The 56,603-nt window shown below is 62.7% G+C and carries 55 protein-coding genes and 3 pseudogenes; 23 read left to right on the top strand and 35 right to left on the bottom strand.

The window, feature by feature from the left end:
• Positions 1-47 precede the first annotated feature (47 nt).
• The 4 genes from ACFWO3_RS18640 to ACFWO3_RS18625 form a co-directional block, all read right to left on the bottom strand.
• Entirely contained in the window at positions 48-1,259 is a 1,212-nt protein-coding gene (locus tag ACFWO3_RS18640; protein WP_378580457.1) for an ABC transporter substrate-binding protein, read from the bottom strand.
• An 83-nt stretch (positions 1,260-1,342) separates the two neighbouring features.
• The gene (locus tag ACFWO3_RS18635; protein ID WP_378580455.1) at positions 1,343-2,539 is read right to left on the bottom strand and encodes a cytochrome P450; all 1,197 of its coding nucleotides are present in this window, start codon (positions 2,537-2,539) and stop codon (positions 1,343-1,345) included.
• Between the two features lie 128 nt (positions 2,540-2,667).
• Positions 2,668-4,137, bottom strand: a complete 1,470-nt coding sequence (locus tag ACFWO3_RS18630; protein ID WP_378580453.1) for an aldehyde dehydrogenase family protein — start codon at positions 4,135-4,137, stop codon at positions 2,668-2,670.
• Positions 4,138-4,190: 53 nt separating this feature from the next.
• Positions 4,191-5,048: a mycofactocin-coupled SDR family oxidoreductase gene (locus ACFWO3_RS18625; RefSeq protein WP_378580451.1), complete on the bottom strand. Its 858-nt coding sequence runs from the start codon at positions 5,046-5,048 to the stop codon at positions 4,191-4,193.
• Positions 5,049-5,345: 297 nt separating this feature from the next.
• On the opposite strand from ACFWO3_RS18625, the gene ACFWO3_RS18620 reads away from it, so the two are divergent.
• The 4 genes from ACFWO3_RS18620 to ACFWO3_RS18605 all read left to right on the top strand — a co-directional run bounded on the left by ACFWO3_RS18620 (position 5,346) and on the right by ACFWO3_RS18605 (position 10,114).
• Positions 5,346-6,389: a VOC family protein gene (locus tag ACFWO3_RS18620; protein ID WP_378580449.1), complete on the top strand. Its 1,044-nt coding sequence runs from the start codon at positions 5,346-5,348 to the stop codon at positions 6,387-6,389.
• A 198-nt stretch (positions 6,390-6,587) separates the two neighbouring features.
• On the top strand, positions 6,588-7,901 hold the full coding sequence (locus tag ACFWO3_RS18615) for an NtaA/DmoA family FMN-dependent monooxygenase (protein WP_378580447.1): 1,314 nt from the start codon (positions 6,588-6,590) through the stop codon (positions 7,899-7,901).
• Positions 7,902-8,006: 105 nt separating this feature from the next.
• Complete coding sequence (locus ACFWO3_RS18610) at positions 8,007-9,836, top strand: flavin-containing monooxygenase (RefSeq protein WP_378580443.1); 1,830 nt, start codon at positions 8,007-8,009, stop codon at positions 9,834-9,836.
• Complete coding sequence (locus ACFWO3_RS18605) at positions 9,833-10,114, top strand: hypothetical protein (RefSeq protein WP_378580441.1); 282 nt, start codon at positions 9,833-9,835, stop codon at positions 10,112-10,114. Before ACFWO3_RS18610 ends, ACFWO3_RS18605 begins: the two co-directional genes overlap by 4 nt.
• Here the strand turns inward: ACFWO3_RS18605 and ACFWO3_RS18600 are convergent.
• The 5 genes from ACFWO3_RS18600 to ACFWO3_RS18580 all read right to left on the bottom strand — a co-directional run bounded on the left by ACFWO3_RS18600 (position 10,111) and on the right by ACFWO3_RS18580 (position 16,372).
• Positions 10,111-10,905 (bottom strand): IclR family transcriptional regulator, encoded by a 795-nt coding sequence (locus ACFWO3_RS18600; RefSeq protein WP_378580439.1) that lies wholly within the window; start codon positions 10,903-10,905, stop codon positions 10,111-10,113. The genes ACFWO3_RS18605 and ACFWO3_RS18600 overlap by 4 nt on opposite strands.
• Entirely contained in the window at positions 10,902-11,636 is a 735-nt protein-coding gene (locus tag ACFWO3_RS18595; protein ID WP_378580437.1) for a 3,4-dihydroxy-2-butanone-4-phosphate synthase, read from the bottom strand. Before ACFWO3_RS18595 ends, ACFWO3_RS18600 begins: the two co-directional genes overlap by 4 nt.
• A 168-nt stretch (positions 11,637-11,804) precedes the next feature.
• Positions 11,805-14,240 (bottom strand): CaiB/BaiF CoA transferase family protein, encoded by a 2,436-nt coding sequence (locus tag ACFWO3_RS18590; protein ID WP_378580435.1) that lies wholly within the window; start codon positions 14,238-14,240, stop codon positions 11,805-11,807.
• Positions 14,241-14,289: 49 nt separating this feature from the next.
• Complete coding sequence (locus ACFWO3_RS18585; RefSeq protein WP_378580433.1) at positions 14,290-15,270, bottom strand: enoyl-CoA hydratase/isomerase family protein; 981 nt, start codon at positions 15,268-15,270, stop codon at positions 14,290-14,292.
• A 397-nt stretch (positions 15,271-15,667) separates the two neighbouring features.
• Positions 15,668-16,372, bottom strand: coding sequence for a TetR/AcrR family transcriptional regulator (locus ACFWO3_RS18580; RefSeq protein ID WP_378580431.1), 705 nt, complete (start codon positions 16,370-16,372; stop codon positions 15,668-15,670).
• 737 nt (positions 16,373-17,109) lie between these two features.
• Between ACFWO3_RS18580 and ACFWO3_RS18575 the strand changes: the two genes are divergently transcribed.
• The 8 genes from ACFWO3_RS18575 (at position 17,110) to ACFWO3_RS18540 (ending at position 24,881) form a co-directional block, all read left to right on the top strand.
• Positions 17,110-17,934, top strand: a complete 825-nt coding sequence (locus ACFWO3_RS18575; RefSeq protein WP_378580429.1) for a glucose 1-dehydrogenase — start codon at positions 17,110-17,112, stop codon at positions 17,932-17,934.
• 98 nt (positions 17,935-18,032) lie between these two features.
• Positions 18,033-18,227: a ferredoxin gene (locus ACFWO3_RS18570; RefSeq protein ID WP_378580427.1), complete on the top strand. Its 195-nt coding sequence runs from the start codon at positions 18,033-18,035 to the stop codon at positions 18,225-18,227.
• A gap of 51 nt (positions 18,228-18,278) precedes the next feature.
• Entirely contained in the window at positions 18,279-19,511 is a 1,233-nt protein-coding gene (locus ACFWO3_RS18565) for a cytochrome P450 (RefSeq protein WP_378580425.1), read from the top strand.
• Positions 19,512-19,560: 49 nt separating this feature from the next.
• Positions 19,561-21,285: an FAD-binding protein gene (locus ACFWO3_RS18560; protein WP_378580424.1), complete on the top strand. Its 1,725-nt coding sequence runs from the start codon at positions 19,561-19,563 to the stop codon at positions 21,283-21,285.
• A gap of 99 nt (positions 21,286-21,384) precedes the next feature.
• Complete coding sequence (locus ACFWO3_RS18555; RefSeq protein WP_378580574.1) at positions 21,385-22,512, top strand: cytochrome P450; 1,128 nt, start codon at positions 21,385-21,387, stop codon at positions 22,510-22,512.
• A gap of 41 nt (positions 22,513-22,553) precedes the next feature.
• Positions 22,554-23,390 carry a mycofactocin-coupled SDR family oxidoreductase gene (locus ACFWO3_RS18550; RefSeq protein WP_378580422.1) on the top strand — a complete coding sequence of 279 codons (837 nt, stop codon included), beginning with the start codon at positions 22,554-22,556 and terminating at the stop codon, positions 23,388-23,390.
• 39 nt (positions 23,391-23,429) lie between these two features.
• Entirely contained in the window at positions 23,430-23,621 is a 192-nt protein-coding gene (locus ACFWO3_RS18545; protein WP_378580420.1) for a ferredoxin, read from the top strand.
• 60 nt (positions 23,622-23,681) lie between these two features.
• Positions 23,682-24,881, top strand: a complete 1,200-nt coding sequence (locus tag ACFWO3_RS18540) for an NAD(P)/FAD-dependent oxidoreductase (RefSeq protein WP_378580418.1) — start codon at positions 23,682-23,684, stop codon at positions 24,879-24,881.
• Between the two features lie 24 nt (positions 24,882-24,905).
• Here the strand turns inward: ACFWO3_RS18540 and ACFWO3_RS18535 are convergent.
• The 6 genes and pseudogenes from ACFWO3_RS18535 to ACFWO3_RS18510 all read right to left on the bottom strand — a co-directional run bounded on the left by ACFWO3_RS18535 (position 24,906) and on the right by ACFWO3_RS18510 (position 30,532).
• Positions 24,906-25,572 (bottom strand): annotated as a pseudogene (locus ACFWO3_RS18535) (transposase).
• 125 nt (positions 25,573-25,697) lie between these two features.
• Positions 25,698-26,114, bottom strand: coding sequence for an IS5 family transposase (locus ACFWO3_RS18530; RefSeq protein WP_378580416.1), 417 nt, complete (start codon positions 26,112-26,114; stop codon positions 25,698-25,700).
• Positions 26,115-26,754: 640 nt separating this feature from the next.
• Positions 26,755-27,093 (bottom strand): MbcA/ParS/Xre antitoxin family protein, encoded by a 339-nt coding sequence (locus tag ACFWO3_RS18525; protein WP_378580414.1) that lies wholly within the window; start codon positions 27,091-27,093, stop codon positions 26,755-26,757.
• A 54-nt stretch (positions 27,094-27,147) separates the two neighbouring features.
• Positions 27,148-27,795, bottom strand: a complete 648-nt coding sequence (locus ACFWO3_RS18520; protein WP_378580412.1) for a HEPN domain-containing protein — start codon at positions 27,793-27,795, stop codon at positions 27,148-27,150.
• Between the two features lie 213 nt (positions 27,796-28,008).
• On the bottom strand, positions 28,009-28,851 hold the full coding sequence (locus ACFWO3_RS18515) for a hypothetical protein (protein ID WP_378580410.1): 843 nt from the start codon (positions 28,849-28,851) through the stop codon (positions 28,009-28,011).
• Positions 28,852-29,644: 793 nt separating this feature from the next.
• Positions 29,645-30,532 carry a LysR family transcriptional regulator gene (locus ACFWO3_RS18510; RefSeq protein ID WP_378580408.1) on the bottom strand — a complete coding sequence of 296 codons (888 nt, stop codon included), beginning with the start codon at positions 30,530-30,532 and terminating at the stop codon, positions 29,645-29,647.
• Between the two features lie 99 nt (positions 30,533-30,631).
• On the opposite strand from ACFWO3_RS18510, the gene ACFWO3_RS18505 reads away from it, so the two are divergent.
• Positions 30,632-31,336 carry a hemerythrin domain-containing protein gene (locus ACFWO3_RS18505; protein WP_378580406.1) on the top strand — a complete coding sequence of 235 codons (705 nt, stop codon included), beginning with the start codon at positions 30,632-30,634 and terminating at the stop codon, positions 31,334-31,336.
• A gap of 354 nt (positions 31,337-31,690) precedes the next feature.
• Here ACFWO3_RS18505 and ACFWO3_RS18500 read toward each other — a convergent pair whose 3' ends face one another.
• From ACFWO3_RS18500 to ACFWO3_RS18485, 4 genes and pseudogenes are all read right to left on the bottom strand, one after another.
• Positions 31,691-32,257: a zeta toxin family protein gene (locus ACFWO3_RS18500; RefSeq protein ID WP_378580404.1), complete on the bottom strand. Its 567-nt coding sequence runs from the start codon at positions 32,255-32,257 to the stop codon at positions 31,691-31,693.
• The gene (locus tag ACFWO3_RS18495) at positions 32,254-32,631 is read right to left on the bottom strand and encodes a hypothetical protein (RefSeq protein ID WP_378580402.1); all 378 of its coding nucleotides are present in this window, start codon (positions 32,629-32,631) and stop codon (positions 32,254-32,256) included. The genes ACFWO3_RS18500 and ACFWO3_RS18495 overlap by 4 nt, the downstream gene beginning before the upstream one ends.
• Before the next feature lie 82 nt (positions 32,632-32,713).
• Positions 32,714-32,998, bottom strand: coding sequence for a hypothetical protein (locus ACFWO3_RS18490; protein ID WP_378580400.1), 285 nt, complete (start codon positions 32,996-32,998; stop codon positions 32,714-32,716).
• Between the two features lie 336 nt (positions 32,999-33,334).
• Positions 33,335-33,646: pseudogene (locus tag ACFWO3_RS18485) on the bottom strand (type I restriction enzyme endonuclease domain-containing protein); the annotation flags it as partial.
• Between ACFWO3_RS18485 and ACFWO3_RS18480 the strand changes: the two are divergent.
• A complete protein-coding gene (locus ACFWO3_RS18480) occupies positions 33,627-33,830 on the top strand; it encodes an RNase H family protein (RefSeq protein ID WP_378580398.1) in 204 nt (67 codons plus the stop codon). The pseudogene ACFWO3_RS18485 and the gene ACFWO3_RS18480 sit on opposite strands and share 20 nt — an antisense overlap.
• A 415-nt stretch (positions 33,831-34,245) precedes the next feature.
• On the opposite strand, the gene ACFWO3_RS18475 is transcribed toward ACFWO3_RS18480, so the two are convergent.
• The gene (locus ACFWO3_RS18475) at positions 34,246-34,644 is read right to left on the bottom strand and encodes a type II toxin-antitoxin system VapC family toxin (protein ID WP_378580397.1); all 399 of its coding nucleotides are present in this window, start codon (positions 34,642-34,644) and stop codon (positions 34,246-34,248) included.
• The gene (locus tag ACFWO3_RS18470; RefSeq protein ID WP_378580395.1) at positions 34,641-34,913 is read right to left on the bottom strand and encodes a type II toxin-antitoxin system Phd/YefM family antitoxin; all 273 of its coding nucleotides are present in this window, start codon (positions 34,911-34,913) and stop codon (positions 34,641-34,643) included. Before ACFWO3_RS18470 ends, ACFWO3_RS18475 begins: the two co-directional genes overlap by 4 nt.
• A 62-nt stretch (positions 34,914-34,975) precedes the next feature.
• Between ACFWO3_RS18470 and ACFWO3_RS18465 the strand changes: the two genes are divergently transcribed.
• Positions 34,976-35,782 (top strand): NAD(P)H-binding protein, encoded by an 807-nt coding sequence (locus tag ACFWO3_RS18465; RefSeq protein WP_378580393.1) that lies wholly within the window; start codon positions 34,976-34,978, stop codon positions 35,780-35,782.
• 12 nt (positions 35,783-35,794) lie between these two features.
• Here the strand turns inward: ACFWO3_RS18465 and ACFWO3_RS18460 are convergent, their stop codons facing one another.
• Entirely contained in the window at positions 35,795-35,965 is a 171-nt protein-coding gene (locus ACFWO3_RS18460) for a hypothetical protein (protein ID WP_378580391.1), read from the bottom strand.
• A gap of 565 nt (positions 35,966-36,530) precedes the next feature.
• Here ACFWO3_RS18460 and ACFWO3_RS18455 point away from each other — a divergent pair.
• The 3 genes from ACFWO3_RS18455 to ACFWO3_RS18445 are packed head-to-tail and all read left to right on the top strand — an operon-like array spanning position 36,531 to position 37,981.
• Positions 36,531-36,824 (top strand): type VII secretion target, encoded by a 294-nt coding sequence (locus ACFWO3_RS18455; protein ID WP_378580389.1) that lies wholly within the window; start codon positions 36,531-36,533, stop codon positions 36,822-36,824.
• A gap of 22 nt (positions 36,825-36,846) precedes the next feature.
• A complete protein-coding gene (locus ACFWO3_RS18450; RefSeq protein WP_378580387.1) occupies positions 36,847-37,596 on the top strand; it encodes a hypothetical protein in 750 nt (249 codons plus the stop codon).
• 1 nt (position 37,597) lies between these two features.
• Complete coding sequence (locus ACFWO3_RS18445; protein WP_378580385.1) at positions 37,598-37,981, top strand: hypothetical protein; 384 nt, start codon at positions 37,598-37,600, stop codon at positions 37,979-37,981.
• Here the strand turns inward: ACFWO3_RS18445 and ACFWO3_RS18440 are convergent.
• From ACFWO3_RS18440 to ACFWO3_RS18395, 10 genes are all read right to left on the bottom strand, one after another.
• A complete protein-coding gene (locus ACFWO3_RS18440; RefSeq protein ID WP_378580383.1) occupies positions 37,939-39,429 on the bottom strand; it encodes an ABC transporter ATP-binding protein in 1,491 nt (496 codons plus the stop codon). The two genes, ACFWO3_RS18445 and ACFWO3_RS18440, sit on opposite strands and share 43 nt — an antisense overlap.
• The gene (locus tag ACFWO3_RS18435) at positions 39,426-40,226 is read right to left on the bottom strand and encodes an ABC transporter permease subunit (protein WP_378580381.1); all 801 of its coding nucleotides are present in this window, start codon (positions 40,224-40,226) and stop codon (positions 39,426-39,428) included. Before ACFWO3_RS18435 ends, ACFWO3_RS18440 begins: the two co-directional genes overlap by 4 nt.
• A complete protein-coding gene (locus ACFWO3_RS18430; protein ID WP_378580379.1) occupies positions 40,223-41,173 on the bottom strand; it encodes an ABC transporter permease in 951 nt (316 codons plus the stop codon). Before ACFWO3_RS18430 ends, ACFWO3_RS18435 begins: the two co-directional genes overlap by 4 nt.
• On the bottom strand, positions 41,170-42,741 hold the full coding sequence (locus ACFWO3_RS18425; protein ID WP_378580377.1) for an ABC transporter substrate-binding protein: 1,572 nt from the start codon (positions 42,739-42,741) through the stop codon (positions 41,170-41,172). The genes ACFWO3_RS18430 and ACFWO3_RS18425 overlap by 4 nt, the downstream gene beginning before the upstream one ends.
• A 43-nt stretch (positions 42,742-42,784) precedes the next feature.
• Positions 42,785-43,597, bottom strand: a complete 813-nt coding sequence (locus tag ACFWO3_RS18420; RefSeq protein WP_378580375.1) for a class I SAM-dependent DNA methyltransferase — start codon at positions 43,595-43,597, stop codon at positions 42,785-42,787.
• On the bottom strand, positions 43,594-44,850 hold the full coding sequence (locus tag ACFWO3_RS18415; RefSeq protein ID WP_378580373.1) for an MFS transporter: 1,257 nt from the start codon (positions 44,848-44,850) through the stop codon (positions 43,594-43,596). The genes ACFWO3_RS18420 and ACFWO3_RS18415 overlap by 4 nt, the downstream gene beginning before the upstream one ends.
• Positions 44,847-45,803 (bottom strand): enolase C-terminal domain-like protein, encoded by a 957-nt coding sequence (locus tag ACFWO3_RS18410; RefSeq protein WP_378580371.1) that lies wholly within the window; start codon positions 45,801-45,803, stop codon positions 44,847-44,849. Before ACFWO3_RS18410 ends, ACFWO3_RS18415 begins: the two co-directional genes overlap by 4 nt.
• 71 nt (positions 45,804-45,874) lie before the next feature.
• Positions 45,875-46,936: a PLP-dependent cysteine synthase family protein gene (locus ACFWO3_RS18405; protein WP_378580369.1), complete on the bottom strand. Its 1,062-nt coding sequence runs from the start codon at positions 46,934-46,936 to the stop codon at positions 45,875-45,877.
• A complete protein-coding gene (locus tag ACFWO3_RS18400) occupies positions 46,933-47,772 on the bottom strand; it encodes a hypothetical protein (RefSeq protein WP_378580367.1) in 840 nt (279 codons plus the stop codon). Before ACFWO3_RS18400 ends, ACFWO3_RS18405 begins: the two co-directional genes overlap by 4 nt.
• Complete coding sequence (locus ACFWO3_RS18395) at positions 47,769-49,052, bottom strand: ATP-grasp domain-containing protein (RefSeq protein ID WP_378580365.1); 1,284 nt, start codon at positions 49,050-49,052, stop codon at positions 47,769-47,771. Before ACFWO3_RS18395 ends, ACFWO3_RS18400 begins: the two co-directional genes overlap by 4 nt.
• A 71-nt stretch (positions 49,053-49,123) precedes the next feature.
• Between ACFWO3_RS18395 and ACFWO3_RS18390 the strand changes: the two genes are divergently transcribed.
• The 3 genes and pseudogenes from ACFWO3_RS18390 to ACFWO3_RS18380 all read left to right on the top strand — a co-directional run bounded on the left by ACFWO3_RS18390 (position 49,124) and on the right by ACFWO3_RS18380 (position 52,155).
• Positions 49,124-50,677 (top strand): alpha/beta fold hydrolase, encoded by a 1,554-nt coding sequence (locus ACFWO3_RS18390; protein ID WP_378580363.1) that lies wholly within the window; start codon positions 49,124-49,126, stop codon positions 50,675-50,677.
• A 419-nt stretch (positions 50,678-51,096) separates the two neighbouring features.
• Positions 51,097-51,657: pseudogene (locus ACFWO3_RS18385) on the top strand (transglycosylase family protein); the annotation flags it as partial.
• A gap of 33 nt (positions 51,658-51,690) precedes the next feature.
• Positions 51,691-52,155 (top strand): M23 family metallopeptidase, encoded by a 465-nt coding sequence (locus ACFWO3_RS18380; protein ID WP_378580572.1) that lies wholly within the window; start codon positions 51,691-51,693, stop codon positions 52,153-52,155.
• Positions 52,156-52,209: 54 nt separating this feature from the next.
• On the opposite strand, the gene ACFWO3_RS18375 is transcribed toward ACFWO3_RS18380, so the two are convergent.
• From ACFWO3_RS18375 to ACFWO3_RS18365, 3 genes are all read right to left on the bottom strand, one after another.
• Positions 52,210-52,473, bottom strand: coding sequence for a hypothetical protein (locus ACFWO3_RS18375; protein WP_378580361.1), 264 nt, complete (start codon positions 52,471-52,473; stop codon positions 52,210-52,212).
• Between the two features lie 65 nt (positions 52,474-52,538).
• Positions 52,539-52,937: a very short patch repair endonuclease gene (locus ACFWO3_RS18370; RefSeq protein ID WP_378580359.1), complete on the bottom strand. Its 399-nt coding sequence runs from the start codon at positions 52,935-52,937 to the stop codon at positions 52,539-52,541.
• A gap of 3 nt (positions 52,938-52,940) precedes the next feature.
• Positions 52,941-54,086 carry a DNA cytosine methyltransferase gene (locus ACFWO3_RS18365; protein WP_378580570.1) on the bottom strand — a complete coding sequence of 382 codons (1,146 nt, stop codon included), beginning with the start codon at positions 54,084-54,086 and terminating at the stop codon, positions 52,941-52,943.
• A gap of 166 nt (positions 54,087-54,252) precedes the next feature.
• Here ACFWO3_RS18365 and ACFWO3_RS18360 point away from each other — a divergent pair, with 166 nt between their 5' ends.
• Complete coding sequence (locus ACFWO3_RS18360; RefSeq protein ID WP_378580357.1) at positions 54,253-55,833, top strand: cation:proton antiporter; 1,581 nt, start codon at positions 54,253-54,255, stop codon at positions 55,831-55,833.
• Positions 55,834-55,890: 57 nt separating this feature from the next.
• Positions 55,891-56,478 carry a putative glycolipid-binding domain-containing protein gene (locus ACFWO3_RS18355; protein WP_378580355.1) on the top strand — a complete coding sequence of 196 codons (588 nt, stop codon included), beginning with the start codon at positions 55,891-55,893 and terminating at the stop codon, positions 56,476-56,478.
• Positions 56,479-56,603 lie beyond the last annotated feature (125 nt).

Below are 56,603 nucleotides of genomic sequence, written 5' to 3'. Positions count from 1 at the left end.
ATCTATTCGGAAAGCCGCGTACCGCTGTGTGATGTGGGGGAACCGAACTATTCGGGCAGAACGCTCACCTTGGACGGTTCTGCGAGTTCGCCGTCCTGCATCGTCAGGACGATCATCGTGCTGCCGCACAGAGAGCTCAGGTCGGGAACAGCAGTACCGTCGCAGGTGAACGTGATGCCGTCGCCCGCAGGGAGTTCGACCTCCTTGGCAGCCCTGATGGCGTCACCGATGGAGGTCGGGGTGACCTCACCGGACAGATCTGCTGTCGCACGAACCAGACCGAGTACTCCCTGGTAGCCGGCGACGGCGAAGCCCTGGGTGGGCGTATCCGGGGTGTACTTCTCCATGACTGCGCGATACAGAACGCTTTCGCTGTTGTCCGATACGGTGTCGGCGCTGCTGAAGACCTTGATTCCTTCGACGCCCGAGTTCCCCACTGCAGATACGACCTCGGGTGCGACGCATGTCTGCGGTGAGATGACCTGAGCGCTCGAGCCGAGTGTGTTCAGTGACTTCAGAACCGAAGTACAGACGGTGGATTCGCCGTACACGAGGACACCGTCGGGGTTCTTGTCGAGACCGGCACTGACTTGCGGAGTGGCGTCGGGAGCGCCGAACGGGATTCGGATGATGTCGAAATCGATACCGGCGTCCCTGAAGCGCGGCGCGCCCATGTTCTCCAGCGAGCCGGTGGCCGCCGGGCTGTCGATGGTGTAGGCGACGGCCGTCTTCCAGCCCTGTTCCTTGGCGAAGTTCGCCATCGCCTGAGAGGTGTTCGACCCGGCCGTCAGCACGAACGAGTTCTCGGACGTGATCTCTTCACGGCTTCCGCCCAGCGCAGTGACGTAGGGAATTCCCGCGGCCGTGACGATCGGCGCGATGATGCTACCGAGTCCTGTCGTCGTGACCACGACCGCCGACACGTTCTGCTCGACCATCTGATTACCGCAATCGCGCGCGGAGGTGGGTTCCTCTGCGTTCTTGCAGATCACCAGTTCGATGGGGCGACCGGCGATTCCTCCGAGATTCTCGTTTGCGTACTTGGCTGCAGCCTCGGCGGCCTCACGGTTCTCCGGCTGGGATATGGCCTGCCCACCTTCGTTGTTGATGAGCCCGATCCGAACCGCCTCGCCGGCTGCGGCTTCGCCCGGGAACTCGGCCGAAGGAGTGTCCTGGGAAGCCCCTGCCTCCGTGGCGCTGTCCGAGTCCTCTGCACTGCAGGCTGCGGCGGTGGCCAGGAGAAGGACGGTGGCGGCCACACACGCCGCCCGTCTCGACCTGTGTGAGGGTTCGGAGTCGGTACCTGATCTGTCCCGACCTGTTGTTGTTCGCATATCGACGCCTACACTTCCCATTCGAGGTGGATGTTGCTGTTGGGTCCGAGCTGCCCCCCGGACTCGGTCGGGGCCGACTCCGGGGCGAGTCGGTAGTTCGGAATGAGGCGGTGCCACTCCTCCAACGCGATACGGAGTTCGCGCCGCGCCAGGTGGGACCCCAAGCACCGATGGGGGCCTGCGCCGAACGCGATGTGGTTGGTGGAACCACGCTCGAAGTCGACCACCTTGGCGTCCTCGTATGCGGATTCATCGCGGGTGGCGGCGTTCAGCGGAAGTGAGATCATTTCCCCGGCCTTGATCGGGCACCCTGCGATTTCGGTGTCCTCCATTGCCTTCCGTGACGGAATGACGATGGCGAAGGCCCGGAGAATCTCCTCGATCGCCGAAGGGATCAGGTCCGGATCGTCGACGATCGACTGCCTGTGCTCTGGATGTGTTGCGAGGAACATGAACGTCGTTCCCAAGGTGGCGGACACCGTGTCCAGGCCGGCCATGAACATCAGGATGCAGAAGGACTCGAGATCTTCCTGCGACACCGGCTCGCCGTCGACCTCGAACTGGATCGCCTTGCTGATCATGTCGTCCCGAGGCGACTCCCGTCGCTCTGCGATGATCTTCCGAAAGTACTCGGTCAGGGCGACTGTAGCGGCGGCGCGACGGCGGGCGGTTTCCTCCGGTTCGCCGGACACGTGCAGGATCTCGTCCTCCCAGTGCAAGAAGGTGTCGAGGTCCTCGAAGGGCAGTCCCATCAGCTCGAGGAAGATGAACGACGGGTACTGGTTCGCGAAGTCGTGCATGAAGTCGCATTTGCCTCGTTCTGCGATCTTCGAGATGACGTCGACCGCGCGTTGGCGGACCTTGTCCTCGAGACGCTCGACGAACTTCGGAGAGAACAGTGGACCGAGTTGCTTGCGCCACTGACGATGTTCGTCGCCGTCGAGCATCTCCGGAATCCACCGAAAGGCCGGATTCGGGTTGAACACCGTCACAGCGGTACTGGAGAAGACATCTGCGTTCTGATAGACCGACAGCATCTCTTCGTAGCGCGTCACGATGTAGTGACCGTTGGCGAACTCGTTTCGGATCACCGGTGCTTCTTCACGCAGCTCGTCGTAGATCTTGATCTTCTCACCGAACGGCAGCTCGCTGTAGTGGTTGAAGTCGCGGACAGGGCACACCGGTGCGGGTTCGGATGTGCTCATGTTCTCCTCCTGGTGATCGTGTCTTCTCTGATTGGCTGGTAGGGCTGGCGAAGGGTGCGGAGAACCTGCGGCGGACAGAGGAAGCGTGTTCTCCGAAGGGAATTGCGGTCAGCGGCCCGGCTGCGTGGCTAGCCGGATGCGACACCCCAGATCATCGTTTTCGTCTGCAAGAACTCGTCCATACCGGCTGCACCGCGCTCTCGTCCCAGACCGCTCTGCTTGTATCCGCCGAACGGCCCATCGGGATTCAGTCCGCCTCCGCCGCCGTTGATGGTCACGTATCCCGCGTGCAACCTTCGACCGATGCCATGGGCTCGAATGGGATCGTGTGCCCAGACACCGGCTGCGAGACCGTATTCACTGTCGTTTGCGATCTGGACCGCCTCGTCGTCGTCGTCGAACGGCATGAGGATCATCACTGGACCGAAGAACTCGCGACGGGCAATCGTCATCGAGTTGTCGACATCGACGAACAGTGTGGGCTCGATGAAGTAGCCCTTGTCCAGGTGTGCCGGCCGTCTTCCGCCGAATGCGACCGTCGCACCCTCGTCGATGCCTGTTCTGATCAGCTCCTCCACACGTTCCCGTTGAGAGGCGCTGCCGAGCGGGCCCATCGTGACGTCCGCCGACGCCGGGTCGCCGAGCGTGATCGCGCTCAGTGGCTCCTCGACCAGGCGGAGAAGCTCGTCGAATCGAGACCGATGCACGAGCGTCCGAGTGAGAAAGGCGCATCCTTGGCCCGCATGCAGAATGGTGTCACGGACGACCGACTGTGCAGCACGACGAAGATCCGCATCGTCGCACACGACATTTGCCGACTTCCCGCCGAGCTCGAGAACGACCTTCTTCAACGTCGGCGCCGCCTGCTCGAAAACTTTGCGCCCCACAGTGTCCGAGCCGGTAAAGCTCACCACGTCCACCAGAGGGTTGGTGGTGAGTTCGCTGCTTGCATCGGCGTCTCCCGACACGATGTTCAAGACACCGTCCGGAAGGCCGGCGTCCTCGGCGATCTCGCCGAGGACGAATGCCTCGAGCGGCGTCGTCGGAGACGGTTTGAGTACCGTCGTGCAACCGGCAGCGAGTGCGGGACCCAACTTCATCAGATTGAGGTACAGCGGAAAGTTGTACGCAGAGATCAACGCCGCCACGCCGAACGGCTCACGGAGGACTACACCTTGCCCGATCCCTGCTCCGAAACTGGGCGAGAGCGGTACCTGGAGCGGAAAGGTAGGCAGCACGCGCTCGGCCATGTCGCGAAAGTGTGAGATGGGAATGCCCGTCTGGAACGATTGAGCCCCGGGCCGTGTGCATCCCGTCTCGGCGATGTTGAGCGTGACCAGTTCGTCGATTCTCTTCTCCATGGCCGACGCCATCCGAAGCAGTATTCGAGAGCGTTCGGCGACCGACAAGCCTGGCCACGGCCCGTTGTCGAAAGCGTCCCGTGCGGCTTCGATTGCTCGGATCGTATCGCCGCGACTACCGACGGGCGCGAGGCCGATCGGGTCTTCGGTCGCCGGATTGATCACGGGGTCGACGCGCCCGTGTTCGCTGTCGACCCAACGGCCGCCGATGAACAGTTGGCGATACTCCTTGATCATGGGGTCCTCTCGGGTGCAGCGAGTAACCACTGGCCGGTCCTGCGCTCGTGGGGCTACTTCAGTGAATACGGGTTGGTGTGCGTCAGTGCGGCGCCTGCATCGACCTTCATCTGCAATCCGGTGACGAACCGGGAATCGTCCGAAGCAAGGAACAAGACCGCTCGGCTGACATCGTCGGGCTCGATCCACGAGACGTTCATCGGCTGACCCGATTTGAATGCCTCGACGGTGTCCTCGCGGGTCGGGGACGCCAGATCCGGTCGGAAGACCCTGTACATGGGATCGCTGTGCAGCATGTCGGTGTTGCAGTTCGTAGGGTGCACACAGTTGGCCCGAATCGACTCGGGCGCCACCGCCAGTGCGAGGTCGTGGATGTACTGAGCCACTTGGCGTTTCGCGCTGCTGTACCCGAACCCTCCCGGACCGAGAACCTCGGTGCCACTTCCCTTCATCAGTGCCGCAACGGACCCGGTGGCAATGATCGACGCCCCGGCCGAAAGATGAGGGTATGAAGCGCTGACGGTGTTGACCACGCCGACGAGGTCGACATCGACGGCGTCGAGAAACGCTTTGCCCGGGACGTCACCAAGGGGGCATATGCCGGCATTCGCGACGACGATGTGGAGGCCGCCGAGTTCGGCTACCGCATCGTCGATGGTCCTTTGCAGTTGTGCGGCATCACGAACGTCGGCGACTGCCGACACACATCGGCGACCCTCCTTCTCCACGAGACGGGACGTTTCTTCGAGGTCCTCGCGAGTAGCCATCGGATACCGGTTCGTCTCGATGTCGCTGCAGATGTCGATTGCGACGATGTCTGCGCCGGCTGCGGCAAGTGTGACTGCGTGACTGCGCCCTTGACCACGCGCGGCACCGGTGACCACCGCGGTCCTGCCGTCGAGTTTTCCCATCGCGTGCGACTCCGTTCGTCGGTGACTTCCGTGAGGTCGAACTGCCTTCGATGTCGGCCGGGCTTGCTCCACGACACCGAAGGCAGTAGACGCAGAGTTGCAGGTCTTTCCGGCGTCTTGGGTCCGGCGTCCCAACCAACGGGATGCAGCGGGATCCAGGAACTCCAAGGCATGACGCGCCCGTCGTCGAGCGCATTCGGCATGGGTTCCAGTGAGCGGAATCATTGCTGAGCCGAGTCGAAGTCCAGCTCTAGCCTCCTCTCAACGACTCGTCCGACGCGTGAGGAGAAACACGAAATGACCGCAGCAGGCCCTGGCCGGCCACAGATTGCGCATTGTGGAGCTATCGCCCTGGGTACCCCCAGGCTGGAGACATCCCTTGCGTTCTTCCGCGACGTGTTGGGCATGGAGGAGGTCGAACGGACCGGCGACACTGTCTATCTCAGGGGTTACCAAGAGCTCAAGCATCATTCGTTGGTGCTGTTTCAGAATGACACCGCGACCGTGGATTCCTACAGCTTCCGAGTCCAACGACCCGAGGACCTCGACCTGTTCGAGGAGCAGCTGTCGGCCCAGGGCGTCGAGGTTGCCGAACTTCCGGCCGGACACCAAGCCGGTCGAGGTGCGGCACTGCGATTCGTAGTGCCGTACGCCGGGCATGCTTTCGAGCTCTATTACGACATCGACGCTCCAAAGGCTCCCGAAGAAATCGCCTCGCGACTCAAGAGCAATTCTTCGCGGCGCCGGGGCCTCGGCGCCAGGCGGCTCGACCACTACAACATCCAGGCCTCACCCGAGAATGTGGGAAACGCTGAGCAGTGGTTGCGCGAGAGTCTCGGATTCAAGCGTCGAGAGTACGTCTACGTCCCGGAGAACGACTTCCTGATCGCGTCCTGGACATCGGTGACCTCTCAGGTGCACGATCTCGCCATCGCGATGAGTATGTCTGGTGAAGACGCTCAGCTGCACCACGTGGCGTTCAACATCGAGAACCACAGCGATCTACTCACCGCGGCAGATACGCTGCGGGACCTGGACGTCAAATTCCATTGTGGCCCAGGAAAACACGGAATCGGACAAGCGATGTATCTGTACGTCGAAGAGCCGGGATCGGGCCACAGAATCGAGCTCTACTCCGGCAACTATCACATCTTCGATCCGGACTGGGAAGCGCTGGGGTGGACCCCGGCCGAGCCTGACGGGATGACGTGGTTCGGGCAAGAGCTCGACGTCACTCAGGGCGGCACCATGGCGACTTCGACCGACTCGGTGTCGTCGGTCAAGTCACTGATAGGTACACCGGTTGCTGCCGAGCGGAATCCGGACCAAGGCTCGACATGAGTTCGAAATCGAGTCGATGGGCCCGTACTCGCTGGATGAACACGCTGTCGTATCCGCTGTTCATCGATCTCGTACAGCGAGACCACGGGTGACCCGTCCCACGGCGATTTCTACTCTGTTCACAGAGATTGCGGGCAGATGCTCGTCGGGGCGTACGCACGAATGCCGAGCTGAACGAATATATAAGACGGAGAGCATATGTCGAAGCAACGCTACTTGCATTTGAATCTGGTTGGGAACGAGATCAACCACCACCAGGGAACGCCGGCATACGAGCGTGATCACGGGGGTGGGCCGAACCGGCGGAATGCCTACCTCCCGATCTCGGAGATGGGGAAACTGGCCGAGGAAGGCTTCTTCACAGCCATGTTCCTCGGCGATATCGCCGGCACCGCCGGTTCGCCGGCATTCGACGGTGGTCCACCGGAACCCATCACTGCGTTCGCTGCCTTGGCGGTCGAGACCAATTATCTGGGACTGATTGCAACCGCATCGACATCGTTCTACGACCCCTACAATCTGGCACGATTGCTCGGCTCTCTCGATCAGCTGTCGAACGGACGAGCGGGTTTCAATGCCGTGACCAGTGTGAGTGAAGAGTGGGCGCTCAACTACAGCAAAGACGGCCATCCCGACCGTGCGACGCGGTATCGCATTGCCGACGAGTTCCTCGACGTGGTGACCGGGTTGTGGGACAACCGAGAACTCCGCTACGACCAGGACGGCATTCGGCGGTTCTACGCAGATCCCATCAACCACCAGGGCAAGAACTTTCAGGTACTGGGGCCCTTGAACGTTGCGCCGAGCATTCAGGGCCGACCGCTCATCGCGCAGGCCGGCGGATCCGGTCCTGGTATCAAGGTGGCGGCGAAGCACGCCGAGATGGTTTTCACGAACGCGAACACGCGCGAACAGGCGGCCGACTACCGAGCGCAACTGGACGAGGCGCTGGAAGCGGCTGGCCGACCGAAAGGGAGCGTTCCAGCGATCCCGGGTCTCATCCCGTACCTCGGCCGAACGCGCGCCGAAGCCGAAGACAAACTGCGTGCTCTCGACGACCACGTTCCGTACGAGGTTTACGCACCGTTCGCGCTGGTGCAGTTCGGACTGGAGTTCACCTACGACAGCGTCGACGACCCGTTTCCGCTCGACCAGATCCCCAAGCCCGAGGACGTGCAGGACACGATCAAGAGCACCTACGGAAATTACGTCGGGCTCTACAACTGGATCACCGAGCATCCCGGTGCAACCGTGCGAGATGTGACGGCCCAGTCGCTGGCCCGCGGAGGTGCACAGCACCGAAAGTTCGTGGGTTCGTATGACGACTTCGTGGATGATCTCGCGACTTGGCACGACGACGGTCACGTCGGTGGGTTCAATCTGATGTTCCCGACCGGTGTGATTGCCATTCGCGAGTTCGTGGACGAGGTGGTTCCACGGTTGGTCGACCGCGGCATCTACCGCGGCGTGCCTGATACGCGGCCGCTACGAGAGCGTTTCGCTCAGTCCTGAGAATCTCCCAGTAAGGCCGGTGCGCGTAGCTTGGTCGCCACCTGATCGTCCTGTGCCGCAATGGCTCTCCGTAGCCACAGCCCACGTAGTGAAAGTGAGCTTGACATGACCGTCCGTGAACAGGATCCAGGTCCCCAGCCGGAGACTTATGATCCGGAGTGGGTCCGCGCGAAGTACGGCTACGAGCGCGCGAAACGCTTGCGTTCCGACGCAGTCGACCAGTTCATCGAGGTGACTGCGGAGTTCTCCCATTACGCCGACGATCCGTACACCCCCCATACGGATCGCGACCCGGTGACCGACCAGGTTCAGGTCCTCGTCATCGGAGCCGGACTCGGAAGCCTCCTTGCGGCGGTCCGTCTCCGAGAAGCAGGCTTCGAGGACATTCGTATCGTGGACAAGGCAGGCGATGTCGGCGGTACTTGGTACTGGAATCGATACCCGGGAGCTCAGTGCGACATCGAGTCCTACATCTACATGCCGTTGTTGGAGGAACTGGGGTACGTACCGGCGCGGAGGTACGCGTTCGGGCCCGAGATTCGGCGACACTGCATGAAGATCGCCGAACATTACGATCTGTACCGGAATTCGCTTCTGCAGACTGCTGTGACCGGCATGGAATGGGATGACGAGGCGAGGAAGTGGAACGTCTCGACGGATCGGGGCGACCGGATCACCGCCACGATCGTACTCGTCTCGCCAGGCCCGCTGAGCCGCCCGAAGTTGCCCGGGATTCCAGGTATCAACGAGTTCGAGGGCCATACTTTCCATACCAGTCGGTGGGACTATTCGTATACCGGGGGAGACGAGAGTGGGGGGCTGACGAAGCTGGCCGACAAACGGGTCGGAATCGTGGGCACAGGTGCAACCGCGTTGCAATGCGTACCACATCTGGGTGCGTCGGCAGGAGCTCTTTACGTGTTCCAACGGACTCCGGCGGCGGTTGATGTCCGAGGCGACAGGCCGACCGATTACACGTGGGCCGAGGGATTGAAGCCAGGGTGGCAACGAGAGCGAATGCAGAACTTCACCGCGCTCACCGCAGGAATGGGTGCCACTGATGCCGATCTCGTCGACGACGGATGGACGCAGGTCGCTCGTGAACTGACCGCCCCAGCGGTGATGAAGGAAATGGAGCGCCGCGGGGGAAACATGACGATGGAGGAAATCGAAGAGTACCTCTTCGAGGAAGACTACAAGTCCATGGAACGGGTGCGGGACCGGATCGACGCGCTCGTCGACGACCCCGAGATCGCCCAAGCGCTGAAGCCCTGGTATAAGCGGCTCTGCAAGCGGCTGAGCTTCCACGATGCCTACCTCCAGACGTTCAACCGGGACAACGTTCACCTGGTCGACACCGGTGGGCGTGGCCTGGATCGCTTGACCCGCGACAGCGTGGTGGTCGGGGACGTCGAGTACAAGGTCGATGCTCTCGTGTTCGCCACTGGATTCGAGGTCGGTACGAGCTACACACGACGGTCGGGATTCGATATCACCGGACGTGGCGGAACTCGACTGAGCGACAAGTGGGCGAAGGGGCCGAAGACTTTTCACGGTTTGCAGACCCATGACTTCCCCAACTGCTTCTTCCTGGGATACACCCAAACGGGTATTGCTCACAACTATGTGCACACTGCCGACGAACGAGCACGTCACCTCGCCTACATCCTGAAGGAGTGGGACCGCCGGAATGGTTCCCTCGTGGAAGCAGATCAGGAGGCAGAGGACGAATGGGTGCAGACGATGGCCGAGAGCACCGTGATGGGCAAGCAGTTCTTCGCAGACTGTACGCCGAGCTACCTCGACACCGAGGGTGATACGGAGAACCCTGACAGCCTGCTCTCCGCAGGGTACGGAGGAGGTCCCGTCGCCTTCTTCGAGATACTCGAAAAGTGGCGAGCAACAGGGACATTGGATGGGGTGACGATCGAATGATGCCGGCCGGTTTCCATCAGGTGGCGCCGATCCGGCGTGCGGAACGGGGGTCCCGGCGTACGGAATGGGTGTCACTGTTGTCGAGGGTCACGGCATCGTCGTGCCGCACGGCGCAGCGAGCGCTGACGCTCACCCGGCACGGCAGCGGATTCACGCTGACCGCACCCTACGGGCTGGGCTCGATCACCGTCTCCGACGCCGACCGGTCGTCCGAGTACGACCGGTCGGCATCGGATCGGTTCGACCCGACCGTGCGGCGATTGCGTTCGACTCTCTAGTGCGGTACCTCGTTGTGAGCGAGGGTGTTCGAGACCGACCTGGCCGCGCGCAGCACGATGGGTGCAAGTGACCTGATCGGGCCATCGTGGCGCGTGGCGACCGAGATCGACCCGACGGGGCCTTCCGGACCCCGGATCGCGGCACCGATACAGGACAGGTGCGGCAGATACTCGCCGTGCTCGACTGCGAGTCCGTTGCGTGCGCGAATGCGGGCGAGTTCCTGATGAAGAGTGTCCATGTCGTGAATGCTGCGTGCGGTCTGCCGCCCTCGAACGGTGGTCGTGAACTGCGAGTCGACGTACTCGGGAGTGAGTCCCGCCATGATCGCCTTGCCGGCCGCCGTGCAGTGGGCGGGTGCCCGACCTCCGACCTGAAGCGGGGTTCGTTGGTCGTACTTTGCGCCGAACATATCGAGAAAATAGACCTCTGAACCAGCGAGAGTCGTGAGGTGCACGCACAACCCGGTGTGGCGCGCCAGGGCTTGGAGCACATTCGCCGCAGCCGAACGAAGTTCGTGCTGTGTACGCTCTCTGCCGCCGAGGGTGAGTGCTCGGCTCCCCAGGCTGTAGTGCGTCTTGGCATGAATCAGCCATCGGCACTGCACGAGTTGATCCAGAATTCGGTGCGCGGTCGAGCGAGGAAGACCGGTGTGTTGGGTGACGTCGTCGAGTGTCAGCCGTGCGAGCGGCCGGTCGAACGCCTCCATGATGAGCGTCATCCTCTCCACCATCGACAGTGGCAGGCTGTTCGTTTCGGTGACGTCGGAGTCGTGTGACAGCAATGTGGTCATGATGCACCGTCCAAGGAAATCTGCCCAGTGTGTCCGGGGTTCGGCTGTTCGAGGTCGAGAACGTGGTCGAGGTGGGTCGCGAGTCTCGCATCGGTGTAGCTGATGATCGGAATATCGTGGTGGCCGGCGAATTCGACGGCCTCGGTGGGCTGGAGCAGCCCGGTCGAATCGGGTTCGGAGCCGACCACTGTCGCGAACACGACGGCGTTCGATCCGCTGCATTCGGCCAGCTGCAATGCGGCCCCGGCGACGTCGCGGCGCGGTGGATGCCCGGCGACTCGTACCGGCAGCACATGGCCCGGCCTGGTGAAGTCACCTGCAACGGCATCCGGTCTGCCGAGTGTGTTGATCGTGCGTGTCCGATCGATGGCGGAGATACCGGTACCGATCCCGACAGCCGCATCCACGCCCACACATTGCTGTGACTGCATCCGGTTCACCGACGGAGCCACGGGAGGGATCTGCAGCCGGCCGAGGGCTTCGTCTCGGAGTGCCACCTGCAGCAAACCGGACGTATGACGTACGAGAAACGCCGTGTGCTCGACAGTCAGTCGGTCCGCCAGACAGATCAGATCGTATCGGGGGCTCACGCCGATACCGTCACCGAGTATTGCCATCCCTCCTGCACGTAGACGCGCTATGCAACGTCGCGCGGAGGGTGGTGACGTCGTTCGCCGTCGAGGGCGCCTTCCGGGCCGAGCCTTCCTGGGCCGAAACACCTCGGAGTTCATGGCGCCGCTCCGATTCCGACCGCGGGAACTCGATGTTCGATCACCCACGCGAATGGGGGATCAGTTGTGGGCATGTCCTGCATCGGTTCCATCGTGTGCCTTTCTGAGTCGTTCTAGACAGGCACCCCGCTCGGGTTCGAGGCGTGAACCTCGCCCTCGGTGGGGAAGCTAGAAGGAGAGCGCGTTACCAATCACGTTCTCTGACACCAGCTGTTCGATCTCGTCCTCCGTCAGTCCGAGTCCGGCGAGCAACTCGGAGTTGTGCTCGCCCAGGAGTGGCGCCGGGGCGGCACGGTACTGATCGGCCATCGAGGAGAAACGAATGGGAAGGGTGCTGTGCAACGCGGGCCCGTTGACAGAGTGATCGACCTCGGCAAAGAACGACCGTGACTGCAATTGAGGTAGCTCCGCCTGACGATGCGGTTGCATGACCTTGCCTACCGGCACGTCTGCAGCCCACAGGCGTTCGACGATGTCGTCGTCGTTTCGCGTCCGGCACCAAGCGGCGAGCTCTTTGTCGATGAGGTCGTGCTGCCGACGCCGTCCTTCTGCGGTGTCCAGCTCGGAATCCTCGGCCCAGCCCGGTGATCCGATTGCGGTTCGTAGACTTCGCCACTGCTCGTCGGTCTCCACTGCGATGGCTACCCAACAGTCGTCGCGACCGAACTCGTCGACACCTTCGGTCTGATAGAGATTCTGCGGCGCTGCAGTCGGTCCGCGATTTCCTTGCCGGGTCAGCAGGTTCCCATACGCGGAGTACTCGATCGGCTGCTCCGCCGTGACGTTCAGCGCGGCGTCGATCATGCTGGCCTCGACCAAGCTTCCCTCACCGGTACGGTCCCGATGTGCCAGGGCGATGAGCAGACCGTTGAGAGCATGGATTCCAGCATTCGGATCCCCGATCGAGTACGGTTCGACCGGATTCTGGTCGGGATGCCCGGTCAACCAGGTCAATCCGGACGCGTCCTCGATGACGTACGCGAACGCAGCCTTGTCACGCCACGGCCCATCCAGACCGAAGCCCGGCATCCGGACCATGATCAGGTCGGGGCGGAGCAACTTGACCGATTCGTAGTCCATTCCGATCTGATCCAGGACACGTGGGGTGTAGTTCTCCACCATGACATCGCAGGTTTTCACCAGCTCACGCAACAGCTCTTTACCCTTGTCGGTTTGGATGTTGAGCGTGATGCCCTTCTTGTTCGTGTTCAGGCCCGAGAAGATGGGCGACTTCTCCCACCAGTCGGAGTCCGTCATGGGAACACCAGCGATCATGCGCGTCATATCCGGCCGCGAGGTCGACTCGACATGTATCACCTCGGCTCCGAGCATCGCCAGAACATGGGTACAGGAAGGCCCGGCCCAGAACGCAGTCATGTCGAGCACCCGCATCCCGGAGAACGGCAAGGACTCCGACCGCGACCGTTCCGACTGCGCGGATTCTGGTCGTCCAGCCGCATCGGACGGTCGGAAACGTGCCCGATAGTCCTCGGTGTGCTCACCGAGCCTCGGTGCCGGCCGTGGCGGCTGTAGCTCGAAAGCAGTCATCCGGTAGGGATGGTTCGGTTGTGTGAAGTTCCCGCCGGGATTCTCGACGAACGAACCGCGCACCCCATAGTGATCCATCTCGGTTACGTTGGCGCCGTGAGCTACAGGAGCGTTCGGAAGGCGAAACGAAGTCGCAGCCTCCGAGACTTCGTCCATGGTTCGAGCGCGTATCCACTCGTAGATCTGGGGCGCGAGCTCGTTCGCGCGCTGCGTGATCGCGAGCGGAGCCTCCTCGTCGATCCATTCCGGGTGGCCGACGAGGATGCACAGGTCGGACCACTGCTGCGCTGTTGCGCAACCGACCGCCACCATGCCGTCCGATGCCTCCGCGACACCCGGAACGAAGATCGAGCGTTCCGAGCGGAATGGCCTGTCTCTCAGCTCGTAGAAGCTGACAGGATGGTACGTGAGGCCCTGAACGGAGGTCTCGAGCATCGAGACGTCGAGGATCTCTCCGCTACGGGTCTCCGCTCGGTGGCGCAGCGAGACGAGGGTGCCGCTGGCCGCGTAGGCACCGGCGAACCACTCGCCGATACGGCCGCCGACGTGAACCGGCGCTCGGTCCGGGGCTCCGCGGCCGAGTCCGACAATGCCACCCGACCAGGCTTGGACGGTGAATTCGGTCGCGGCTCGGTCGCTCCACGGACCGTCCAATCCGAACGGGGTGATCGCGGTGACGACAAGATGGGGGTGCTCGGACAGAAGGGCCGATGGTTCGAAATCGGGTCCGGAGTTGAACGGGGAGTCGGGCGACCACACGACAGCGTCTGCCGCGTCGAGCAAACGATGGAAGTGATCGATATCGCCGAAGGATGTCAGGTCGATGACCACGCTCTGCTTGGAGCACGACAAGTACTCGAAGAGTGCTCCACCTCGGTCACCGGCCGGCGCGTCGCCCGTCGATGTCCATGATCTCAGTGGATCACCTTCTGGTGACTCGATTTTGACGACTTCGGCGCCGCCGTCCGCGAGGATTTTCGTACAGTACGCGCCGGCGATTCCGCCGGACACGTCCACGACGAGATAGTCGCTGAGTGGACCATGTGAATTCGACATGCTTGACCTGCCTTCGGAGGGGGTGTCGGTCGAGAGACGGACCCTGTGATCAGTGATCGCGGCGGCGTCCTGATTTGCTCAATCTGAAGTCGGGGGGAAACAAGTCGTCGTTCGCCTTGACCGCGTTGTTGATGCCGGCATTGACCGAGTTTTCGTCGAGAACGAGATCCTGAGCGTCGGGTTGCGCGTGACCGCCGAGGGATTCGAACAATCCGGTGAGCATGCTGCCGAGGTACTCACCCTGTGATTGCTTCATCATCTCGAAGAACATCTTCTGCATGTAGACGGTGTCCGTCGGACGAGTGCGAGAGCAGGCGAGCGCGTACTTTGCGACCTCGGCTTCGAGTTCGTCTCGGGGCACGACACTGTTCACGAAGTTGCAGTCGGCCATCTCGGCTGCGGTGAAGGGGCGCCCGGTGAAGACCATCTCCTGAAACTTTCGGAGCCCCATGGTCTGTGCCCATGTCCACATGCGGGGACCGAAGCCGATGTACCGAAATGCCGGATGTCCGAAGAGGGCGTCCTCGGACGAGATCACCAGGTCGGCATCTGCGGCCTGATAGAAGTGCCACCCATAGCAGTAGCCTTTGGCCTCGACGATGCTGATCTTCTTGAATTCCTGCAGGCTTCGGCACCCGGCAGCAGAGTTCGCGTACCACTGCGTCAGTGTTGCTCCGTGACGGTAGGTCCCGGAGGGAGGGAAATTGATCGCGGACTCGTCGTCGACGCGGAGCTCGCGTATGCGGGCGGCAGAGGTCGGGTCGGCCTCCATCTCCATCGCCTCCGGAATGTCGGCCCCTGAACCGAGGTTGGACCCGACACCCCGGATCACCAGGACCTTGACGTCGTCGTCGATGTTCGAGCGGTGAAGGAGATCCGCGTACCTGAGCCGCGCGTCTGCGGTCGGTGCGTTCAAGTGATCCGGCCGATTGAAGGTAATTGTCGCGATTTTCGTCTCGGGATCTTTCTCGTAGAGAATTATCTCGTCGGCTGACGGGCGTTTGCTGCTGGTAACCGATTCGTCCGTCATTATCGAACCTTCCGTCTGCGACATCGAGGAAGAAATCACTGCATGGACGTATTCGGCATGAGCGCACAAATGCTCGCGTTGTACCTGAATTCGAGCCAGGTCATGAACAAGTCTGCGGTTGGCCGACCTCGCGGCTCCGTGCGCGTTGTCGGCTCTACGCCCAAGGCATAGTGAACCGCATCACACTGCGTACGTCAATCACTTGGTTGATTTAATTTGAGCAAAGTTGGTCAGCCCGTTCGCGGCGGCGCTGATGCAGGGCGGATCTCTAGCGTGCGTCGCACGCGTGCAGCCGGCGAGAGCAGGTGGTTCCTTGCACGCCAGTTGATTGGTTGCCCGTGAGTGAGCTGGTCGTCTCGGTGTTGGGTAGCGATGATCTGTCCGACGCGCACAGCCGTCAGGCGGGTGTCACCGGTGCGGTCCAGATGCCGACCAAAGCATCCACGAGTCCTGTGGACATCTCGGACCACGTTGCCCGAATGAGGGGGCGCCCGTCCGCCAAGGCGCGCTCTCTCTGTGCGCACATCTCGATGATCAGGAACATCGCGATGTCCGTGCGCTCCGGCTGAATCTGCGGAGGTAGGAAGGGCAGGCAGCTCAGAAGGCCGTCGAGTGTCAGCTGCAATGAAGGGGACGACTTCCACGACTCTTCGAGGAGAATGTCACGCAACTCGGGATCGGAGATGAGTTGCGCGCCGAATCGAGCGAACCACGTCGGTGACCCGAGTTCGTCGAAACGCTGTGTGATCGGGCGCACTTGGCACTCGATCCAATCGCGGAGGTGAATGGATCCGCGAATCTTGTCGAGCATGCGTTCTCGTGACGGTTCGATGCCCTCATGGAACCTGCGCACCAGCGCACGGAACAGATCGATGCGGCTACCGAAGTGATAACCCACCACTGCGGTGTTGCCCTGACCAGCAGCTTCGGCGATCTGGCGGTTCGAAACGGCGTATATGCCGTCCTCGGCGAACAACCTCTCGGCGGTGTCCAGGATGAGCTCTTGTGTCGCTTCCTTCTTGCGCTGTCGCGTGACTGCTTTCGCGGGGGCCGCAGCGTCGCTCAGGCTCGGCCGATCGGACGCAATCTCGTCTGACCGCATCTCGTCTGACCTCCTCTGGCGACATGAACGTGCACGCCTTGTTCTTCTACATTCCTGAGCGAGCCAGCCCGGTCTCTCGGTCGGATCGGATGGGTCAACCCACCAAGGGTTGCCTTCAGTAAATCACTCGCTTGAGGCATTTAGCGAACTGGACATACGTTCGGTGAGCTGTCCATATCCGTGCGTATCAGCCACTTTTCGATCGTCAGAATCGTCATTTGCTGAGGTCAGCAGGTGCAGTTCGATGGGTGTGAGCGTCTCGAATCCAGCCCTCTGGGTCGCCTCGAAAGGGCAAGTGGTGCGCGTCTCGGCCATCTCGCCAGGCGGCGTGCAAGGAGTTCTCGCCGTCAATCTACGTCCTGACCTGCAGGTAGTAAAGCGGTAAGCCACTCGGGTGACCAATGCTCGCGGAGTGTTCGGGAGGCGCCGAGAAAAATCAATCAATCGCTTGACAAGAGTGCGGAGCACTGAGAGTCTGGACCGGAAAGTGAGATGCACAACATAGTCGGACTCGGGCGGAGCGCGCACTTCGGAGTCTCGGGATGTGTTAAGGCTCGCCGCCTCGGGCGTCGAGCGTGGTGAACGCATGGTTCACGGCCAGTAGGTGATTTCAGCGTTCTCGACAAACATTCATTCCTGAGGGATGAACGTTCTTTTACTGCCGATACCGATCAAATTCTGTGACGCACGAAAAAGGGTCCAGAATTCGGATTGGAATAATCGAAGGGCATTCGCACATGGCTGATGAATTGTCAGGAAAGGTTGCCGTTGTCACCGGTGGCGCATCTGGCTTGGGGCAGGGGATCGCAGAAAAGTTCGTGCGGGAGGGCGCGCAAGTCGTTGTCGCCGACGTGGACGAGGAGGGCGGCGAGAAGGTGTCCGCCGAACTGGGGGAGTCCGCGATCTTTGTGCGAACAGATGTGTCCGATCCAGGTCAGATCACGGAGTTGGTCCGCGCAGCCGTCGACAGATTCGGACAGCTCGACGTGATGGTGAACAACGCCGGAGTCTCGGGAACCATGCATCCGAGCTTCCTGGACGACGACCTGGCAGATTTCGATCGCATCCTGAGTGTGAACCTTCTCGGTGTGATGGCCGGCACCCAGGCTGCTGCAAAGGCGATGGTGGGCAACGGCGGAGGGTCGATCATCAACATCTCGTCGATAGGTGGAATCCAGGCGGGTGGAAGTGTGATGACCTACCGTGCGTCGAAGGCCGCCGTTATCCACTTCACGAAATCGGTGGCGATCGACCTGGCGCCCAACAATGTTCGTGTCAACTGCATCGCACCGGGGAGTATCCCGACGCCCTTGTTGGCGGCATCTGCCGCAAGCATGGGCGCGGACGCGGAATCGTTCACGGCGATGATCCGCGGCATCATGGCGGCGAATCGGCCTCTCGAGCGTGAGGGCACCCCCGAGGATGTCGCGGACGCGGCGGTGTACTTCGCAAGCGAGCGGAGTCGCTACGTCACCGCGACCTTGCTCCCAGTGGACGGTGGCACCTGCGCCGGCCCGCCGTCGAAGAAGCTCGACAATGCGGGTTCCCGCGAAGACGGTTGACAGGAAATGCTCCCCGATCGTTCCGAGAAAGTATGTCCGACAACTTGTCTCGCGTGTCGATGCGATACCGGCACGCACCGATGCCGTAGGAGACGACGATGAAGATCACCATCGATCAGGACAAGTGCATCGGCGCCGGGCAATGCGTTGCTGCGGCTTCGGATGTGTTCGACCAACGCGAGGAGGACGGAATCGCGATCCTCGTGGACGACGACCCGCCGGCAGAAGATGCCGATGACGTCCGACATGCAGCAGCCGTCTGCCCGGCTGGTGCCATTTTCGTCGAAGACTGAGCACCGTCAGAGCCACACTCAGATACCGCCGACCCAGAAGGACCATCCCTCATGTCCGAATCGGTAACCGATACTCGAAACACCGATGCCCACTACTTCCCGATGGATCGGGACTCTCGGTGTCCTTTCGCCCCGCCCGAAGAAACGCGACAACTGCGTGAAGCGAACCCGGTCAGTCGTGTCAAGATCTGGGATGGGTCCACGCCGTGGTTGGTCACCGGCCATGCGGAGCAGAAGGCGCTACTGTCCGACCCCCGGATAAGCGTTGACGAGTCCTTGCCAGGATTTCCGCACTGGAACGAAGGCATGGCCGCGAACGTCAAGATGCGTCCCAAGTCCGTCTTCAACTCCGATGGTGCAGAGCACACACGATTCCGCCGAATGATGACACGTGCCTTCACCTTCAAGCGAGTGACCGCTCTTCGGCCCCACGTGCAGCAGACCACCGACGAGTTGCTCGATGCGATGCTCGCCGGTCCCAAGCCGGCCGATCTCGTAGCTGCAGTCGCGCTGCCGCTGCCGTCCCTCGTGATCTGTCAGATGCTCGGTGTTCCCTACGAGAACCACGACTTCTTCCAGGAGAACGCGGTCAAGAGTGTGGACAGGTACGCGACTCCCGAGGACAACATGCAAGCGTTCGGTGCGATGTTCATGTTCATGCACGAGCTTGTCCAGGAGAAGATGTCCAATCCGACGGACGATGTTCTGAGTGATTTCGCGCGCCAGGCCAAGGACGGGGAGATAGATGCGGCCGAGGCTGCGCAAATGGGGTTGGGCATGCTCATCGCCGGCCACGAAACCAGCGCGAACATGATCGCCTTGGGCACGTTGGCACTGCTCGAGAATCCCGAGCAGCTCGCGATATTCCGGGACTCCGACGACGAGGCGGTGCTCGCAAACGCCGTCGAAGAGATGATGCGCTACCTGGGGATCATTCACAATGGTCAGCGCCGGATAGCTACGGAAGACATCGAGATCTCCGGACAGAAGATCAGCGCCGGAGACGGCGTGATCATGGAACTCAGCTCGTCGAACTGGGACCCGGCCGCCTTCCCGGAGCCGGCGAAGCTCGACCTTCGACGGACCGCGAGTCACCACACCGGTTTCGGGTTCGGGCCACATCAGTGCATCGGCCAACAGTTGGCGCGTGTCGAACTGCAGATCTTCTACAGCACGATCTTCCGCCGGATCCCGACGCTCGCGGCGGCGCGTCCCATCGAGGACATCGAATTCAAGTCGGATCGACTCGCATACGGCGTGTACGAACTACCGGTGACCTGGTGATCCTTCGAGCCCGCACACCCTGGTCCACCCGTCGAATGAGGTACTGAAGATGCCCGAGTGGGACTACTCGACAGACTTTCTCGTCATCGGCTCGGGAGGGGGACTGGTCGGTGCATTGAGGGCCGCGGCGTTGGGGATGGACGTCGTGGTTGCCGAGAAATCGCAGATGATCGGCGGATCGACGGGCATGTCGGGCGGGGTGATCTGGATACCGGACAATCCGCTCATGGCCCGCGAAGGCGTGGACGACAGCATCGAAGAAGCCGCAACATACTTCGATTCGGTGGTCGGAAAGCCGACCGAAACGAGCTCGGCGTCTTCGGTTCCTCGCAGGAGGGCGTATCTGGAGTCGGGCAAGAGGATGTACGCCTTCCTCGAGCGCGAGGGTGTTCCGTTCGTCCGTATAGACGGATACAGCGACTACTACTCGGGAATGCGAGGCGTCGAAGGCGGGAAGGCACGTTCGCGGTCGGTAGAGACGGCGGTGATCGACGCTCGAGTGCTCGGCGACCAGGCGAACCTTCTACGTCCCCCCGTCGCCGGCGACCTGACGATGTATACCGGTGAAGCCGCGTACGTTTCGAACCTTCGGACACGCAAGGGTATTGCGGTGATGGCGCGGATCATCGCGCGCACCGTGAGGGGCCGGATAACCAGGAAGAAGCTCTTGACCAATGGTGCGGCGCTGATCGCTCATCTGCTGAAGGCACTGGGGAAACGTGGGGTTCCGGTGTGGACAGAGACGGCTCTCGTCGACCTGATCGTCGATGACGGGCAAGTTCGTGGCGCCGTCCTGGACAGAGGTGGAACCACTGTCCGAGTCCGGACATCCAATGGTGTCTTGTTGAGTGCCGGTGGATTCTCCTGGAATCGCGAGATGCGCGAGAAGTATTCCGGAGATCAGCCAGGTCGTCCGGAGTGGACCAGCGCGAATCCTGGCGACACCGGTGAGGCGATCGAGATCGCCGTCAAGTACGGCGCCGCAACGGACATGATGGACGAAGCCTGGTGGCTCCCTTCGTGGTTGATGCCGGATGGCACACCGAACATGTGTATCAGTGAACGTAGTAAGCCGCATTCGATCATGGTCGACAGTCATGGAAAGAGATACTTCAACGAGGCGATCGCCTATCAAGAGGCCGGTCAGAGGATGTTTGCGCGCGAACGTGAAGTTGGCGGTGCTCTTCCCTCCTGGTTGATCGTGGATGCGCAGCATCGGTCCCACTACACGTTTGGTTCCGCTCCGCCAGGACTTACCCCCAAAGACTGGATAGCGAGCGGGGCAATGAAGAAGAGTCGAACTCTGGCCGGGCTTGCGGAAGCATGCGGGATCGAACCGAAGGCCCTCGTCGAGACGGTCGATCGATTCAACGAACTTGCCGAAAACGGTGTGGACGAGGACTACTTCCGTGGTGAAGGTGATCACGAGAAGTATCAGGGTGATGCGTCACACCGGCCGAACGCCTGCATGGGGTCGATCGTGAAGGCCCCCTTCTACGCAGTCCCGATGTATCCGGGTGACATCGGGACGAACGGGGGACTGCTGTGTGACGAGTACGCGCGGGTATTGGATCACTCGAGAGCTCCCATCGCCGGACTGTACGCAGCCGGGAACTGCGCGGCATCCGTCATGGGTCGGAAGTACCTCGGCGCCGGCGCCACGATAGGACCATCCGTGATCTTCTCGTTCGTCGCTGCCGAACATGCCGACGACAGCCCGCTCGACGAGAGCATCTCGGTGCGGCAGCAGGTCCGAAATCAGGAATCACAGTAGTTTCAGCCCTCCGAAAGGATGATGTTCGTGACCAGTACAACCACCAACGACGTTCGTTACGACCCGTACGACGTCGAACTCAATGCCGACCCGTATCCGATGTTCAAGGCCCTCCGGGAGGAGGCGCCGTTGTACTACAACGAGGAACACGACTTCTATGCCCTCAGCCGGCACGAGGATGTCTCGGAGGCGTTGAGGGACTACAAGACGTACAGCTCGGCCCGTGGCGCAATCCTGGAACTCATCAAGGCCAACATCGACATCCCGCCAGGCGTTCTCATCTTCGAGGATCCGCCGATTCACGACATTCACCGCAAGCTACTGTCACGAATGTTCACTCCTCGCAAGGTATTTGCGTTGGAGCCGAAGATTCGCCAGTTCTGTGCGGACAGTCTCGACCCACTCCTCGAAACGGGGAAACTCGACTTTGTCAAGGATCTCGGGTCGCAGATGCCGATGAAAGTCATCGGCATGTTGCTCGGAATTCCGGATGAGGATCAAGAGGCCATTCGTGACTTCGCGAACGAGCAGATGCGCACCGAGGAAGGCAAGCCGATGAAGGCCGCCGATGAAGGCATGGTCTCGGGTGACATCTTCGGTGCGTACATCGATTGGCGCAAAGAGCATCCCTCGGACGACATCATGACCGAGTTGCTCAACGTCGAGTTCGAAGACGAGACAGGAGAACTGAGAAAACTGACTCGAGAAGAACTGCTGACGTATATCAATGTGGTTGCCGGGGCCGGCAACGAAACCACGACCCGATTGATCGGGTGGTCCGGAAAGGTTCTGGCCGAGCATCCGGACCAGCGGCGCGAGCTCGTGCAGAACGACGAGCTGATCCCGGACGCCATCGAAGAGTTGTTGCGGTTCGAACCTCCCGCGCCGCACGTTGCGCGCTACGTCACTCGAGACGTGGAGATCCACGGTCGGACGGTGCCGGAGGGGAGTGTCATGATGCTGCTTCTCGGCGCGGCCAATCGTGACCACCGCAAGTTCGCACCCGACGGCGATGTTTTCGATATTCATCGTGATACCAAGCAACACTTGACATTCAGTTCTGGAACCCACTTCTGCCTGGGTTCGTCTCTGGCTCGTCTCGAGGGTCGTATCGCCCTCGAAGAGATCCTGAAGCGGGTCCCGGAGTGGGAAGTGGACCTTTCGAAAGCGTCGCTGTCGCCGACCTCGACAGTACGCGGCTGGGACACACTTCCCACCACCTTCTGACTCGACCACCATCCATCGCGCACATCCCAGAGGAGATGTTCATGAGCAAGAGAACCGAAGGAAAAGTCGCTTTCATTACGGGAGCCGGCCGCGGCCAGGGACGAAGCCACGCTGTGCGACTTGCGCAGGAGGGCGCCGACATCATTGCTGTCGATATCTGTGAATCGGTCGACGGCGTCCCGTTCGCGCTGGCAAGCGAGGACGACCTCGCGGAGACTGCTCGACTGGTGGAGGCAGAAGACCGTCGGATCGTCACCGCCAAGGTGGACGTCCGGGACCTCGACGGTTTGACGAAGGCAGTTCAGACCGGCGTCGAGCGTTTCGGACGGCTGGACATTGTCGTTGCCAACGCAGGAATAGCCACCGGCGGTTCTTCCCTGGAGGACATGGATTCGAAGACCTGGCAGGACATGATCGATGTCAACATGACGGGTGTGTGGCATACCGCGAAGGCGGCAATTCCGCATATCATCGCAGGCGGACAGGGGGGATCGATCGTCCTGACCAGCTCGGTGGGTGGACTCAAGTCCTACCCGTTCTGCGGGCACTACGTCACTGCCAAGCACGGGGTCATCGGGATCATGCGTACGCTTGCAATCGAGTTGGCGCAGCACCGTATCCGGGTGAATTCGGTCCATCCGACGCAGGTCAATACTCCGATGATCATGAACGAGGCGACCTACGGGATGTTCCGCCCGGATCTCGAGAGCCCCGGACCCGACGATTTCGCACCCATTTCACAGATGATGAACACTCTGCCTGTGCCGTGGGTCGAACCCGAAGACATCGCCAACGCTGTTCTCTTCCTGGCATCGGACGAAGCCCGCTACATCACGGGTGTGACTCTGCCGGTCGACGCCGGTGCGTGCCTCAAGTAGAGCTCGGGTGTACCGGTGTTCGTCATGTGAGGAGTTCGGATGAGAATCGAAGTGAATGACCAGATTTGCGAGAGCAATGGTCTGTGTGCAGGCGTGGCGCCGGAGGTTTTCGACCTCGATGAGGACGACAATCTGCATCTCCTGCACGATTCGGTGACGCCGAACAACGAGGACGTCGTGCGCGAGGCGGTTCGGCAGTGCCCGCGAAACGCGATCACGCTCGACGAGTGACTGCACGAGTACCGGTGGGCACGGTCTGTTGGGTCACCGATCTGTGGGAATGGAGATGACATGAGTTCCGCAATCGTCGTTGTCGGTGCTGGGCTCGGTGGAGCAAGAGTGGTAGCAGAGCTCCGTAGCGGAGGCTACGACGGTGATCTGATTCTCATCGGCAGGGAGTCCCACCACCCCTACGACCGGCCACCGTTGTCGAAGGCCGTGCTGACAGGCGATGCCGTCAAGACGGAACTGCATTCCGACACCTTCTACGCAGAGAAGAACGTCGACCTGCGTACGGGAACCCGGGTAGCGTCGATCGACACGGATGCTCGAACCGTTGACGTCGAGCTACCCGACGGAGGAGCCGAGAAGCTCGCCTACGGCACGCTGGTGCTGGCTACCGGCTTGGATGCACGCCGGCTGCCCGTCGCCGACGGGAAAGCTGGTGTCCACACCTTGCGCACCTACGACGATGCGGTCGCATTGCGGGAGGAGGCCCTTCGTTCCAGTGCAGCGGTTGTCGTCGGCGCCGGGTTCATCGGGTGTGAGGTCGCTGCAAGTCTCGCCTCCATGGGGCTGAAGGTCACTATCGTCGAGTCTGCCAGCGCCCCGCTCGCATTCTCGCTAGGCGAGCGGGTGGGCACCATGGTGGGCCGGATACTTATTGACCGCGGAGTCGAGATTCGAGCCGGTGTTGGAGTGGCAGGAATCGCCGGCGACCCCACGGTGACGGCGGTGACCCTGTCCGACGGCACCACGCTACCGGCAGACATTGTGGTCGTCGGGGTCGGTTCGAATCCTGTGGTCGACTACCTCGATGGGTCCGGAATTCTGCTAGCCGACGCCGAGGACGGTGGCGGCATTGCGTGTGATGCATCAGGCCGGACGAACGTTCCGGGTGTGTTCGCTCTGGGTGATGTCGCGAACTGGCGTGATGCGTATGGCACAGCATCGCGGGTCGAGCACTGGAACAGCGTGGTCGACCAGTCGGCGACAGTCGCGCGGGCGATCCTGGACACAGAGTACGAACCCTCACATCCTGTCGTTCCGTACTTCTGGAGCGATCAGTTCGACGTCAAGATTCAGGCATTGGGTGAACCCTCGCCCAGTCATGAGGTCCATGTGGTTCTCGATGACGGCGCCAAGTTCGTGGCGTACTACAGCAGAGGTGGGATGCTGACCGCGGTCGTGGGTGCAGGTAAGGCTGGGGCAATCATGAAGATGCGAAACAAGCTCCAGAGTCCGACCCCAGTATCGGAGCTGGTCGACTGAACCGGCCCTTGTTGCTGCGTCGCCCTAGTAGGACTTTGTTAGGTCGGGAAGCTGTGGTGACACAGCGGGCAGGTTCCGATCCAGATGGCAAGTGCGCGTTGGATATCGCGGACGATGCCGTAGAGGGTCAGCCCTGCCCATCGGCTTTTGGGTCGGTCAGCCGCAGGGTCGTGAGGAACAGGTGGGCGGCGGTGACGAGGGTGGCGTGGTGGTGCCAGCCGAGCCAGGAGCGGCCCTCGAACTGGTCGAGACCGAGTGCGACTTTCAGTTCGCGGTAGTCGTGTTCGATGCGCCAGCGCAGTTTCGCGAGTCGGACGAGTTCGTCAATCGCGGTGTCGGCGGGCATGGTGGATAGCCAGTAGTCGGTGGGCTGCGCTGCGCCGGTGGGCCATTCGGCCAGCAACCACACCTGTTCGACTGTTCCGTCGTCGGCGCGGGGCACCCGATGACCTGCGGGCCGGGCCCGCAGGGCGAATGCCGGCGGTCGACCCCCGGCGCTGCCGCGGCGTTGACGGGCCGCGATTTCGTCCCGCTTCTGCGGGATGACCGCGGTGATCCGTCGATCACGCAACATGCGCCGAGCGGCGCCGCTGGAGTAGGCCCGATCGGCGATGAGCGCATCGGGCCGGGTGCGTGCTGGGCCACCTCCCACGCGCGGGACGACGATCTCATCGAGCACTCCGGCCAGCATCGCCTGATCGTTTTCGTTGCCCGCCGGTGACGACCACGGCCACCGGACGACCGTTGCCGTCGACGGCGGTGTGGATCTTGGTGGTCAACCCACCACGTGAGCGGCCGATACCGTGACCTTCAGGTTCACACTCCGCGACCGGAGAGTTCGTGTAATTCGCCCCAGCCCCCTGTGTCCTGGTCAGGCCGAGTCGTGTTCGTCGCATGTTGATGCGCCCTGTTGATCGTGGCATCGACCGAGACCGTCCAATCCAATCGACCGTCGACATCAGCCATCGCCAACAGGGCCATCAGCACCCGATCCCACGTACCGTCACTGGCATAGCGACGGCGGCGTTTCCACACCGTCTGCCACGGCCCGAACTCCGATCTCGGCAAGTCACGCCATGGGATTCCCGTGCGGTACCGATAGATGATGCCTTCGACCACACGGCGATCGTCACCGAACGGGTGACCACGGCGACCCTCGTTGGAGGGCAACAACTCCGAGATCAACTCCCACTGAGCGTCATCGAACAACCGAAACCGCGATGTCTTCGCCACCTGAACAGCATCGCCTCACGACCCGCCCAGATAAGGGAGACACGCCCTAGTACTACAGTCGCGTTTATTGTGATGTTGTCGGTGTGTCGGCGCAGATTCCGAGAGTCGCAGGAGGGACTGCCATGAATAGGCAGGATGGAGGTGTGCAGTAGCGGTGTTCATGCCTCCCGCAGCACTAATGTCTGGTCCTGCAGCGACCTGTGCGAAGTCCCAACAACCCCATACCGCAGGGTGTGCAAAGTCCCCGGTCAAAGATGTGCAGGCTACTCGTCTGACTGGTCGTGCCAAAGCTGACACAGCGTCTGCAAAGTATTCGCGACCAAGTAGACCGTACGAATAGGCAGCCTGAAGCTGTACACACCCCTTCGCGCACCCATTTACACCACTAATGTCTGCACTCGGGGCACTACCGTGCGCACCTCTGCGCAGCGAGACCATGCCGCGTGAAATGCCTGCTCCAGGGAGGATCGATCGCTGCACGAACCGTGCGCATGGGTGATGCAGGCTACTCACAACGGACTAGAGCAAATGAGTACCCACAAAGCAGGTGCTGCAGCACTTGTGTGAGCACCACAGAGCCGTAGATTCGGCCGTTCTGCCGGTCTCGACCCACCACCTAGCTGACCTTCACGGTGCCCAGCTAGGCCCCGCCTCCCCATGCCTCTGCATCCAGCACTTCGAGGACGCGGGCAGCGCCTTCTCGGCGGAGAACAGCGAAGGGAGCAGCGCCACTGAAGAACACATTCGGACTCTCCATCCACGACCGCGCACCCTCCCTACCCCACACCAAACATGCGCGGACGAAAACATCCTCCAAGTCAGTCAGCATCGTGATCGCCTTCGCGTCGGGCGCATCATGACCGGATGCCCAACGCATGACTTCGGAGTCTGCGACACCCAATAGGTAAGAGATTCCAGCGGTGCCGAACAGCCTCGCCAGGCGCCGCACCCGCAGCGCAATCGGCTCGGGTGCCGCCATCGATGGAGGCTCTGCGGGCGGAGTAGTTGCCACGATAGAAGCGGTAAGTGGGGTTTACGACGCTGGATGGTCGTCTTCAGTGAGCCACTGTCTAGCTGCCTCGCCTGTCGAGTCTTTGAAATCGATCATGGTGCCGAAGGTGGCTCCGTACTCGAACAAGGCGGAATCCGTCCGGTTTACCAACTGTGTGATGTTGCCGCCATAAGTCTTGATCCAGTTCGCGTTGAGTTCTGGCGGCTTCTGGGCGGTATGAACAATGTCCCCTCGAATGCTGATGGTCTCGTCCAGGAGTGCGGCTGGACCGCCTTGCCTTGCTCCCTGCCACTGCCACGATTCCGAGAGCCCGGCCAATCCCGTGGTGTCGTGAATGAGGGTGTTCACGTTCTTTTCGTTGGGTGTGTTCAGATCAGAGCACTTCTGCCTGGAGTTGGTTCGAACGACTTCACGCCACCCATCTCCGGCGATGTCCCTTGGCAGCCAGCGAGGTGTTTTGGCGACGATCATCCCGTCTGTGATGATCGTCTGTAGCCGTTTGGGAAGTTCGTCAAAGGTTTTGGCGTATAACGCGATATGGTCGGCAATTTCACGAGCCACGTCTTCTATGTAGGCTTCCCAAACGGACACCATGAAGACCATCCCGCTCTGATTCAGTGCGGCTCGCTTGGGGTGGGACATCGGTTTTGAGGATGTCCGGATCTCCATCAGGAGTTCGATAGTCTGCCAATTTTCGCGCCACCGCGCCCATGAAGCAGTTCGTGCGTTCCCCACCATCAACCTCCGTGAACCCCTGTGAGTAGCCAGCTGCATGGCATGGCTGAGTCGTCGTTGCTGTGTCGAATGTAGCTGTCTCAGGGCGGCTTACCATCTACGATGAGGTGTGAATGAAGGATCGCGACGGCCAAGTGTGGGGCAGAATCATTGAATCTGCAACGTCTCAAAATGATCGATCACCATGCCCAGATATCTTTCAGTGAACGTCATTCTCGATTCCAGACTGTCGTTTCGAATATTCGCTGACAGGCCCGCTTGGTGAGTGTCTCGATACCAGTTGATGACCTCGAGGTCGGTCTCTACATCCAATGTGTTTGTGCCGTAGAACCGTTGTGCCGCGTGCGTCGACTCGAAACGTAGCGTCACGAGAGTGAGAGATTCATCGTCGCCGACTACCGCTGGCGTCGTTTGTGGATCCAGCTTTTTCCACCCGGCAAGGTGTGGGAGTACGTCGTTGGGGAGGTTGACTTCGAAGCACCGAATCCTGACGCCCAGCTTCCAGGGTGTGCGATGACGGTCGCTGCGCGCGTGGTCATGCAGCCACAGGAGAACGTTGCCCTCGGATCCGTACTTTGTGTGATAGGGCTGCATCGACTCCACGGCGTCGATGGTTGCTCGGCTCAAGCCATAGAAGGCGTCGGTTTCGCGCAGTCGATCAAAGTCCGCGCGGGTTCTGCCGATCGGGAATTGGCGAGCCCTCGGGCGAGGTGGCGGGTTCTTCCCGGTGTCGGCGATCGTTAGTTGAAAGAATAGGTGATCGAGTGCTGACCGTGCGTTGTGTAGCCAGTCTCCAAAGATGACCTCGATATCTCCGGTTGGTGTGTACGACACCACGAAGTGGACTTTGCTGCCATCTCGTTGACGCTCCACACGCAGAGTTGGGGACCTGCGTTCCTGTGCCTGCAGATCAGCGATCTCTAGCCGTAGCTTCGCAGCCCTCCGCAAGCGGGCCCGAACCGAATCAAAATCGACGGCGCCTTCGATCACTTGCCCTCCTCGATCAATGTGTACGAAAGGCCAATCAGACAATCAGGCTCAACCTGTGACGGCAGAGTACGACACAGCGGTGAGTCGACCGCGAGCAATAGGCAATCTGGGAGGGGCGATCGCTACCACGAAGCCCCTCCCGATCTGGATCGCTACGCTGGGATCTCGAGTACGGCCCAAAGACCGCAACATGAGACGAAGGCCACGCTGGCTCCAGCTGTCAATGCGAAACGACGCTCATGGAGTGTCGATCCGACTGGCGCACGGTGAGCCTTGGCGGTGAGTGCAATCAACACTGTCAGAGTGCCGAAGTTGAGGATTACGGTGCACATAACGACGTTTTCGATAAGCGACATGGGGAGCTTCCTTTCTGTAGTGGCGGCGGACGCCGCCAGCGCCCATCGAACGTCAGGGGTTCTCCAGAGCACCGGAGTTGGTGTGAGCTGCTGGACTTGGCTCTCGTAGGGACCGGATCCCGGTGCGTGGAGATCCAAAGTGCTATGTAGCCCTATCGCGGAGCGCCGTATCGAGGTTGTTCACCTGTGTGTCCTAATGAGGAATTTGGTGTGGTCGCAAAACTTGATGTGGGGCGCAGGCGCGCGAAACGTTCGAAGGGCCCTTTATGGGCACTTTTTGGCGACATGCGCGTTTGCGGCCACTTGGACACGTGGTGTGTGCGACCTGCGGAAACTGCACACGTGGTGTGTGCGGACTACTTGAGGTATAGGAAATCTACTCTGTACCAAGAGGTTAGGGGTTCGAATCCCTTCGGGCGCACAGTGAAGGCACCCCGTCACCTGTGGCGGGGTGCCTTTGTCATGGAGGGCTGGAGATCTTCGGTCAGTCGCCTGGCGAGTACCTCGGTTGCCGGCGTGCGTATTTCGGGATGAACGACGAGACCCACCAGGATGTCGGTGGTTCGTCCTTCTGTGTCGACAAGGACCGCGCCTTCGTCGGGCGCCAAGCTGCTCGGAATCACCAGAACTCCCATACCGCGTGAGTGCAGGTCCAGTGCCATATCCGGTGTCGATACCTGCGCGGCGATCTGCAACCGTGTTCCCGCTCGCCGTGCAGCGCGTTCGAGTGCTTCGCGGGCCCCGGCACCGGCGTCGAGGACTATCAGCGACTGGGTCGTGAGATCGGTGATCGATACCTGTCGGGTTGTTTCCGGGAGCCCGACGACAATCAGTGGGTCGCGGATCAGCTCGGTCCACTGCAGTTCGGTGGCACCCGTGCGAACCACGATGGCAACATCGAGTGCTCCGTCGGTGACCGACTGTTCGAGGTCGCTGGATTCAGCCGACGTGATGACGAGCTCGATTCCGGGATGGTCGGTGGCGAAGCCGGACAGGATGTCGCCCAGCTGGGGGAGGTCGGCACCTGTCACGAGACCGAGGCGTACGCGGCCACGGCGAATACCGGCGACATCATCGACAGCCTGCCGGACGCCGTCGAGTGCGGAAAGGGCAGTTCGTGCCCGGGGTAGGGCTGCTTCTCCGGCTGCGGTCAACCGAACGTGACGGCTGGTACGGGTGAAAAGCCTTCGACCCAGGTGTGATTCGAGTTCCTTGATCCGAGAGCTCACGGTCGACTGCGCGATCTGTAGGCGTACGGCGGCGATGCCGAAGGACTCCTCTTCGGCGACCGCGATGAACGCTTCGAGTTTGAACCTATCAATCACGATTTTCGATTGTAGCGATCAAAGCAATCGGTTGGACTAATGATTGCTGCTCACCCACACTGATATCGACGGAACAGGGAGACGACCGGAAGGCGAGAGATGACGAACACAGCGGTCAGGGCAAAGGGCCAATGGTCGGCCGACCCCTTCACGATGTCGATGTTTCATTCGGCGCTACGCCGCGATCTCGAGCGCGCCGCAATACTCCTGGCAGACCCGTCGACGCTGTCGGTGCGGCGGAAACGCAGGCTGGGGCGCCACCTCCAGTGGCTGATGCATGCCCTCCGATGGCACCACGAGGGCGAAGATCACTATCTGTGGCCACTGCTGCTGGACCGGGAACCGGAAAGTTCCGCGATCCTCGCGACCATGGAAGCGGAGCACGAAGCAATCGACGGACCCTTGCTCGAGGTCGAGGCGGTAGCACGTGGACTCGTCTCGGGCCGGACCAGTGAAGGTGATGCATCAGCCGCGTTGACGGCCTTCGAGCGGCCGCTCCGAGATCACCTTGCCCACGAAGAGGTCGACGGATTGGCGATCGTTCGTCGCGTGCTCACTCACCGAGAGTGGGCCGAGTTCGAACAGAAGGCGTGGATCGACGGATACACGGTGAGCGAATCGATCCGATTCGTGTCGTGGATGCTGGACGGACTCCAGTGGTCGAAGGACTTCCGCGATCGAGTCGGCGTGCCGACCACTCTGTATTGGGCGGTGGTGAAACCGCTGTCGTACGTAGCGCATCTTCCAGCACTGAGCCCGTGGGCCGGTACGCGGGCCGCTCGTGTCGCGAGCCGAATCCGCTGACGCACGCGGTGGACCTCGCCTTTACGGAGCAACCAATGAACGCAGGATTCCCGGCGGGTTCGGTCGCAGAACCAGCTCTACGTCGCGGAGCGGCACGGGAGCTTCGACCAAGCTCTCCCACGGGTACCTGGTGCAGGTGGACTCCAGAAGATCGATTGCCTCGGCGAGATGGTGGGTTCGTAATTGTGGACGCCCGTGATCGTCAACCACCCTCGCACCACAGCTTCGGGATCGAGCGTTTGCGGAGTTTCTCCTCGAGGAACCGATCGAGGGAGTCCATGTCGTCACCGCGACAACCGGCATCGGTATGACCACGAGTATGGGCCTGGCGGAATCGAACCTCGATGGTGTCCTCTAGCCGGTGAGTTCTGCCGGAGTCCAGACGGGCCAGTTCGGCCGGCTGACCAGATCCCCTTCGGTGTAGCGGGCAGCGATACGGGTGCGGTCGGGGGCGGTGTTGTCGTAGACGACCGACTGGTCGGCTCGCCTGATTGCTTCGGCAACGAGTGGCCACAGTCGCGCGAACCGTTCGCGGATCTTGTTCTCGGGCACATGATGTCCGCCTTCGATGACGCGTTCCGCAACACGCGCTACCGACAGTTCGACCGGGACGAGCATGACGTGGAGGACCACGATGTACCCCGACTGGTGCGCGCGGTTCACGATTTCGAGCTTCGACGGGTGTGAGAACACCGTCTCGGCTATGAAGGACTCACCGTGGTCGATGAGCGTGTTTCGGATGGTGGCCGCGATTTGCGCGGCCTCGTAGGAGTGCTCCTCCGGGCTATCGGACCAGCGTTCCTTCGCGATCTCGTCGGCGTTGACGAAGACGTTCAGCGGAAGGAGTGGTGCGAGGCGCTGTTCGGCGAAGGTCGACTTGCCACTGCCGTTGGGGCCGACGACCAAGTCCAGGCGCTTCAAAGAACGTTGTGGGTGCCGTCGGGAAGATACTTGACGACGCGGCCCTGCTCGTCGAGAACAATCGAGGCTTTGCCCTGGGCGGCGCGGTCGGCGACGTGGTGTCCTGTGGCGAGTGACTCCTCGAGGGCTGCGGAGATCTCCGCGTTGAAGACCACGCCTTCTTCAGTCGACAGCTCACTCAGAGGGAGCCGTCCCGTGAGTGCGGACTCGACCCGGCGACGCGCTACCTGCCGCTGATCGGATACCTCGCGGCCCACCCGCGCCCAGTGCTCGAGCTGCTGACGTGCGGATCGGTTCTCGCGTTCGCCTTCGTTCGCGGCGGCGTCCACCAAGTCCGACGAGAACCTGGTCACGCGATCTGCGACATTGGTCATGGCCCTCTCCTACGAGCGATTCACCACCCGTGATCCCAGTGTAGCAATCTGCTACAACTCGGCCTGTTCGCGGTTTGTCGCCCTAGCAGTGCTTGACCTCGCGGTCTGGTCCCTTGAGCTCTTCGAGAATCTTGACGATTTCTGTCGCCGTGGCTTCGGTCTGGTCGTCGGTGGCAGAGGGTTCTCCGGTCGCAGGGTCGCTGGACACTGCCACGTTGTGTGAGCCGCGCCAGCCCCCGTTCGCCGTTTCGAACTTCACGCTGGTGGGGTCGAGGGAGTGGACCTTCACAGTTTCCTGGTCGACCTGGATCTGCTCTGCGCTATTCGGAGCATCCAGGAATCCCGGGACGTCTGTCAGGATGGACACCGTAGCCACTTGGGGTATCCGGGCGACCTTCGCGCCGACACGAGCCGCCCGGTCCGATCGTGCCGTCGTCGTCCGGGTTTGTTTGGCCAGGTGCCCCTACGAGAGGTCGGTCGAAGTGCCAGACCGCTTCCAGCAGTTGTTTCGGAGGTTCGCACAGTTCGGTAAGGGACTGGTTCGACGTAGGTGCGGGTTCGCTACTGCAACCCACGGGCGCTGATGTTCTTCGTCGGCGCGGTATTCGGCAAGCTGATCACACGGTTCAAACGAGAACCAGCGCCAATCGGATGGAGACGAAGGCGTGGCGGGCGAAAGCGCTAGCGAAACAGAGCCTTTCCGTCACGCCGCCATCTTCGGTGCGAGTACCTCCATCTGTTCGAGAACGAGTTTGATGGCATCGGTTTGCTTGTCCGGCGGGTACTTGTGCTTGATCAGCAGCCGCTTGATCTGAGAGCGCAGCTTTGCTTTTACGTCCTCGCGCAGTGTCCAGTCGGTGCGAACATCCCGGCGCATTACGGCAACCAGATCGCGTGCGATGTCGGCCAGCTTGCTGTCGCCCTGTTCTTCTAACGCTGATTCGTTCTGGGCTACCGCGTCGTAGAAGGCGAGCTCGTCCTGGGTCAGCGAGGGAGTGAAGTTCTTACCGCGGCTTCACGGCCGCCAGGTACGGATCTCCTGGGTGAGGGGCCACAGCGGACACCCGCTCAACCAGATCGCAGATCGGCTTGCCCTCTCCGCACGCCGAACCTTCGAAGCCGGACTGCCCGCCGATTCCAGACGCCTGATTGGTCACAACATCGTGAGCTCGCTCGCGCTCGCCCATCCCGCCGCCTGAGCAGGAGGAAACATGAACGAATGGATGGACGTCTATCGAGGGCCCGGACTCCTACGACACGATGAACGCGAGGATCGACGGCGTCGACTTCACCGCGTGTCAGATGCCGGGCAAATTGGTCAGCGTTATCGCCACCTGGAACACCGTCGATTCGAGCAGCTTCCGCGAGATCTTGTGCAGGGCGGACTGGGATGCCAGGAGCGTGCTTGGCGCCCTCGGGTTTGTTCATCCAGGTTATGTAGGCGATACGTACGTATGGCACGCCGGATGACGATTAGGACGGCATACACCCGGCGCCACGGCGCGAACACTCGCGCATGCGGTGCATGGTGTGGGACGGGTGGGACCAGAAGTTCAGTCCGGCGCATGTCCGCTCGGATGCGCGATGAACCGTGGAACGGTACGACTCGACCGCCTAGTTTCCGGGTGATGCTGTGACATAGCCGAGTGCCCGGCAGCCGTCGAGAAGACGATGGTCGTAGGCGACGAAAGCGCCTAATTGATTGCCCAGCTGCGCTGCCGACGCCAGGTGGATCGCGTCCAGCGATCGCAGGTGCGCCGCTCCGATCGTCTCGGCCAGCGCGACAACGCTTTCGCTGATGGGAACGATGTCGAGGCTGTCCAGCAGATTGTGGGCACGCTCGGCCATTCCGGGAGTGCCGTCTCTGGCCGCTGTGCGCATCAGTTCGATACGGCCGAGGGCGCTGGTGACGACAGCCTCCTCCGAACGCTGAGTCAGCCAAGCCAGAAGCGCTGCAGTCTCGGCCTCGCGGGTGATCAGCTTTGCCATCGCGGACGTATCGAGGTAGATCATCGCTCGCTGCGGACGTCGTCGAGAAGAGGCGACAGATTCCGGTGAGGAAGGCAATCGACGTCGATGGTGCGTAGTCCAGACCTGTTGCGCGCGGGGAGCAGAACACCAGACTCGATCAGTGCCTCTCGTTCGTTTTCGCCTTGCGAGACGGGAACGAGGCGGGCCACCGTCCGGCCCCGGTTCGTGACCGCCAGCTCTTCGCCTGCCTCTACGCGAGCAAGGTACTTGGACGCGTGCTGGCGCAACTCTCGAATCCCGATGACCTTCATACCTCAGTGTAGCACTGCATGTGCTACATCGCCGGTGTGATGACGTACGTATGGTTGGTGTTGTGACGATTCTGGTGACTGGTGCAACTGGAAATATCGGCCGAATGGTCGTCGACCACCTGCTCGCACGCGGTGCGACCGACGTGCGCGCCCTGACGAACAAACCCGAGAAGGCGAATCTCCCTGCTGGGGTGGATGTCGCCAAGGGATATCTACGCAATCTCGACAGTCTCGATGGAGTGTTCGACGGTGTCGACTCCATGTATCTCGCTCCGACGCCCGAGACCACAGCGCAGGTCTTGGCGCTCGCCAAGGAAGCCGGCGTCCGATACGTCGTCGACCTGTCTGGTGAACATGAGAGCCATTGGGGCGATGTGACTCGGGCGGTAGAGGATTCGGGACTTGCCTGGACTCATCTGTGGCCTGACGAGTTCATGGAGAACTCGATCATGCTCGCGGAGCAGATCAAGAATCATGGCGTGGTTCGTGAGCCGTTCCCGGATTCGGCGAGCCCGCTGATCACGATGAACGACATCGCCGAAGTCGCTGCGGCACTTCTGGTCGGCGGCGACCGAATCGGGGAATCCCTTTCCATTACCGGCCCTGAGTCGATCAGTCGCCGAGAATTGGTGCAGCGCATCGGAAATGCACTGGGACGCGAAATCGAGTTCAGGCAGGTTTCGCCCGAAGAGGGGATCGAAGCCCTCACCCCGGCAATGGGCGACTACGCGCAGTGGTACGTGCAACTCAAAGAAGGAGACGGCGCCGGATACGTCGTGCCCGCGAACGATCTGGTGGAACAGATCACGGGTCGTCCGGCAACCGGTATCGACGAGTGGTTGAAAACCCACGCCGACGAGTTCCGCTGAGCGGAGCGTCCATCACACCGACGTGCGCGAGGCTTCACCACCGAGCGCCACAGCCTCGCGCACGTAGTCGGGATGTGCGTCGCAGACCACCAGCTGGGTGCCGTCCTGAGTGATCGAGGCTTTCGCGAACTCATTGATCCACCGAGCCGATCTGGCGGTGATCACAAGGAGAACGAGACCCATGAACAGTGAGTAGGCCGCTAAGGTTTCGTGTCCAGTCGTGCCTAGTATGCGGGGAACTACGGTGAACAGGCAGATGACGCCGACGGCCAGTGCTGCGGTCCGTAGACGCCGACGAAGGATCCAGCGGCGACATTTCGCGCATCCATATACCCCAGTTATTGTTGCGTGTGCGGTTGCGGCGCGTTCGAGCTTGCGTCCGATCCGCTCTGCTGGAAGCAGAGCGTCGCGCAGTATCTGGGAGCGTCGAGGCCTTCGGTCGAATTCGGTGTCGGGACGTGACCAAAGAGTCAGATTCTTGAGCCACGTTCCCGGCGACCCATGCGCGACGCAGACTTCGGGCACCGGCGTGGCCAGAGAGCGGATTCTTTCCGCTGGGGGTTTCGACTTCCATCGGCCGAGGTCTTCGTCTGTAGGCACACGCAGGGGGAAGGTCACTCGGTTTGTTGTTGCTTCGCGCACGCCTATGCCTAGCGCCCGCCGCTTCGCTAGCGCAAATCGAGGCTGATAGCCTTCGGACGGAAGGGTGGTTCGGGGTGCGGCCCACCCTGGGTTACGGGGGAGGGAAATGAAGGTAGATCCAGCGGCGCTAGATGCATTCGCCACGAGCTTGAGTGAACTGTCGGCGCAGGCCAAGGAGGCCACGGACTTCCTCGAGAAGCATGTTTCGACGGGGGCCGGCGATGGTCGGATCTTCCTGACAATCGATTCCACTATTTCTGATATGCGTGCACTGCTGGTCGCCAATACCGACGGCATAGCCAAGCTGGCCGGGGAGTCGGGTCAGGAGATCACAAGAGCTGCAGGCCACTATCGCAGTACGGATCTTGGCAACGCCTCGCAGCTGGATCGCACTTACTGACCGGTTCTGAGCAGGAGAAACTATGACCACCGAACCGCGCGCCGCGCTAGTCGAACCCATCGCATCGGACCCAGTGCCGGACGTCTTGGAGAACGCACTGAGCGGTTCGTACCTAAGCCCGACATACTGGCTCACGGCACCGGTTATGGGCGCACTGGGATTGATCGGAGTCGAGAAGAACCCGATCGACATCATCGCGGACGACATTGCGGGTGACTGGCAAGCGGTGCAAGAAGCGGGTCTCGCGGTTCGGTCGCTGGGCGAGTTCAATTCCCAGATGTCCGAGGCACTGTCAACAGCGATGAGCACTACGTCCGAATCTTGGGATGGAGACGCGGCCGCTTCCGCGTCTGACTACTTCGGTGAGTTGGCACGTGCGATTGAGTCGCAGAAGTTCGCGATCAATTCAATGGGAAGTCAGATCGATTCCCTTGCGATTGGAATGTACGAAGCATCGGAAGCAGTCAAGGGGCTTCTGGGTACTGCAACGGATCTGATGGTGCAGTTTTTGCTGGAGTTGGCTGCTGCGGGAGCGACAGCCCTCTTGACCGCCACAGGCCTGGGTGCAGTTGTCGCCGCCGCGTCTTGGGCAGCGGCGCTCAGAACTGGTTGGAAGCTTTATGAAGTGATCAGCAAGATTCCTGAGATTCTCGGTTACGCGCTGCAAGGCGCTGAAGCGGCTGCCGGTGTGATCACGGGGTACATGGGTGCTGTCAGGGACGTGAAGTTCCCTGCCCTGCCCGGTGCCGCTTACGACCACAGTGAGGTCTGACATGGTCGACGTCCGGCCCCTGCTTCCTTCGTTGGAAAGCGATCCAGCGAGTGCATTGCATCTTCGCAACGCCCTTCGCACGCTGGCGACCGCCACACCAGACCCGGAATTCAAGAAGCTCATCGGTCAGGTGCTCGACGGCCGCGTCAACTTGCGCGACGTCATCGATTCGACCACCTTCGCCACTGTCGTGAATCCATTGGTCTCCGGAGCGGTGAGCGAAATATCGAAGTTGAGTGACGAAGAGCGGGAGGCCCTCGCCGCACAGGGGCAGACGCAGATCGACGAGGAGTATGCGGCCGAAGTCGCACGGGAAAGCCCCGACCAATCAGGTGACGACGACTATTTCGACAACCCGCCGCCGATCCTGCGCACGGACTGGTAATCCGCCGGGTTCCGGGTCAGTCCACCTTCCGGCAGCGACATATCGATCACGCGATCGGCGATGGTGTCCACCACGGTGCTGTCGTGGCTGATGATCAGGAGTGAGAGCTGTTGTGATCTGACGAGTTCGGCCAGGATCGTCAGCACGTGTCGTTGCGATGCCGGGTCGAGGCCGGTGGTCACCTCGTCGCAGATCAGCACTGACGGTTCTACCGCGAGGGCGCGGGCAAGGGCAGCACGCTGGGCTTCGCCGCCGGAGAGAGCGATGGCACGCTGGCGCGCAATCGGTTCGGCCAAGCCGACCCGCTCGAGTGCCCGGCGGGCGGCCGCAATCGCCTCACTGTCGGGGACGCGCCGCAGGCGTTTCTGGCCCCGGACGATCTGATCCCACACACTGCGGTACGGATCGAAAGCAGCCTTGGCGTCCTGGAAGACGTATCCGATCGCCGCAGCCTGTTCGCGGGTTCGCCGCCGTACAGAACCTGCCAGCGGCTGTCCATCGAGCACCACGCGACCGACGGTCGGCGCATGCAGGCCGGCGATCACGCGCGCAGCCGTGCTCTTTCCGCATCCCGACGGGCCGACCAACGCCACACATTCACCAGCCCCGATCGGCAGCGAAAACTGTTCGAGCACCGCGGTGTTGCGATACGCAGCCGTGATCGAATCCACTGCCACACGCGCGGTTTCCGGTTTCGAGGCACGATCCAGCGCGTCGATCCGTGCATGCGGAACCTCGGTTCGCATCACGGCCAATATGTTCTCGGGGTCGCCGGCATCGACCACCTTTCCGTCGGCCATGACGATCACGTGCTCGGCGACGCGTTCGACTGCGGCCAGATCATGGGTGACGAGCACGACGGTGAGGCCGTGATCTCGGAGTCGGCTGATCTCGTCGAGGATGGCTGCGCGGTTGACTGGGTCCTGACCGGTGGTGGGTTCGTCCAGTATCAGACAGGTCGGATCGGTGAGCAGGGCTTGGGCGATCACCAGACGCTGCTGTTGTCCGCCGGAAAGTTGGTGGGGGTAGCGGCGCAGCATCTGTGGATCGCCAGGGAAACCGGCGCGCGCCAAGGCGTCGGCGACAGCAACGCTGCGCCCGTTCCGCCTGCCCTCGCGAGCTATGTCGTCGAGCACTGTTCCGATCCGCAAGGCCGGATTGAGCACCGACGACGGTTGTTGGGGAACGTAACCGAATCGAACTCCGTGCGCCTCCGTGGTGACGGTTGCGACCCTGACCCCTGGCCGCACCTCGCCCATCAATGCCAGTGCGGTGGTGGTCTTCCCGCTGCCGGATGCGCCGACCAGGGCAGTCACCTTTCGGGCGGGAACATCGAGGTCGACGTCGGCCACGAGTATTCGATCATGCGTCCGGGCAGTGAGTCCGCGTATGCGGACGGCGCTGGCTTCGTCGTATGCGGTTGGTGCGGTGGGGAGTATGTCGGTCATGACTTCCTCTGACTTACTTCACGAGTCGCGGCGCGAGCGCCGGAGTCGAACAGCAGATTGACACCCATGGCCAGGGCGATGAGCAAAACAGCCGGAACGACCACGCCCCACGGGGCAAGAGCGAGGCCCGCGCGGTTGCGGTCGATCATCACCGCCCAATCGGTCCCGGCGGCGTCTGCGCTGACGCCCAGGAAACTGGCGGAGGCGATGAGGTAGATCGCGCCGACAAAACGGAGCCCTGCATCTGCAGCGAGAACCGGTAGCAGCGTGCGTCCGAGGTAGCCGAACTGCCGACGCCACCAGCTTTCGCGTTGAAGCAAAAGGGCTTCCATGGCCGGCGTGTGCGCGGCGTGGAGAGTGCTGGCTCGTACCAGTCGTGTCGCGTCCGGGAACAGCAGAACCGCCACTGTCACGGTCAGGACGACGAGGTTGGCATCCGTGATCGCGACCACCAACAAGAGCAGCATGATCGACGGCAAGGACAGCAACAGATCCAAAGGGCGCATCAGAGTCTCGTCGAGTACCCGATGACGCGCGGTCGCGGCCGCCACGCCCCACGGAACGGCGATCAGGTACGTGAGCAGCACTGCGACGGCCGCCACCAGAACCAACGATCGTCCTCCCAGCAGCACCTGGGTCAGGACGTCTCGCCCCTCGGCATCCGTTCCGAGGAGCCACTTCTCGCCCAGAACGAATGCGGGACCACGCTCACTCTCTCCGGCAATAAGGGGGCCGAGCAGTGCGGCCAAGAGCGGGATTGCCGTCAACGCGAAGCCTACGAACAACCGTGTTCTCACGACGTGACCCCTGCCAATGGATTGAGCCGATAAGCGAGAATGTCTGCCGCAGTGTTGACCGTCACCGTGATCACCGCGAACAGCGCGACCAGCCCCATCAAGAGCGGAATGTCCCTACTGCTCACGGCACTGACCAGGATCTGCCCGAGCCCACCGAGCGCGAATACTGCTTCGACCACAACGACACCCCCGAGAAGCCAATCGGCAACCCGAGCAAGATGCTGGGTCGCGGGCGTGAGGGAACCGGGCAAGGCGTGTCGCCAGATCACCCGCCGAAACGGCACACCGAGACGGCGGGTGTGTCGAATGTATTCCGAATCCAGCGTGGTGACCATCGACGCGCGCACCAGACGCGACAGCGAGCACACCGGTCGGATCACCAGCACGGCCACAGGCAGAACCCACAACTCGGGCTGGAGCAGGAGCGGGCCGCTCGCGCCGACGGCGGTGGGCGCGAACCAGCCGAGGCCGACGCCGAACACGGCGACGAGCACGATTGCGATGGCGAACTCAGGCGCCGCATACAGTGCCACCACCGATGTGGAGATCGCCCGATCGGTCCGTCGGCCGCGGTGCACGGCGGCGGTCACCCCGAGGGCCAGTGCCAACGGGACGAGCGCCACGAATGCCAGAGCGGCGAGGGTGAGCGTGGGTGTCAGCGCGTTTCCCAGCATTGTGGCGACCGGTCGACCGGAGACCGCCGAGACCCCGAGGTCGCCACGGATTGCACCGACAAGCCAGTCGCCGAACTGTACGGGCAACGGCCGGTCCAATCCGAGCAGTGCACGCAGCTGTGCGATCCGTCCGGGGTCGGCATCGTCGCCCGCGATGACCACAGCTGCGTCGCCGGGCAGTGCGGCAGCGATCATGAAGACGAGGACGAGCACCCCGAGCACCTGCACGACGCCGACCACGAGGCGAGTACCGGCGTAGCGAGCCAGAATCACGCCAGCCAGGCCTTGTCGAATCGGGCATACCCGAGGGTGTTGCTCGGCGCGTTCTGGGCCATCCCGGCAAGGTTCGGGCTGAGTCCGTGAACACTGTCGGAGAAACCCCACACCAGCAAACCGCCCTCGGCGTAGAGCTGCGACTGCATCTGCTGATACGCACTCGCCCGCGCGCTTTCGTCGGTGGTCTCGCTGGCGGCGGCGAACAGAGCGTCGAACTCGGGGCGGCGCCACTGCGTGTAGTTCTTCGACGAGTCCGACAGCATCCGCTGCGCCAGATGGGTTTCGATGGGCATCGCGCCCGACCGGAAGCTCGACAGCACACCTTCGTCGAGGGTCCGTGTCCAGTACGTGGATCCTTCACCGACCTTCACGTCGATCTTCAGTCCGGCGCGAGCGGCCTGTTCGGCGAAGATGTTGGCGGCCTCGACGAATCCATTGGTCGCCCCGGTGGTCTGCAGTTCGATGGTGGTGTTCAGGGCACCGGCCTTGCGGATGAGCGACTTCGCCTCGTCGAGGTCCATGGTGCGCTGGGGGAGGTCGTCGGCGTAGTACTTGGTGTCCTTGCCGAACAGATCGTTGCCCACCACACCCGTTCTGCCGAGCACGGTGGACACCAGCTCCTCTCTGTCGACGAGCGCGAACATCGCCCGACGGAGATCGAGATCGTCGAAAGGTGGTCGATCGACCTTCATCGCGAAGCCCGACATAGCGCTGCGCGGAGACTGCAAGAGCTGTACCCGCGCATCGTTCTCATATGTGCGCGCCGACGTGACCCCGAGATCGTCGGCATACTCCACCTGCCCGCCGAGGACGGCATTGATCCGCGCGGTTTCGTCAGGGGCGGAGAGGATCTCGAGCTCGTCCACGTGCGGCGCTCCGTCCCAATAGTCGTCGAAGCGGGTGGCGACGAAGGAGCGGCCGGGTTCGAACGAAGTGAACGTGAACGGGCCGGAGCCGATCGGATGACTGAAGTCGGTCGCCCCCTCGGGAATAATGTAGGCGCCGAACGCAGCAAGGACGTTGGCAAGCTCCCCGCACGGCCGGGCGCAGACGAACTCGATGGTGTGATCGTCGACCGCGCGAGAGCGTCTGATATCGATGATCTCGAGGCTTGCCCGCGGGCGCAGAGCGTTCTGCGGATCCAGTATTCGCTGATACGAATACAGCACATCGGCTGCGCGCACAGGACGCCCGTCATGAAACACGGCCGGACGCAGCCGCACAGTCCACACAGTGGCGTCGGGGGACGGCTCCCACGCTGTCGCCAACCGGGGAACGGGTGCGAGATCATCGCCGTACTCGACGAGCTTGTCGTACAACGCATTCGCCCGAGCAACGTCGGCGTAGAGGTTGGTCTTGTGCGGATCCAACACCTCTTGGGCGCCACCGCCTGCGAACACTGCCCTGAGTCTGCCACCGCTGCGGGGAGTCGAGGTTGTCGCGGCGGTGTTCTCGCCTCCTGTACCGCAGGCGCCCAGCAATACGGCTCCGATGGTGGCGGCTCCCAGACCGAGGAACGATCGTCGGCTCGGATTCGGCAACGGTGAACGGGGGAGTGGGTTCATCGGGTGTCTCCTCGGGTGATGGGTCGAGTGGGTGAGTGGCGGGTCATACGGCTCGGGCGACGACGTGTAATCGGTCGCCCGATAACGGGCTGTCCCGAAGACCCTCGAGGTTCGAGACTGGGATCCAACCGGGGTCGGTGCGCGGCCCGGGCGTGTCGAACATGGCCCACACCGAGAAACCTGCACGTTCGAGGTGGCCGGCCAGCTCCAACGGGAACAGCAATCGCCAGGCGGAGGTCTGAACGAGAGGTTCGGACGAATCGGGAAGTGTCCACGCACGACGACGTCGGAGCAGTTGGGACGCATGGTCGATCCACAGTGTGGTCTCGGCACTCCAGACCCGGCCTTCCCAATCGAACGACGTCAGGGTGGGCACGTCGAGAAGTTCCGTGTTGCCGAGGAAGAAGGCGCCGTTGCGCATTTCCGCGATCAACAGACCGTCGGAGCGCAGATGGTTGCGGGCGCAGCCCAGTGCGGATGCCAGTTCGGTATCGGTGTGGCAGTACAGCAGTGAGCTGTCGAGGCAGGTGATCACGTCGAAAGACTTCTGGAGGTCGAAGTCTCGCAAGTCGTCGACACTGGCTGTCACCGGCGCATGTTCGGCTGCCGCGTAGCGCACCATCTGTTCGGACATGTCGAGTCCGTGGCACCGATACCCCTGCCCGGCAAGGAAACCGAGATCACGTCCGGTGCCGCATCCGAGGTCCAGCACCGAGAGGCGCGAGCGATCGTCCGAGAGGAGAGTTCGCGCGATGTCGTCGACGAAACGTCCGGCAGCGTGGTCGGGATCGGGAAACCGCGCCTCGTACAGTGCCGGGTTGTCGGTGAGAAGATTGCGGGTGACGGTCGGAATCACGTTCTCGCCCCTGCCGGACTCGGGAGCATGCCGGCGCGGTGCAGCAGCCACACGGCGGTCGCCGATCCCCACGCCAACACGATGCACACGAAGGCGCCTGGCCACCCGGTGTCCAAGCCGATTCCGTATCCGATCAGTGCGTTGCCGCCCGCCGCAGCGATCCCCGAGACCAGGTAGAACATTCCGAACAAGGTGCCCGAGATACTCGAATCCCCGTACTCGGGAATGAGTTCCATGACGAAGGGTTGAGCGATCATGATGCCGGCCTCGAGAACCAAGGCGGAAAGCACCAACGGTGCCAACGCGAAGGCGATCCCGGCGATCCCGTGAGCCGTGTCGGCCCACAGCACAGGCAGCACCACCACGAAGGCGGCGCCCATGAGAACGAGGCCCGATGTAATTGCCGCCCCACGACCCGTGCGTTGCGTGAACCACCTGGTGAGCCGTACCTGCATGACGAGGCTGAACACCGTGGTGGACAGGAACAGCAACGCCACTGCGCCGCCCCAGTCGGTGACTCGTCCCGCGAGCACCGGGTAGACCAGGTACATCTGAGTCTGCAATGCGAACATGCCGAGCATGGCGAGTGTGAACGCCATGAATCGCCTGTTACGTAGAACTGTGGCCCAGCCCCGAATGACGGTCGTCTGCGCCCGTTCGACGGGATGGACCGGAAGGAAGCGGAGCTGCGCGAGTGTGAGCAGGGCAAAGACGATCGCAGCGACCATGGCGACGGTGCGGAAGTCGACCATCAACAGGGCACTCCCGATGAGCGGCCCCGACAGCGCGCCGGCCTGAGCGAAGACGTTGAACACGGCGAACGCCTCGGCTCGTCTGTTCGGTTCGGCGACAGCGATGTAGGAGCGGACAGCCGGGTTGAACAGGGCACCGGCGAGACCGGACAGGACCGAAGCCAACACCAACAATGGCACACTCGTGCCGAAGGCGAACACGGCGAACCCGACGGAGCGCAGTGCGCAGCCGGCGATTATCACCCGGTGCGGCCCCAGTCGATCGGAGGCCGTGCCGCCGATGAGGAAGAGCCCCTGTTGGCTGAGAGTCCTTACCCCCAGGATCAATCCGGTGATCGCCAGCGACATGCCGAGGTTGCCCGTCAGGTGCATCGACAGGTAGGGGACCAGCATGTAGAAGCCCGTGTTCACTCCGTACTGGTTGAGCACCAGCAGTTGCACCGAGCGGGGGAAACTGCGGAGCAGTGCGAAGGTTCCGTGTTTCGTCTGTTGTTCGGTCATCGACCTTCCTCGTCTTCGATCCGGCGCACGCCGAGTCCGGGTAGTCGGTTGGGGCGCAGAACCCCGTCCGCGCCGCCGAGCCCCGACCAGGGGTCGTGTGTGAGCAGAAGGTGTCCGTCCAGGTCGCACCACCTGGCGACGGAGGCGAGCTGCACGGCGGGCGCAATCCCGAGTGAACTGCTCACCAGGCATCCGAGCATCACGTCCAGCCCACGTTCGCGCGCCGCGTCCGCGAGCGCATGGGCCTGGTAAATCCCACTGCACTTGGGCAGTTTGACGTTCACCGCATCCGCGAGTCCGACAAGTCCGTCCAGGTCGGCCAGAGTGTGTACGGATTCGTCGGCAATCAACGGAATATCGGTGTGACTACGCAACTCTCGTATTCCCCGGTGATCCTCGGTCGGTAGCGGCTGTTCGAGCGCTACCACCGGCAACCCCCGAACGTCGCCGAGCACCTTCTTCGCGATATCCGCTGTCCAGGCTTCGTTCGCATCGACGATCAGGGCAGCGCCGGGTGCAGCGGCGACCACTGCCGTGAGTCGCTGCGCCGATGCAGTCGCGTCGGCGTCCAGCTTGATCTTGAGGAGTGAGAATCCTCGTGCGGCCAGCTCCGCTGCCTGAGAGGCCATCGCCTCGGAGGTATCGATTCCGACGGTGTGCGCGATCGGAACCTCGGCAGGCAGTTCCAACCCCAGATGTGCGGCGACCGTCTGTCCGCACACACGTGCCCGGAGGTCCGCGACGGCCGACCACACCGCAGCGGCGACTGCGGGGTGAACCCCTGCCGTCGCGTCAGCCGTGGGTTGTTCACCGAATCGAGCAGCAACGCTGAGCAGTTCGCGTTCGATCCGGTGCTCGTCCAGGTTCGCGTGCACGGAGGTGACGACCTCACCGCTGCCCGAGCGCACCTCGGAATCGGTCAGTGTGAACGTAACGGCGGTGCGTGACGTCATCACTCCTCTGCTGATGCGAAAGGGTGACTTCAGCTGGAGCATCTCGGAGGTCCAGGTCATGTTCATGTCGGTCACACCGTCAGTTCCGTGATGTGCTGTGGTGCGTGGACCGTCCGGCATCGAGTCCAACAATCGGCGGGATCGCGGCAGTCGTCGATCTCGTGCGGTGACGTGCGTGGAGCCTCGAGTAGTCCGCGAGTGCGACACCAGGCATCGTCGAAGATGCTGCGTAGGTATCGATCCGGACCGTCCGGAAAGATCGTGACGACGGGCCCCGACCAGCGGTGTGCGGCCCAACCGGCGACGGTGGCCGCGGCACCGGTCGACCAGCCGCCGGTGTGGAAGCCACTGCAGGCCAGTGCTCTACAGGCGTGCACGGCCTCGCGAGGGCCGACCCAGTGCACTTCGTCGAACATGTCGTGTCGCACATTGCCCGGGTGAACGCTGCTCCCCAGCCCCCGCATGATTCTGTGGGTTGCAGGTTGCCCGAAGATCGCCGATCCCACGGCATCGACACCGATGATCCGAATGTCCGGCCAGATCTGGCGAAGGCGGAGGCCCACCCCGGTGCTGTGGCCGCCCGTGCCGACACTGCACACCAACACGTCGGGGCGCGAAACGCCCGATTCCGCGAGTCCCGTGACGATTTCGTCCGCCAGGCCGCCGTAACCCGCGGCGTTGTCGGGATTGTCGTACTGGTTCGGCCAGTATGCGCCCGGATTCTGCGACAGGATGCGTTGCAGGGCATCGAGGCGAGACTGTTGCCAACCACCCGTCGGATGGGGGCGCTCCACGATTTCGAGGGTCGCACCGAGAGCGTGCAGCAGGTTCCTCATCGGCGGCTCCAGTTCGGAGTCCACCACGAGAGTCAATGGGTGCCCGAGAGCCTGAGCCACATATGCCAGCCCGATGCCCAACGTTCCGCTCGTGGATTCGACGATCTGTGCACCCTCGCGAAGGTCGCCGCGTCGACGTGCACCGGCGATCATCGAGGACGCCGACCTGGCCTTGAGCCCGCCGAGTCCGAGCGACTCGATCTTCGCGAAGTAGCCCGGATGCGGGCGCGGGACCGGTGTGTGAACGCGTACGAGTGGGCTTCGGCCGACCAGTGTGGGTTCCTCGATCACGGTCATCGATCACGCGCCGCGCGATAGAGGTGGATCGGGGTTTCGTCTCCGGTCAGCCAGAAGAAGGGGTAAGGCTCGGCCGAGAGTGCATGAATTCCTCTGCCCAGTAGTTCGCGCGCGACGGCGGCACCGGTCTGCGCGAACACGGTGACCGGGACCTGCTTCCCGGTGTCTGCGAGCAGGGTGAGCAGGTGGTCGAACGTCCCGTTGCCGAGCATCATGCCGCTGGCAAGCACGGCGTCGGCGTCGTCGAGATGCGCCGTGAAGTCCGTGACGACCGGTTCACCCCACTCGGTGACTCCGCCCTTCAGATCGCACGGCACGTATCGAAGTCCGCGCAGGCGTAGTTGGTCGAGCAGCGAGTTGACCACGCCGATCACGAGCACACCTCCGCCCTCCGGTGACTCGACGAGCCGGGAGACGTGACGGGCTCGTGCCAGCGATCTTTCGAGTGAGTCGCCGGGACCGATACGGATCGTCTGTGCGCGAGGATCTTCGGAATGCGGGCGGCGGTGTGTCAACCAGGCATCGAGCGCCGCCAGTCGCACGGCCGTATGGTCGTGGCCTAGGAGATCGGCGACCGGGACGCCTGCGCAGGCATGCACCACCTCGGGGGCGATCGAACCGGGCTCGACGGCGCACGAGCCCGTTGCAGCGCCGACCCGCAAGCTGACCACCTCGTTGCGATAGCCTCCGCTGCGCCCCTTGTGTTGTGCCCCTTGGCTTGTCGTGAATGCGACCGACACCGTCGCAGTCCGCGGCGGGACGAGCTCAGGATCGGCGCGGTGACGATCGAGCAGACTCGAGACGCTGCCGATCTGCGGCCGGGCGTGAGCGGTCATCGCGCCGCACCCTCGGCATACTCGATCGAGATCGACGACACCAGTCGGTCGGCGAGGAGCCCCGCCCCACCTTCCTCGGGTGACAGCACGATCGCGTTTCCGAGATAGCTGTTGTTGTCCACTCCCACGCCGATCCGGTGTCCACGCTTCTTGAAGTGGGAATTCACTACCGCCGGGTGACCGGCAACCTCGTCCGCGCCTTTCAGTTCGCCGAGAATGCCTTCCCGTTCGGGCACCAGCATGCGTACGGCGGCGCTGCGCGGCCGGGCGGCGTCATTCTGGGCGGGGCGAGGAGATGCGGGTTCGCGGCCGAGGGCGAGTTCGACTGCAACGGCAGGAAGATCGACACCGCTGACGTGTCTGATCAGCTCGGTGATCTGATTGCCGGCCGGTCGTGCGTTGATCTCGATGATCCTCGGGCCGGCAGGCGTAAGACGAAGTTCGGTGTGAACCACGGTGTTGTCGAGACCGACTGCGCGGACAGCGGCTTCCGCCATCGCGACCACCGCAGAACGATCCCGGCCAGTCAGGGCTGCGGGAAACATGTGTCCGGTTTCCACGAACCCCGAACGTCCGCCGAGGGACTTGTCGGTGACCCCGACGGTGTGGATGTCGCCGTGACGAATCCAGCTCTCCACACTGAATTCGGGCCCGTTCAGGAATTCTTCGAGCAGTACGACCGGTGTCCGCGGCTGTCCGCGAGCGTTCACCTCGAAGCTCCGGAGGTCGGTCACCGCAGACTCGAGATCGTTCCAGTCGTCCGCGCGCCGAACGAACATCCCCGCACAGAGGTCCGTCGGCTTCACCACCAGCGGAAACATCACTGTGTCGGCGGCGTCGCGGAGTGCGCGCGGATCGTCGATCGGCGCGGTTGCGTTGCGGGGCCCTGGAATGCCGGTTGCGTCGAGAACTTCCCGGGTGCGCGACTTGTCGCAGGCAACGCCAACGGATTCCGGTGTGGGACCGGGTAGTCCGAGCTCGGTTGCGATGCGCGCTGCGGTGGACAGGTAGTAGTCGCAGCTGGTGAGCACCCCGTCGAGTGGTGTCTCGTCATGGATCTGCCGGGCGGCAGCGAGCGCTGAGGCCGGGTCGTTCGTCTCGGCGGTCACCACGTTTCGACCGCTGAGGAGTGGGTGAACGGAACCGTCCGGCAGCCGACTCGGGTAGTGCTCGGGTCGCCTCGTGAGGAACGTGAACTCGGCGTCGAGGTCAGAAATGGCGCGTGGCAGCAACGTTCCCATCGCGCCGACCCAACTCTCGACCAACAACAGGTGTGCCACCCGCGACCTTTCGCTCGTGTTCGAGGAACCCAACCCCAGAGAAGCTACTGACTATCATTATCGTTAGCAATATGGAGCTCGGTCACACCGGTATGGATCGCCCGATTCGCGTGCCGACTGTCCGGGCGTCGTCGGTATCGGTGCTCGTCGCGCTCACGCTTGTCGGAGGAAGCGCCTCGGCCTCGGCATCGTCGTACGCGCCATTCGCGCCGGAAGTCTCCGGCCTGCGGTTCGAGTCCTGCGTCGAGCTCACCGGCTCGAACGTCGAGGGGCTGGAATGCGGAATGCTCGAGGTGCCGCTGTCGACCGGCGACCCAGGTGCCGGCACCGTCCACCTCGCCGTGTCTCGCATGCGCGCAACCGATCCTGGTGCCAGACGTGGAGTGCTGGTCGTCAACCCGGGTGGGCCCGGCAACACAGGCCTCGAATACGCCGCCACCAAGGGGGAGAAACTGCCCGAAGAGGTGCGCGCTGCCTACGACATCATCGGCTTCGACCCGCGCGGGGTCGCTCACAGCACGGTGTCCCGCCCGGACCGGCAGCCTCCCGCCCCGATCGACTGTGGGCCGATGGGCGGCTTGTTCGATCGTCCGGTTCCATCGACCGGCAGACTCACTGCACTTCCGGTACTCGCTGCCACCGCACGTGACTGCGCGACCGAAGTGGGTCCCGATGCCGCAGAATTCGGAACGGACCGTGTTGCCGACGACATCGACGCAATCCGTCGCGCGCTGGGAGAAGAGCGAATCTCCATGCTCGGGGTGTCGTACGGGACCTTGATCGCCGACAGATATGCGCGCCGCTACGGCGCCCACGTGGACAGATTCGTGCTCGACTCCGTCGTGGGGCCCGGACCGGACGGCCGGGACGACTGGCACGCATTCGGGGTACGGCAGGCCGAGGCGTTGCTCGATCAGCGGAACTCGATGTTCGGATGGTGGGCGCGTCACGCTCGGCACTTCGGTCTGGGCGAGGACTCCGCAGCCGTGCGTCGCAGCTACGACGCGGTGCGAGCGCTTTCTCCCTCTCATGGGATCGGGCCGGACGAGTTCGACCGCGCCGTCTATCGGGCTCTGGGTCGCACGGAAAGGTGGCAGCCGCTCGGTGAAGCATTGGCGAGAGCGCGCCGCGACGGCGATCTGGCGGCGCTCGCACCGGTTGTTCCCGAGGTGGACGACGAGCGTCGCAACGCGGAGGCGGCCAATCGCACCGTTGTGTGCGCTGATGCCACTCGACCTCTGTCGGTACCGGAGGTGCTGGCCGGCCACCAACGACTCGAGCGGATCGATCCGCAGCCGATTCTCACGGGAATCGAAGCAGATGTCTGTGCATTCTGGCCGATAGCGGCCCTCGCGGACCCGCCTTCCCCTCCACGTTCGGAGGTGGCGCCTCGTCTGCTCATGGTTGCTGGAGCCCAGGACCCGGTCACTCCCGTGGCCGACGCCGAACGTCGGCATCGGCAGTGGGAGGGGAGCGGAATGATCACGGCGACCGACACCTGGTCCCACGGTGTGTTCGCGAGTCAGAAGATTTCGTGTGTCGACGACGCCGTTGCCGAGTTCCTCCTCGGGGGAGCCTCGTCCGATCGCGTGTGCACGGGCACGGGACTCCCCGAAAAACCGTAACCGACCAGTCGTAATGTAGTTTTCGACCCCAAATCGCGATCCCGATTCGTGTCGCACGCCACATTTTGTACGTGCCAGTCGTCACATAACGAGTGTGTAACAGTTCCGTGCTCAGCTTGCTATTGGATTTTGGACCTGCATGAACGTCCTACCAGGCAAAAAGAACATGTACGGTCGTCCAGAAAACCTCTCCGTGACCTATTCGTGATCTGTGCCTACGGTCGTTGACAGCCCGAGAGCTTCGGGTTCGAAAGACCCGAACAACGGAACCGAAACATCCGGGCCTGCCATCTGCCAGATCCTGCCCCGCAGGCACCGGAGTCGATACCCCCCGAGGGGCAGGAACGAGAGCGACAAGACCCAGGGCGCGTTTGGTGCACGGGCTTACTCGTCGGTGGATGTGGAGAGGATCTACCCGAATGACCAGCTTCAACATCAAGCATGCCCTGGGCGCAGCCGCCACCGCCGGTGCGGTGGTCGCCCTCCCACTCGCCTTCGGTGGTGGAGTGGCCCAGGCTCAGTCCGGCCACGACTGGTCCGGCGTCGCAGACTGCGAATCGTCCGGCAACTGGTCGGCCAACACCGGTAACGGCTTCTACGGCGGCCTGCAGTTCACGCAGAGCACCTGGAACGCCTACGGCGGCTCGGGCAACGCTGCCGACGCCAGCCAGGAAGAGCAGATCCGCGTCGCCGAGAACGTGCTCGCAGGCCAGGGTGTCGGCGCGTGGCCCGTCTGCGGTCAGTACCTGACCAGCGGAACCACCGCGACCACCGACACCGCTCCGGCAACCGAGGCGGCTGCGGAAGCACCGGTCGAGGCACCGGCTCCGACCCCCGCACCCGCAGAGCTCGACAGCTACATCGTCCAGCTCGGCGACACCCTCTCCGGCATCGCTCGGACCCACGGGGCTTCGCTGCCTGACCTGATCAACCAGGTCGTCAACGCCGACCTCATCTTCCCCGGTCAGGCCCTGAACCTCGGTGGCGCCACCCAGGCACCTGCGCAGGCCCCCGTGGAGGAAGCACCCGCTCCGCAGGCCGACGATGCATCCGCGCAGGCTCCGGCCGCGAACGGCGTCGTTCAGCCGGTCGACGGAACCCTCACCTCCAGCTTCGGCACCCGCTGGGGCGCCCAGCACGGCGGCATCGACATTGCGGCAGCCATCGGAACCCCGGTCGTCGCGACCGAGGGCGGCGAGGTCATCAGTGCGGGACCGGCCGACGGATTCGGCCAGTGGGTCCGCATCCTGCACCCGGACGGCGCAACCTCCATTTACGGCCACATCAACGAGTTCCTCGTGAATGTGGGCCAGCAGGTGGCAGCCGGTCAGCAGATCGCGACCGTGGGCAACCTCGGCCAGTCCACCGGACCGCACCTGCACTTCGAGCTGCACGACGCTGCCGGCAACAAGATCGACCCCGCCGGCTGGCTCGCCGAGAAGGGTGTTCTCCCCAACTGGTTGGACGCTTCTTCCTGATCCACGGCTGGAACGAGAAGGGCCCCGCCCGAGGCGGGGCCCTTCTCTTGTGCTCTAAGGGCTTTCGAACGTGAAGATTCGGCAGCCGCGCATGTTCGCTGCCGACACCACTTCCTCCGCCTGCGCACGATGATTCTGCTTCGACAGGTTGTTGGCGACGGTGGCCTGATCGTCACAGAAGTCCTGCATGGAGGAATCGTCGGCCGGATTGCTGATGTACGTGTCGCTCTGTGCCGCACCCGCCGTCGGTGGGAGAAACAGCAAGGGCACGGCTGCCGTCACAGATATCAGTGCGGTAGCCGCAACGTGGCGGATCATGGTGCTCCTCCGGAGACGTTGCGAGCAGAGTATTCGGACACCCCATTTTTCACCTCCGGAGCCCGTCACGCCAGGTGGGGCTCGATTCGTGTGGCAGCCGCCACTGCATCTTCGTGTTCCCAGACCCGGATCACCGTCCATCCGGCCTCGGTGAGGCGATCGTCGGTGTCACGGTCGCGCCGGACATTTCCGGCGAGTTTCTCCGCCCACCATTCGGCGTTGTTCTTCGGTCGTGTCGCGTGTTGGGGACAGCTGTGCCAGAAACATCCGTCGACGTAAACGGCCACCTTCCGTCTGGGAAACACAAGATCTGCCCGACGGCGAAGACCGCGCAACGGCGCGCGGTCCACGAAGTACCGATACCCGCGACGATGCAGTTCCCGCCGTAGTGCCATCTCCGGCTTCGTGTCTCGTCTGCGTTGCGCGGAAAGTCTTGCGCTGGTTACCGGATCGGTGGCGGGCATGGCCTAGGCCGCCGCCTCCGGGAACCCGCCCATTCGCGCCAGGTGACTTTCGACGTCGTCGATGAATCCAGGTGCGAAGCGCAGATTGCCGGCGCGCGCCCGTTTCAGGAAACCTGCTGTGGCCCTTGCGGACAACAGCCTCGAGTCCTCGAGGAAGCCGCTCAGATTCTCGTACGGCAGCTGCACCGGCCAGGTGGAGGTGTGGACGCGAACCGTTTGCCGGTCGCGACCCCATGCCGCTGCGGGCCAGGCATCTCCCGGTACCAGCGGACTCTCGATTTCGCCCACGTAGGGGAGCGGATCGTCAATCCGGCCACCGACCCACGACGCCATCCGCACACTGACGGCATTGCCGACGAGCTTCCAGCGATGACTGTTGCGCAACCCCGGCACATCGGCCGCCGGTGCCGTCCAATCGGGGTCGAAACCCTGGAGACGTTCGGCATCCAGGAGTCCCGGGGTGACGATCTCACCGGAGGGCAGCCGAACCGCCGGCGGACTCGCAATCCCCACCGACGAACCACCTTTCAACGTGGGTACGGCATTGACCGCCCACCCGAGCCCACGGGTTCCCTCGGTCCAGTAGAAGCCGCAAGGCACGTCGCGGAAGTCCTCCGCGGGAGGTTCGCCGGCATCCTCACCGAACAACACGGTTCGCGGATCCTCGGTCCGCGAGGCCAACATCAGTACCCGCTGTCGACGCTGCGGCAGGCCGAAAGCGCGGGCATCGACAACCCGGTAGGCCCACATGTATCCGAGATCCTCGAGCGCCTGGGTGATGTGCCGCATCGCCGCGCCGCGCCCCAACTGAAGCATGAACGGAACGTTCTCGATCAGCAGCCAGCGGGGGCCCTTCTGTCTCCTCACCAGACGGAAGACTTCGTCCACCAGGCCGGAGCGTGCACCGGTGATGCCCGCCGTCCGCCCCGCCTGGGACAGATCCTGGCACGGAAACCCGGCTGCGACGAGTTCCACGTTCGCAGGAAGTGAACGGAGCGTCGTCACGTCGGTGTGGAGAGGCGCGTCCGCGAAACGATTCCGCAGGACAGCACCGGCGCCCGGATCGATTTCACACAGTAGTTCCGTGTTCCAGCCGTGTCCGCGCAGGCCGAGTTCGAGTCCGCCGATGCCGGCGAACAAGCCCACCATGCTCCCGGTTGACGTCACGGCACCCCTTCTTCACGACCAGTTCGTCAGTGAACGTTACTCGAGAAGTACCGCCGACCGGACCAACGACCTCCCCTTCCGGGTGGGTGTGGAAAAATTCCGGCGGCGCAGCAGGCTCGGACCTGCACTATGGGAGGGAAAGCGTTCTGTGGATCAGTTGATCGTCGTGATCGGTCTCATGTTGGGCACCGTCTTGATCGTGGGCCTCGGAGACCGGTTCCATGCCCCATGGCCAGTGCTGTTGACGTTGGTCGCCGCCGGGGCCGCGTTCATACCTGGCATACCGCACGTCGCGCTCGAACCGGAACTGATCCTGCCGCTGTTCTTGCCGCCGTTGCTCTGGGCACTGGCCCGACGTACCTCGTGGTCGATGTTCCGCGATAGGTGGAAGACCATCGTCGTGCACTCGGTGGGCCTGGTCTTCGTGACAACGGCGGCGGTCGCGTGGTCGGCGTGGGCGCTCGTCCCCGGCATCACTCTGGCCGCCGCCATTGCGGTCGGCGCCATGTGCGCACCGCCCGATCCCGTTGCGGTGGAAGCGGTTGCCGAGCCGGTGGGAATCCCTCGCCGCATCGTCGGAGTGCTGCAGACCGAAGGCCTGTTCAACGATGCTGCCGCTCTCGTCGCTTTCCAAGCGGCCGTGGCCGCGACGATCGCGCGAGAGGACCTCGATTTCGGCTTCGAGGTGTTGCACTTCTTCTATACGGCCGGCGCGGCCGTCGCCATCGGTTTGATCGTCGGCTGGTTGGGGACGGCGTTGGTGGTGCGGATCGTCGACATCCCCGGACGCAGCGGGCTGACCCTGGTGATCCCGTTCGTCGTGTACCTGCTGGCGGAGGAAGTTCACGCATCCGGAGTGATCGCCGTCGTCGTTGCCGCCGTGCAGATGAGTGCAGCGGACTCGGAGATCGAGGCCGAAGACCGATTGGCGAGTGCCTCGTTCTGGCACGTCGCCGAACTCCTGATCACAGGACTGGCCTTCGGACTCGTCGGCCTCGAGTTCCGCTACATCGTCGAGAACGCAGGCAGCGACCTCTGGACGATGGTGCTGCACGGCGTGATCATCGGCCTGGTTCTGGTGGCGGTGCGCGGAGCGTGGATGACTGCCACCTGGCTCGCAGTCCGCCGAAAGAGCGGGGACGGATCGTCGGCACCGCGCTCGGCGGCCGAAGCGCTCGTGATGACCTGGTGCGGAATGCGTGGGCTCGTGACCTTGGCGTTGGCGTTGAGTCTTCCGGTCGAGAATTTCTCGTGGCGGTCCGAGGCCGTCGTGATCGCCGCCGTAGTGCTCGTGATGAGCATGATTCTGCCGGGATTCACGCTTCCGTGGATGGTGAAGAAGCTCGGAGTTGCCGGAGTCGCTGACGCCGAGGACGAGGAAGAACGCGCACTGGTGGAGCGGGCTCGCATCGCAGCGCTGGGAGTGGTCACCGACGCTCCGAGCGATCTACCGCCGGAATCGGTTGCGCACATCAAGGCGCTCTACCACCGTCTCGAAGAGGAATCGGCCCCCCGAATTCACACCAACGAGTACGCCGAACACGTCGAGCAACTCAAACATCGACGCAAAGCGCTACGAGAGTTGCAACGTGCTGCCCTGTCGGCAGCTCAGGCCGAGGTGTTGGCGGCCCGGTCCGAAAAAGGTCAGGACCCGCAAGTGGTGGCACGAGTGCTCGAGCGCCTCGACCGGCTCTCCACCGCCAGCAACACGCAGTCCTTCCATCACTGATGTCGAAGAATGCGGGCCACTGCCGCACGACGACCGGTTGTCGCTTACCGTAGATGGGTGAACTCGTCAGCGTCCGTTGCCTCGACCTGGCCCGCCGTGCTGACCTGGCGGGCGCACAACGCACCCCGCATGGAGTCGGCGCGCGTTCAACTCTCCGGCAACCGCATCAAGGCGGCAGGACGCATCATCGGCGCGGCGTGTTCCGAGCATCCCGCATTCAGTGCGTCCTACGACTTGGTGACCGACGAGAACGGCGTGACCAGACGGCTGTCGCTGCGCACGTCGATGGCGGCCGGCGAACGGCTAATGTCGATCAGCCGCGACGAAGAAGGCGTGTGGATGGTGGACAACGGGTCGCAGCATCAGCGGTCCACGTTCGCAGGTGCTCTCGACGTGGACGTGGTTCTCAGCCCACTGTTCAACACGCTCCCGATCCGGCGTTTCGACATGAACTCCACGTCCGAGGACATCGAGGTCCCCGTGGTGTACGTCAGCCTGCTCGATCTCGAGGTGAACGCGGCCAGCATCACCTACAGCAGTGGCCCGGACGGGATTCACGTGCTGTCGCCCGTCTCCTCGTCGTCGGTTCGTATCGACGGTGACGGGTTCGTCCTGGACTATCCCGGGCTGGCCGAGCGCATCTGACCTCCCCCTGTGAGTGGTTGGCGAGTCTCTGGACTCTGTTCAGTCTGGGGACATGTGAGACACGAGATGTCTACCCAGATGTGCGACACGCTGCTGTGGAGGTGAGCGTGGGCACCTGAGACCGG

Source organism: Rhodococcus sp. NPDC058521 (genome assembly GCF_042719695.1).
Classification (GTDB): Bacteria; Actinomycetota; Actinomycetes; order Mycobacteriales; family Mycobacteriaceae; genus Rhodococcus_F.
The sequence above is the reverse complement of the archived record's forward strand: the minus strand, read 5'-3'. Positions and strand labels throughout refer to the sequence as shown.

Excerpts from the sequence above, each read along its gene's own strand:
- ACFWO3_RS18635 (WP_378580455.1), bottom strand. The coding sequence starts at position 2,539 with ATGAGCACATCCGAACCCGCACCGGTGTGCCCTGTCCGCGACTTCAAC.
- ACFWO3_RS18630 (WP_378580453.1), bottom strand. The coding sequence starts at position 4,137 with ATGATCAAGGAGTATCGCCAACTGTTCATCGGCGGCCGTTGGGTCGAC.
- ACFWO3_RS18625 (WP_378580451.1), bottom strand. The coding sequence starts at position 5,048 with ATGGGAAAACTCGACGGCAGGACCGCGGTGGTCACCGGTGCCGCGCGT.
- ACFWO3_RS18620 (WP_378580449.1), top strand. The coding sequence starts at position 5,346 with ATGACCGCAGCAGGCCCTGGCCGGCCACAGATTGCGCATTGTGGAGCT.
- ACFWO3_RS18615 (WP_378580447.1), top strand. The coding sequence starts at position 6,588 with ATGTCGAAGCAACGCTACTTGCATTTGAATCTGGTTGGGAACGAGATC.
- ACFWO3_RS18610 (WP_378580443.1), top strand. The coding sequence starts at position 8,007 with ATGACCGTCCGTGAACAGGATCCAGGTCCCCAGCCGGAGACTTATGAT.
- ACFWO3_RS18605 (WP_378580441.1), top strand. The coding sequence starts at position 9,833 with ATGATGCCGGCCGGTTTCCATCAGGTGGCGCCGATCCGGCGTGCGGAA.
- ACFWO3_RS18600 (WP_378580439.1), bottom strand. The coding sequence starts at position 10,905 with ATGACCACATTGCTGTCACACGACTCCGACGTCACCGAAACGAACAGC.
- ACFWO3_RS18595 (WP_378580437.1), bottom strand. The coding sequence starts at position 11,636 with ATGAACTCCGAGGTGTTTCGGCCCAGGAAGGCTCGGCCCGGAAGGCGC.
- ACFWO3_RS18590 (WP_378580435.1), bottom strand. The coding sequence starts at position 14,240 with ATGTCGAATTCACATGGTCCACTCAGCGACTATCTCGTCGTGGACGTG.
- ACFWO3_RS18585 (WP_378580433.1), bottom strand. The coding sequence starts at position 15,270 with ATGACGGACGAATCGGTTACCAGCAGCAAACGCCCGTCAGCCGACGAG.
- ACFWO3_RS18580 (WP_378580431.1), bottom strand. The coding sequence starts at position 16,372 with ATGCGGTCAGACGAGATTGCGTCCGATCGGCCGAGCCTGAGCGACGCT.
- ACFWO3_RS18575 (WP_378580429.1), top strand. The coding sequence starts at position 17,110 with ATGGCTGATGAATTGTCAGGAAAGGTTGCCGTTGTCACCGGTGGCGCA.
- ACFWO3_RS18570 (WP_378580427.1), top strand. The coding sequence starts at position 18,033 with ATGAAGATCACCATCGATCAGGACAAGTGCATCGGCGCCGGGCAATGC.
- ACFWO3_RS18565 (WP_378580425.1), top strand. The coding sequence starts at position 18,279 with ATGTCCGAATCGGTAACCGATACTCGAAACACCGATGCCCACTACTTC.
- ACFWO3_RS18560 (WP_378580424.1), top strand. The coding sequence starts at position 19,561 with ATGCCCGAGTGGGACTACTCGACAGACTTTCTCGTCATCGGCTCGGGA.
- ACFWO3_RS18555 (WP_378580574.1), top strand. The coding sequence starts at position 21,385 with ATGTTCAAGGCCCTCCGGGAGGAGGCGCCGTTGTACTACAACGAGGAA.
- ACFWO3_RS18550 (WP_378580422.1), top strand. The coding sequence starts at position 22,554 with ATGAGCAAGAGAACCGAAGGAAAAGTCGCTTTCATTACGGGAGCCGGC.
- ACFWO3_RS18545 (WP_378580420.1), top strand. The coding sequence starts at position 23,430 with ATGAGAATCGAAGTGAATGACCAGATTTGCGAGAGCAATGGTCTGTGT.
- ACFWO3_RS18540 (WP_378580418.1), top strand. The coding sequence starts at position 23,682 with ATGAGTTCCGCAATCGTCGTTGTCGGTGCTGGGCTCGGTGGAGCAAGA.
- ACFWO3_RS18525 (WP_378580414.1), bottom strand. The coding sequence starts at position 27,093 with ATGGCGGCACCCGAGCCGATTGCGCTGCGGGTGCGGCGCCTGGCGAGG.
- ACFWO3_RS18520 (WP_378580412.1), bottom strand. The coding sequence starts at position 27,795 with ATGGAGATCCGGACATCCTCAAAACCGATGTCCCACCCCAAGCGAGCC.
- ACFWO3_RS18505 (WP_378580406.1), top strand. The coding sequence starts at position 30,632 with ATGACGAACACAGCGGTCAGGGCAAAGGGCCAATGGTCGGCCGACCCC.
- ACFWO3_RS18495 (WP_378580402.1), bottom strand. The coding sequence starts at position 32,631 with ATGACCAATGTCGCAGATCGCGTGACCAGGTTCTCGTCGGACTTGGTG.
- ACFWO3_RS18475 (WP_378580397.1), bottom strand. The coding sequence starts at position 34,644 with ATGATCTACCTCGATACGTCCGCGATGGCAAAGCTGATCACCCGCGAG.
- ACFWO3_RS18470 (WP_378580395.1), bottom strand. The coding sequence starts at position 34,913 with ATGAAGGTCATCGGGATTCGAGAGTTGCGCCAGCACGCGTCCAAGTAC.
- ACFWO3_RS18460 (WP_378580391.1), bottom strand. The coding sequence starts at position 35,965 with ATGGGTCTCGTTCTCCTTGTGATCACCGCCAGATCGGCTCGGTGGATC.
- ACFWO3_RS18455 (WP_378580389.1), top strand. The coding sequence starts at position 36,531 with ATGAAGGTAGATCCAGCGGCGCTAGATGCATTCGCCACGAGCTTGAGT.
- ACFWO3_RS18450 (WP_378580387.1), top strand. The coding sequence starts at position 36,847 with ATGACCACCGAACCGCGCGCCGCGCTAGTCGAACCCATCGCATCGGAC.
- ACFWO3_RS18445 (WP_378580385.1), top strand. The coding sequence starts at position 37,598 with ATGGTCGACGTCCGGCCCCTGCTTCCTTCGTTGGAAAGCGATCCAGCG.
- ACFWO3_RS18440 (WP_378580383.1), bottom strand. The coding sequence starts at position 39,429 with ATGACCGACATACTCCCCACCGCACCAACCGCATACGACGAAGCCAGC.
- ACFWO3_RS18425 (WP_378580377.1), bottom strand. The coding sequence starts at position 42,741 with ATGAACCCACTCCCCCGTTCACCGTTGCCGAATCCGAGCCGACGATCG.
- ACFWO3_RS18415 (WP_378580373.1), bottom strand. The coding sequence starts at position 44,850 with ATGACCGAACAACAGACGAAACACGGAACCTTCGCACTGCTCCGCAGT.
- ACFWO3_RS18410 (WP_378580371.1), bottom strand. The coding sequence starts at position 45,803 with ATGACGTCACGCACCGCCGTTACGTTCACACTGACCGATTCCGAGGTG.
- ACFWO3_RS18405 (WP_378580369.1), bottom strand. The coding sequence starts at position 46,936 with ATGACCGTGATCGAGGAACCCACACTGGTCGGCCGAAGCCCACTCGTA.
- ACFWO3_RS18400 (WP_378580367.1), bottom strand. The coding sequence starts at position 47,772 with ATGACCGCTCACGCCCGGCCGCAGATCGGCAGCGTCTCGAGTCTGCTC.
- ACFWO3_RS18390 (WP_378580363.1), top strand. The coding sequence starts at position 49,124 with ATGGAGCTCGGTCACACCGGTATGGATCGCCCGATTCGCGTGCCGACT.
- ACFWO3_RS18375 (WP_378580361.1), bottom strand. The coding sequence starts at position 52,473 with ATGATCCGCCACGTTGCGGCTACCGCACTGATATCTGTGACGGCAGCC.
- ACFWO3_RS18370 (WP_378580359.1), bottom strand. The coding sequence starts at position 52,937 with ATGCCCGCCACCGATCCGGTAACCAGCGCAAGACTTTCCGCGCAACGC.
- ACFWO3_RS18365 (WP_378580570.1), bottom strand. The coding sequence starts at position 54,086 with ATGGTGGGCTTGTTCGCCGGCATCGGCGGACTCGAACTCGGCCTGCGC.